The organism is Arthrobacter sp. B2a2-09, assembly GCF_027587375.1.
Lineage (GTDB): Bacteria > Actinomycetota > Actinomycetes > Actinomycetales > Micrococcaceae > Arthrobacter.
Window position 1 is genome coordinate 113,693 of sequence record NZ_JAMXIC010000007.1, and the last position, 54,949, is coordinate 168,641.

Genomic DNA, 54,949 nt, shown 5'->3' on the forward strand with positions numbered 1-54,949 from the left:
CCAACTTCCCGTCTCTGGAAACCGACGTCAAGATCTCGGACAAGGAGCTGGAGATGTCCTCGGCCCTGGTGGACTCCATGGCGCGCGACTTCGAGCCCGAGCAATACACCGACAACTACCAAGTTCAATTGCGCCAACTCATTGCTGCCAAACTCGAAAAGGGCGACTCCATCGACACCGAGGAAACGTTCGGTGTCGCAGCTAGCGAAGGGGAAGGCGGTGAGGTCATCGACCTCATGGAGGCCCTCAAACGGAGTCTTGAGAAGAAGCGCGGAAAGGCGTCCGCCGAATCGTTCACCGAAGAGTCCGACGACGCCGCCACCGGCAAAGCGGCCAGCAAGCCGAGGGTGAGGGTCAAGAAGGCCTGACGCGCCGGCCGATTTCCTTGCGGCCCTCCTTGGCGGCGGCATTCGAGATTCTGGCGGCCTTTTCCTTCGAGGCGCCATCCTCCCGGAGGGTTTCGTAGAGTTCCGGATCCTTGAGGCTGGGATTCTTCTTGCTTGGCATTCGTTCCTCCTGCGGTCAAGATCCTGGCTAGGACGGAAGCTCCATCCGGAACCCGCAGCGGCACTGCAACACCTTTGTCGCCAGGTACACGTCGAGAAGGTCGACAGCGGGGTCCTCAGTGGACAGTGGCGCATACACGCTGTGGAATCCGGTTCCCGAAATCTTCATCGGTTCGCCGCAATGGATGTATTCGCCGCCGAATTGCAGCACACCTGATACCGGGCCTCGCTGGTTCAGGATGCCCGCGACGTCCTGGAATGTCGCAGCATGGGCATAAAACGTATCGCAATCCAAGCAGGTGTAAGCGACGTCCACGAGCTCTGCCACCGGTGGTTTGAGGGGCTCGATGGAATCCAGGATCACGTGCTCGGCGGTGCCGCAATTGCCGCACCAGATTCGTTCCGCTCTGGGGTGAGGCGCACCGTCGGGAACAATCGGGTCAGAGATAGTCGGCATCGACTTAACTCCTTGAACCGGGAAGTGCGGCTCCCGCGCGAGGCGGAAGCCGCACTTCGAGGGGATTTAGTCCTTCTTGAAAGCGTCCTTGACCTTTTCGCCGGCCGATTTCAGGTCGCTCTTGCTTTGATCCATCTTGCCTTCGGCTTCGAGCTTCTCGTTACCCGTCAGCTTTCCAGCCGCTTCCTTGGATTTGCCTGCAAGCTTTTCTCCGGCATTTTGGATCTTGTCATCTGCACCCATGGGCGTACTCCTTTGCTGGTAATGGTTTTACTTCATTCCGCCGAGCGGTGGGGGGCCGGCCGATGGGGCCAAGCGTCCTTAGTGTCGTTGTCGGTCAAACGCCGTGTGACCTACGGCCGGAAACAAAGCTGAGGAGCCAGCCGATGGCCGCGACGATCAGGAGGACCACGCCGACCCAGAGGAGCCAGCTCACGGCCGACGAGAATCCGCCAACCAGGAGAAGGACGATTGCCACAACGCCTGCAATGATCAGAAGAGTGTTCACAGTGACACATTCCTTACTTCAGCGGGACCGCCGGCAAGCGCCCGGGTCCCTTGCGATGTATTCGGTTATCGGTTCACTTGCGAACCGTGGTTCCCCGCCAGGCCCCCAGGCCCCGTGCAAGGTCTTGCTGTAGCGATACCGCCCCATATTTTCGGGGTTTTCATCCGCTAGGGACCGGCACCGACTTCCTCCATGGTACTACTAAGCACCCTTATCAAATCAAGTACTAAGTACGCTTACAAAGATTTTTGGGTTTCGTCGTAGGCTAAATGGAAGGTCGGGGGTCGGGTTCCGGCGCTCGCATCGGATGGTCGTCCAGGAGGAGAAATCGTGAAAGCATCGCAAACTCTGGCAGATAATCTTCAGCTGGTCCTGACGGACCTCATTGAACTCCAGCTCCAGGGAAAACAGGCCCACTGGAACATCGTTGGCGCCAATTTCCGGGACCTGCACCTGCAGCTCGACGAACTCGTCGCAGCCGCCCGGGAGTTCGCTGACGAAACCGCCGAAAGGATGCGGGCGCTTCATGCCGTTCCGGATGGCCGGAGCAGCACCATCGCTGCCTCAACCAGGCTGGAGCAATTCCCCGCGGGATTGACCAAAACCAAGGACGCCGTGAAGCTGATCACCGACCGCCTGGAGCGGACGGTCCAGACCATGCGTGATGTCCACGACGAAGTAGACGAAGAAGACCCGACGACGGCGGACCTCCTCCACGCGTTCATCGCCCGTTTGGAGCAGCTCGCCTGGATGATCAGTGCCGAGATCATGTCAGCCGGTGCGTCCGTAGCAGACCCACAGGAGGCCTAGAAACCCGGGAACCCAGGGCAAACGGCGCTAGGGCATGCCACGGCTCCGCCGCAGTAGGCCCGGCACTCCGGGCATTTCCCGCCGAAGGTCCGGCCGCGGATTCAGTTACCACCACCCGGACGGATCGCTTATCGCGGGTGGGGAGCGGAAACGCCTTGACGTGCTGGCGATTCCTCCTGCGTGGGCGGACGTCTGGATATGTCCGTTCGAGACCGGGCACATCCAGGCAATGGGAGTGGACGACGCCGGCCGGAGCCAATACATCTACCACCCGGAGTGGCGGGCTCGCCAAGATACTGATAAATTCGCCCGGGCCGCGCGGCTCGGGGCCCTCCTGCCGCAGGCGCGCCGTCTGGTCTCCCGGCATCTGCGGGAGTCACCTTCGGAGAAGACCAGAACCTTGGCCGCCGCCGTGCGGCTTATGGATCTCGGGGCCCTGCGCGTTGGATCCGATGGATACACGCGCCGCAACGGCTCGTACGGCCTCACCACGCTGAGGTGTAAGCACGTGAAGGTCAACGGGGATACGGTTTCCCTGCATTTCCCGGGGAAAAGCGGTCAAACGTGGGATTCCACCATCGAGGACCCTGTGCTGGCCCGATTCCTCGGACCCTTGGCAGGAAGGCCCGGCAAGGAACCCCTGCTGGTTTTCGAGGAGGATGACGGCCGGGTATCGCTGAATGCCACGATGGTCAACGAGTACCTTCGCCACATCACAGGCGGCGACTACACGGCCAAGGACTTCCGCACCTGGAAAGGCACAGCAGCGGCTGGCATGGCGCTCGCAGGCAGATCCCTCGCAGGCAGAACCGAGGGATCGCCCCGCCAACGAGTCCTTGAGGCCATCAAGCAAACCGCCGAACTACTCGGCAACACGCCAACAGTGGCGAGGGCAGCCTACGTCGATCCGCGTGTCGTGGAGGGTTTCCTGGCCGGTGACCTCGAACAGCTCAAGGCAACCGAGTCGGATGTTGCGTCCTACTTGGCGTCCCTGCCCTGATCAAATTTGCCCTGAACAAATCTGCCCTGAAAAACAAGGAGCATGCTCCCCGTTGGCTACGAGGAGTGGACATAGTAGGAATATGTCCATCCTTGAGTACCAAGGGAGAGCATGCTCAGTGGGGCTACTCGGCGTCGTGGTCCGTTTCGAGGATCTTCACGAGGCGGTCCAGGGCTTCGTCGGCGCCGGCACCCTCGGCGCGCAGCACGACGACGTCGCCGAATGAAGCTCCGAGGCTCATAAGGGACAGGATGCTGGCTGCGTCCATGGCGTCGTCGGCAGGCTCGCCTTCGCGGGCGATGGTGACCTCAAGGTCGAGTTCGCCGGCGGCTTCGGCGAAGATGGCTGCCGGGCGGGCGTGCAGGCCGACGCGGCTGGCGATGGTGGCGGTACGTTCGGACATTGTTGCTCCTTCGATTGTGGGCTTGGGGAAAGTCTAGAGACCCAGCTCGTCCAGGATAGGGAGCTGGGTGCGAACGGCTTGGCGCGCGGCGGATGCGCTCGGGGCGGCCAGCGCCGCCGTCGCGAGCTGTTGGGCTTGTGCCACGGTGACGGTTGCCAGGACAGCGGAAACGGCAGCCAGGGCGCGTGCACTCATGGAAAGCGTCGCGACGCCCAGTCCAACGAGTACGACGGCGAGGGCGGGGTCCGCGGCTGCCTCGCCGCACACTCCCACTGGGCGGGCGGTGCCGCCCGCGCTGGCGGCAGCAGCGCCGTCGGCGGTCAACTTCACGAGCTGCAGCACGGCGGGCTGCCAGGGGTCATTGAGGGTGGCGAGCGGGCCTAGTTGGCGGTCCGCGGCCATGGCGTACTGGGTGAGGTCGTTGGTTCCGAGCGATGCGAAGTTGACTTCGCGCAGCACGGTTGCGGCGGTCAGGGCAGCCGACGGGACTTCAACCATGACGCCGGGGGTCTTCAAACCGGCGGCGGAGCAGAGGGCAGCGAAATGCGCGGCTTCCTCGGCCGTGGAGATCATGGGGGCCATGACCCACACTTCGGCCTGGTTGGCGGCCTCTGCCGCGGCGATCGCCGCCAGTTGGCGTTCGAGGACACCGGGGGAGGTGAGGTCGGTGCGGTACCCACGGACGCCCAGCGCAGGGTTGGGCTCGTCCGCGTTGGTGAGGAACGGCAGGGGCTTGTCCGCCCCGGCGTCGAGGGTTCGGACCACCACTTTCTTGCCGGGGAACGCAGCAAACACCGCGCTGTAGGCGGCGATCTGCTCCTCGACGGTGGGTTCGTCGTCGCGATCCAGGAAACAGAATTCGGTACGCAGCAAACCAACGCCCTCGGCACCGGCATCGGCGGCCTTGACCGCGTCGGCACCCGTGCCGACGTTGGCGAGCAGCGGAACCCGGAACCCGTCGGCCATGACGTTGCTACCGCTGAAGGCGGCAACGGTAGACGCCTGGGTGGCCCAAGCTTTGGCCGCAAGGCGTAGTTCCTCGCCGGGGTCAACGGTGATGGTGCCGGCAGCACCGTCGAGGTAGACCTCGATGCCGTCTCCGATCCCGTCGACCCCCGGGGCGGCGACGATCGCGGGCAGGCCGAGCGCGCGGGCCAGGATGGCGGTGTGGGACTGCGGGCCGCCACTCGAGGTGATCAGGGCGATCACCTTGGCGGGGTCCAGGGTGGCGGTGTCTGCCGGGGCGAGGTCCTCGGCGGCCAGGATGAACGGAACGTCCGACGCCGGTATGCCCGGCGCGGGCAGCCCGCGCAGTTCAGAGACGATGCGGGCGCGGACGTCCAGGACGTCGGCCACGCGCTCTGCCATGTAGCCGCCGAGGGCCTTCAACGAGTCGGCAACCGTGGCAGCTGCCTCCCAGATGGCCCGTTCAGCGGTACGCGCGCCGCCCGGGGCCTCGGGCGAGAGGAGCCTGATGGCCGATTTCACCAGCATGGGATCGGCGGCCATCAGGGCAGTTGCTTCCAGGACCTCTTTGCCTTCGCCGGACGCTGTGGCGGCTCGGGCACGGAGTTCCGCCTGCACGGCCTTGGCGGCATCTTTGATGCGCTGGCCCTGTGATTCGACGGTAACGTCCGCAGGAATATTGACGTTTGAGCGAGGTTCCTGAACCGGCTTCGGCATCTGCCGCACCGGCCCCAGAACACGCCCGGGGGCAACGCCTACACCTGAAAAGGTCTGCATGGATTAGTCCTCTACTTGCTTGCTAACGGCTGGTTCAGGCTGCGACCGGTACAGGAACAGGCTCTGCCTCGACCGGCTTCCGGACTGCCCAGCGCTTCAGTGCGAGCAGGACCAGGGCGGTGACCACGGCCCCGATGACGATCGAAATGACGAACATCGCCAGGTTTCCGATGGCAAAGAAGACGAAGATGCCGCCGTGTGGGGCCTGCGAGGTCACGCCGGCCGCCATGCAGAGTGCGCCGGTCACGGCACCGCCCACCATGCTGGCGGGAATGACGCGGAACGGGTCGGCAGCTGCGAACGGGATGGCGCCTTCGGAGATGAACGAGGCACCCAGCAGCCAAGCGGCCTTACCGTTTTCGCGCTCGGCCAGGCTGAAGCCCTTCTTGTTCAAGGTGGTTGCGAGTGCCATGGCAAGCGGCGGAACCATGCCGGCTGCCATGACGGCCGCCATGATCTGCAGCGGAGCCGGGTTGGCCAGGCTACCCGCGCCCAGGCCGGCTACAGCGAAGGAGTAGGCAACCTTGTTGACGGGACCGCCCAGGTCGAAGCACATCATGAGCCCGAGGATGATGCCGAGAACGACGGCGGAGACGCCGGTCATGCCGGTCAGCCACGTGTTGAGCCCGAGGGTGAGCAGCGCGATGGGGCGGCCGAGGAACAGGAACATGAGGCCGGAAGCGACTATCGAAGCCAAGAGCGGGATGATCACCACTGGCATGAGGCCGCGCAACCATCGGGGAACGCTGAAGGTGCCGATCCAGTGCGCCGTGAGACCGGCCAGCAGGCCGCCCACCAGACCGCCCAGGAAGCCTGCGCCCATGAAACCTGCAACGGCGCCGGCCACGAAACCGGGGGCAATACCGGGCCTGTCAGCGATGCCGAACGCGATGTAGCCAGCCAGGGCCGGGACGAGGAAGCCGAGGGACAGGCCGCCGATCTTGAAGGCAACGGCGCCCAAGTACAGGGCGAGGTTCCCGTTGGGAAGGTTGAACAGCGAGTTGTTGACCAGGATGTCATTCGCCTTTGTTCCCAGCGCGATGTCGTAGCCACCTAGCAGGAAGCCCAAAGCGATGAGCAGGCCGCCACCGGCGACGAACGGGATCATGTAGCTGACACCGGTCAGCAGGACCTTCTTGACCTTGGTTCCGAGGTGCTCGCTGGCCGCCTCAGATGCATGTTCGGCGTTTTCTTCGGCGCCGAAGTGCGGAACGCGGTGGGCGTGTGGGTCGGAGGCGGCCGCGATGGCTTCCTGCACCATCTTGGCCGGCTCGTCGATGCCGCGCTTCACAGGCGCGTTGATGACCGGCTTGCCGGCGAAGCGCTCCTTGCCGCGGACATCGACGTCGACGGCGAAGATCACGGCGTCTGCGGCGGCAATGACCGACGGGTCCAACGCGGTGAATCCGCCCGAACCCTGGGTTTCAACCTGAAGGTCGACGCCCATTTCCTTGGCCGCAGCCACGAGGGAGTCGGCTGCCATGTAGGTGTGGGCGATGCCGGTGGGGCAGGCGGTGACGGCGACGATGCGCTTCGGGGCCGTGGCTGAAGCGGCAGATGCCGAAGCCGGTGCCTCGGCGGCAACGGCGCCCGCGGCGTGTGCAGCCGGCTTGTCGGCCAGCGCGCCTTCAACCAAGTCAACGATGTCCTGCCCGGTGGCAGCCGCACGCAGGGCCGCCGTGAAGTCCTTCTTGATGAGGGAACGGGCCAGCTTGGAGAGTAACTTCAGGTGCTCCTGGTCCGCTCCTTCCGGGGCGGCAATGAAGAAGATGATGTCCGCGGGACCGTCCTTGGCACCGAAGTCCACCTTGTGCGAGAGCCGGGCCATCGCCAAGGTTGGCTCGGTCACCGCGGCGGAGCGGCAGTGCGGGATGGCGATGCCGCCGGGTACGCCCGTGGCAGTCTTCTGCTCGCGGGCGAAGGCGTCCGCGAAGAGCCCTTCAACCTCGGAGGCGCGCCCGGCTGCGGCAACTTTGCCCGCCAGGACGCGGATGACATCGGCGGGAGAATCGCCGAGGTTCTGGTCAAGGGAGACCAGTTGGGGGGTGATGAGCTGGGTCACTGTTAGTCCTTCTGAAGGGCCGTGATGGTTACGGCGTCGGGAGTTGTTTGGTGGACCGCCGGGACAGTGGAGCCCGGCAGCGAAGCAGCGGCGGCACCGTGTGCCACAGCCTGACGGAGGCAGTCCTGCGAGGTTCCGCCGTTGGTGGCGGCCAGCAGATAGCCAGCAAGGGATGAATCGCCGGCACCAACTGTGCTGACGGCTTGGATCGGCGGATGCGTGGCGAACCACGCGCCGTCGGCGGTTACCAGGACGGCGCCTTTGGAACCGAGTGTTGCGAGTACTGCACCCACACCGCTGCCGACGACGGCGGCGGCGGCCCTGGCGGCAAGGCCGGGGTCCGCTTCCAGCTCGTCAGCCGTGTGGACGTCTGTGAGGCCGGCTGCGGCGGCCAGTTCGGCCAGTTCTTCCGCGTTGGGCTTCAAGAGATCGGGCTTGCTACTGATGTTGCCGCTGGAATCGCCACTGATGGCGGCAACCAGCGGAGCGCCCGAGGAGTCGATCGCGATAAGGGGAGCGTCGCCGTCGTTGTTCATGGAACGCAAGCGGCGAGCGACCGTGGCATAGAAGTCCGCCGGAACTCCTGGTGGGAGCGATCCGGCGAGTACCACCCAGCTCGCGCCACGGGAGCGGTCCAGCAGCAGCCCGATCAGGGCTTCCTGCTCGTCCAGGCTCAACTCCGGGCCGGGTTCGTTGATCTTTGTGGTGACGCCGTCCGGTTCGGTGAGCGTCACGTTGCTGCGCAGCGGCGCACTGATGGGAAGCGCTGCGTAGGGGACGCCGTCGTCGAGCAGCCCAGCGAGGACGGGATCGGAATCCCCGCCCGGCAGGACAGCAACGGTGTCCAGGCCCGAGGCGACCAGCGCCCGGGAGACATTGACGCCTTTGCCGCCGGAGTGCTGGTGGACAGCGACGGCGCGTTGCACCTCGCCGCGGGCCAAGGGGGCCGGGAGCTCCACGGTGCGGTCCAGGCTCGGGTTGGCGGTCAGGGTGACGATCATGCGATCACCACGTCGACGCCGGCCTCGGCCAAAGCGGCGGAGAGCTCTTCAGAGGGTTCGTGGTCAGTAATCACGGTGTCCACATCTTTTAGGGCAGCGAACTGGACCAGGGTTTCCGCGTCCAGTTTGGAGGAATCCGCGAGGACGACGACTCGCCGTGCGGACGTGACGAAGGCGGCCTTGACGGCGGCTTCTTCGGGGTCAGGAGTGCTGAGCCCGAACGTGGCGTGGATACCGTTGGCGCCGACGAAGGCGATGTCCGGGCGGAGCCGGGAAGCGGCCTCTACCGTGGACTGCCCGACGGCGGCCTGGGTCAGCCCGCGGACGCGGCCGCCCAGGATCTGGAGGGCGATGTGCGGGTTGCCGGAGAGCCGTCCGGCGATGGGGATGGCGTGGGTGATAACCACTAGTTCTTCACGCGGGGCGTTCCCGTTGGCGGAAGCCGTGTGCTGGGCGGTGCGCTGGTCCAGCAAGCGGGCGAGAGCCTCGGTGGTGGAGCCGGCGTCGATCAGGATGCTGCCGGCCGCGTTCTCGGGGATGAGGGCAAGGGCGGCCTCGGCGATGCGGAGCTTTTCCGGTTGGCGCTGGATGGCCCGCTCAACCACGCTTTCCTCACGGGTGCTGAGACGGTCCGACGGGACTGCTCCACCGTGCACGCGGCGAAGGTTACCGGCGGATTCGAGGGCAGCGAGGTCACGGCGGACGGTCTCCGTAGTGATGCTGAATCGATCCGCAAGGTCCGTGACGCTGACCCGTCCACGCTCGGCGACGAGCTCGGAGATCAGCTGTTGGCGCTCCTCAGCAAACACATACCCTCCATTGCGTACAAGCTGTAGGTACATCAGTGACTGTGATCACATGATGTGGAATTGCTTGACTCTATCTTTGTTCATGTTGGTCTGTCAACAGAAAACAACATAAACAAAGATTCTGGGGGTGGGTGGGGTTTGCCGAGGTGTGGTTCGGGCGCGCCCTGGGGCGGGTGGGACGTGGTTGGGCGTGTTCTGAGGTGCTCTGAGGGCAGAATCCAACAGCCCGATGACGGGACCGACGTCGGCCAGGCGCGACGGCCGACGAGTAACCCGACGGATAACCGGCCCGACGCAGGGCAGGCCAGCCCCAGAGGGGGTAGTCAAGGAAGGGACTGGCTACCCTGGCGCCGGACCGGAAGGTGTCCTACGGCCACTCGATTTCCCGTAGAGCGGGGTATTCGATGGGGAGGTTGTCCGGGTCGGGAGGATCGGGCAAGCGGGACTGGGGAGAGGAATCCGTTTCTTGCCGGTGCTTGATCCTCTGTTGGTCCAGTTCATCGGACTCTTGCCGGGAGTCGTCTTCGGGCCGTCGCTGCTGTGTGCTTTCGAGCTTCATGGTGCTTCCTTCGGGTAATGCTGCAAGTCGTGGTTAAGCAGGAATTTCCAACTCGAACCCGCAACTGCATCTCAAGACCTTGGTATGGAGGTGGGCTTCCGGGCGAGAATTGCGTGATCGGGGCCGGCCGGTCTGCGGTGCTTCGAAGCTTCGCAGTGCGGTTTTCGCATCGCGGAGGGGTTCACCGCAGTGGAAATAGTGGCTTCCGAACTCCAGGAGGCCATCCTGAATCCCCCGACGATTCAGGATGGCCCCCGCCTGCTGGACGGTGGCTGCGTGGCTGTAGGAAAACCCGCAGGAAGTACACGTGTAGAACACGGCAAGCTGTTGGGAAAACCTTGGAGTCCGGGACTGGATGGATTCGATGACCAGGTGTTTGTCTGTTCCACAACCGGTACACCAAAGGGGAGAGGCGCCGGGCTGGTGTGGTTCGTGAGGAATCGCGGATTCGGAGATGGTCGACATCGACTAGTTCCGCGTTGGTAACAGGCATTTGCTCATCAGGCAGCACCTTCACGTTGAGTGACATGGCGCCCGGCTGCTTGAGCGAAAACAGGCCGAAGGCTCGGCCCTTGTCCGGTGTTCTGCACGGACTGTAGAAGAATTGTGCACTGTGCGTGGCCGGTGCGCAAGACCGCGACGAGACTTTGTCCAAGTGGTGGACGTTGTATTGGCACACCTTTTTCCTCCATTGCCGCCCTGCTGCTCATAGACTGAGCCATGGACGAAATGGGCCTGGATGCCTCGGTAGTGGACCAACTCCAGGATTTGGTCATCGACAGTGATGACGTCAGCGGCTTCCTCGGCGACCTTGCGGTATTCACGGCGTCGTCGGTGTCCGCTGCGCGCGGCCAGGAGGTCCTGTGCGGGATTACGTTGAGCCGACGACGCCGATCGATGACTGTCGCCGGAAGCAGCCACGAAGCCCGCCTCATTGACGAAGTGCAGCAAGCTTACGGAGATGGTCCGTGCCTGGAAGCAATGAGAACCGGGAAGTCCGTACTCGTTTCGGACACGTCCACGGACCCGCAGTGGCCTGAATACTGCACCACCATCGCGGAACGCGGGCACCTGGCCGTCCTCTGCGTCCCCTTGGGCCTGGAAGAGGGCGCGACGGCGGCGATCAACCTTTTCGCGCCGCAGCGCGATGCCTTCGACGAGGCCTCCATTCGCAGCTGCGAGCAATTCTCAAGCCAAGCAGAAAAGGCTTTGCGGCTGGCGGTTCGGATCGGTGCCAGGCAACAACGCGCAGAGGACCTTGAGCAGGCCATGCGTTCCCGGACCGCCATCGATCTGGCAACCGGCGTCATCATGGGCCAGAACAGGTGCAGCCAGGAGGAGGCCTTCAGGATTCTGACCAAGGCCTCAAACGGCAGGAACCAGAAACTGAGGGATGTTGCGGAATCCCTTCTGCAGTCCTTGACGAACGAAACGCCAGTCTCGCACTTCGAGCCTTAAGCCACGCTAGCCGCGCTCCGCGATATTTTTGACGCTCTCCACGAGGCTGTCCCACATGCCCTTCGAATGTGCCGCTTCGTCCGGGCTGGCGTTGTTGTCTTGGGTCAGCGTCAGCTTGGTCATTCTGCCGTCAGCCTCGAGCGTCCACGTCAGCGTGTGGTAGTTCCCAGGAGTGTCTTCTTGGCCGGACAACGGGCTGAAATGGGTGTTTACCAGCCGCTTCCCGGGCTCGAATTCGAGGATGACACCTTTGTCCTCATACTCTTTGCCCTTCCAGACCCCGCGCCAAGCGATAGGTCCGCCAACCGTCCAGTCGGTGACAACCTCGGTCCCGAACATGAACTCCTTGATGGCCTGGGGGTCGGTGAGCACTGACCACACCCGATCGGCGCTTGCATGGATCGTGATGGTTGAACTCGCGCTGAAGTTGCCCGTCATGTCAGTCTCCCTTTGCAGCCTGCCTGCGTCCTGAAGCTCGCGAAACCGAGTCTACGCCCGGGGTGGAGAGGCCAATGCGGGGGCTTCCGCCAGCGCGACGGTGGTCTTGCCGCTGCTGTTGAGGCAGTTGCTTCCTGAAAAACACTTGTGCGATGTGTATGCCTACTAATGTCAAGTACTGCACATTGTCCAATGACCTTCGAGTGCCCCACGGATACTGTGAAGTGAATCACTCGAAAGGAATGCATGTCATGTCCACATCCGAAACAGGGCACGATGACTACCCCATCACCAGGGTTCCCGCAACGAAGCGGAAGCACTGGTTCGGCATCGCCGTCCAGCGCTTTGGTCAGACTTCTGACCTGAGCCAGTTTCTTCTCGGGGCAACTTTTGGCTTCGGAATGACGTTCTGGGACGCCTTCTGGGCGTTCACCGCAGGGGCGTTGATCGTCGAAGCACTCATGATTTTCGTCGGCATCGCCGGCATGCGCCAAGGTCTCACGACGTCCATGCTCGCCCGCTGGACGGGCTTCGGCCGCGGCGGCGCGTCGGTCCTCGGCTTGACCATTTGTATCAGCCTCATCGGGTGGTTCGGAATCCAATCAGGGATTTCCGGAGCAGGATTGAACCAGATCGTCCCTGAAATTCCAACGTGGGCCTGGTCGCTGGCCTTTGGCCTGGTGGTCACTCTGATCGTGGTCCGCGGCTTTGAATCAATGCAGTGGTTGGCCAACATCACCGTGCCGCTGTTCATGGTCCTGATCGCTTGGGCGGCGTGGGCCGAACTGAGCAACCACTCCATCAGCCAGCTCATCACCGATGCCCCTCCGGGCGCCCACCTGGATTTCGTCACCGCTACCACCATCGTCGCTGGAAGCGCCGTTCTCGGGGCAGTCATCACGCCCGACATGACCCGCTACAACAGGACCGCTGGCGACGTAGTTAAGCAGACCGTCGTCGGCATTACGCTCGGCAACTACAGCATCGGCATGATCGGGGTCCTGCTCGCCCACGCCGTGAAGTCGGCGGACGTCACCCAGATCATCTTCTCCTCGGTGGGCTGGGTAGGCATCCTGATCATCGTCCTTGGCACGTCCAAGATCAACGACTGGAACCTCTACAGTGCCGGACTCGGCGTCGTCTCCTTCTTCAACAGCGCCATGAACAAGCGCCTGAATCGTGCGCACGTCACCCTGCTGATTGGTGTCGTTGGAACTGTATTGGCAGCGATCGGCATCCTGGACAAGTTCATCGACATCCTCATGGTGCTGGGCGTCGTCTTCCCGCCGGTCGCCGGGATCATCATGGCCGAGTACTTCGTCGTCAAGAAGTGGCGGTCCCTCCTGGAAGCCAGCCGGGACTCGGGACTTCCGCCAGCCGAATCGCCCAACTGGATCCCGGCCACCTTCGTCATTTGGGCGATCTCTGCGGCCTTGGGCTACTTCGTCACCTTTGGACTGCCAGCCTTCAATTCCCTGGCCGCAGCATTTGTGCTCTACATCGTCGCCGGAAAGCTGAACCTCCTGCGGTCCTACGGCGACAACCAACCAACAAACGAAACCATCACCCAGGAAGTATCGGTAACCGCACTATGAGTAGCCTGAGAATCGGCATTGACGTCGGCGGCACCAACACGGATGCTGTGCTCCTGGACGGCGGACAGGTGCTCGCCTCCACCAAAGTCCCCACCACCAAGGACGTGACCAGCGGCATCACCCAAGTGCTCACCGCCCTGAAGGAGCTGAACGGCTTCAGCCCGGATGACATCCGAGGCGTGATGATCGGAACCACGCATTTCATCAACGCCCTCATCGAGGCACGGGACCTCTGCCCTACAGCGGCGATCCGGCTGGGACTTCCCGCCACTGCGTCCCTGCCTCCCTTCACGGATTGGCCGGATGCCCTCACCAACGCGGTCGGGGGCCGCGCTTACATGGCTCACGGTGGACATGAGTTCGACGGACGTGCCATCAGCCCCTTCGACGCCAACGAAATCCGGCGCCACGCAGCCGACATTGCCGCACACGGCATCCGCTCTGTGGCCGTTTCCAGCGTCTTCTCGCCCGTCAACGATGAATTCGAGCAACGCGCCCTGTCCATCCTTCGCGAAGAGCTTGGCCCGGAGTTTCCTGTCTCCCTGTCGCACGAGATCGGCCGGGTTGGACTCCTGGAGCGCGAGAACGCGACCATCGTCAACGCTTCCCTTGCCGAAATGGCGAACCGGATTGTTGATGGCCTCGCCAAGGCTGTCCTCGAGCAGGGCATCACGGCACCGTTGTACGTCAGCCAGAACGACGGCACGCTCATGGACATCGAATACACCCGCCGTTACCCGGTGGCCACGTTCGCTTCAGGTCCCACAAACTCCATGCGCGGTGCAGCGGCCCTCTCCGGATTCTCCGACTGCCTGATTGTGGACATCGGCGGCACAACAACGGACGTAGGCGTCCTTGTCAACGGCTTCCCCCGCGAGTCCAGCACCCATGTCCGGCTCGCAGGACTCCGCACCAACTTCCGGATGCCGGATGTCCTTTCGGCCGGCCTGGGAGGCGGTTCACGCGTCCGGTCCGAGAAAGGAACTGTAGGCCCGGATTCCGTGGGGTACCGCTTGACGGATGAGTCCCTGGTCTTTGGCGGATCCGTCCTGACAGCGACTGACATCGCGGTCCGCAGTGGAAGGGCCGACGTCGGAGACGCGTCGTTAGTGAGCCACATCAGTGGCGCAGTGGTCCGGTCAGCCCTGGAACAGATCGACCGGACGATTGCTGACGTTGCCGACCGGATCCGGACCTCGTCCGCGCCCCTGCCAGTCGTCGCCGTCGGCGGTGGATCCATCCTGTTGGCAGACAAACTCGACGGCCTGGGAGCCATCCACCGGCCCGAGAACTTCGACGTCGCCAACGCATACGGCGCCGCCATTGCCCAGATCAGCGGTGAGGTAGATCGACTGTCCTATCTGGCGGACGGCGACCAAAAGGGCGCCATGGAATCTGCGCGTCAGGAAGCCGTCGACCGTGCCGTTGCTGCCGGCGCCAGCCCCGATACCGTGACGATCGTGGAGCAGGAAGCCGTTCCGATCCCGTACCTCCCCGGGAATGCCATGCGCATCCGTATCAAGGCCGCCGGCAACCTCAAGCTAGGAATGTGAGCACATGACACAGGAACTAACGCAAATCCGCAAGCTGACGCGCATCACCGCCGACGACATCGACTCTCTAGCCCGCGGTGCTGCCATCCTGGGAACGGGCGGCGGCGGCGACCCCTACATTGGCGCCCTCCTGGCGCGTCAGGCACTCGAGGAGTTCGGCCCCGTTGAGCTCGTCTCCGTTGAAGACCTGGACGACGACGCCTTCATCGTTCCGGTCGCAGCCATCGGGGCACCGACTGTTGCCGTGGAGAAAGTGGACTCGGTAGAGAACCTGACCCTCACCATCAAGCAACTGTCGGCCAGATTGAACCGCGTTGCCACGCACACCGCTTGCGCAGAGATCGGCGGCTCCAACTCCATGCTGCCAATCGTCGCCGCGGCCCAATTGGGCATCCCGCTCGTTGATGGAGACCTGATCGGGCGCGCCTTCCCTGAGATACAGATGGGAATGCCCACCATGTACGGGATTCCGGCGTCCCCCATGGTCTTGGCCGACGAGAAGGGCAACACGCTTGTGATCAACGGCATCGACTCGTTCTGGGGTGAGCGCTTTGCCCGGCAGGCTTCCATCGAGATGGGGTGCAATGCCTTCAACGCCACGTACGCCATGACCGGCGCCCAGGCCAGGGGCTGCTTCGTGGCGGGTTCAATGTCCCTCGCCATCACCATTGGAGACGCAGTGGCCAACGCGCAGCACAACAACCTCAACCCCTGCGATGTCCTCGCTGAAACACTCAGGGGTCGCATCATCCACGTCGGCAAGGTCACGGACTTGCAGCGCCAAACGACCGGCGGGTTCGCCAAGGGACAGGCAATGATCGAAGGCATGGGGAACGATTCTGGCGCGGTACTTTCCCTGCATTTCCAGAACGAGCACCTGCTGGCGATCAAGGACGGCACCGTGGTCACCACGACGCCGGACCTCATCGTTGTGGTCGACGCGGAATCCGCCGAACCGGTGACCACGGAGAACCTGCGTTATGGGCAGCGCTTGTGCATCCTGACCGCGCCCAGTGACCCCCGCTGGCACACCACCGAGGGCCTCAAACTGGCAGGGCCCGAGTACTTTGGCTACGGCCTTCCGTCACACCGCTGGGATGGGACACCTGAAGAGCACACCGAGTCCATCGAGAGTTACCGCGCCTGACCGCCGTCGACCATCTGCGGGACCGCCGCGCCTCCGACGACAGTTGGCGGCGCGGCGGTGGCATCATGGGGACAGTAGCCAGACCTTCCTCGCGAAGAGGCGGTCATCAAGGAGAACCGGAGTAGAAGAATGATTCCCCCGATCCCGCTGTGGTCCGTCACGAATCACGTCCCGGCGGGTGTGATTGAGTGCGTCGGGGAGCCGGGCGCCAAGACGGTATCGTCCCTGGTTGCCTTGACTGGTTCTCTCGCCGAGGTCAATCGCCAGGTCCGCGAGCAGCGAAACCTCGACGGCGATCCGCTCACCCTTCAGCACTGCATTCTGCTCCCGCTGGAACCCCTCCCGTCCGGGGTGTCGTGGGACGTCGAGGCGCTGTTGGCGCTGGCGTCTGCTGCCGGCGCCTTTGCCCTTGCCGTTAAGCTGCCTCACGACGTCGGTGCGCTGCCACCTAACATCAAACGCCTCGCCGAACGCTTGGAGCTCGTGGTCCTGGCCGTCCACAACACCTGGCAATTCGGCATGGCCGCGCAGGAGTTGCTGTCCCGAGCCGCCCATCTGCAGGGCCTGCTCGTCTCCCGTGTGGCTTCAGAATGCCGAACCCCGTTTGGCACACTCACCCACCTCCTGTCGCGGCTGACCCACGCCCTAGGGCATCAGGTGACGCTGGTAGACCCAGCCGGAAAGCTCATCTCCGCTGAGGAATCGCTGCAGGAAAAAGGACAGAAGCCGGAGGCCAGCATGCTGGCCAACTCCACCGAAATCCTGGCTCCCGTCCACAAGGAGCAGGACAACAGCCCGCGGCTCCGGGTGGTCCTCGGTCCCACCTTGGAGCAGGAACAAACTGCTATCGGCGCAGCACTCGAGGTGGCCGCCATCGCGGTTTCGGATCTGCTGTCCCGCCAGCGGCTGGAAAGGGAACGCGATGCCCGGCACCGTATTGCCCTTTTGGGACAGCTGATCGACAGTGCCGGTGACGTCAGTCCTTCGTTCAGGGCCAGGGCGCTGGAACTCGGCTGGACGTTGGATGGCTATCACATGGCCTTCCGCGTGATCACCCGGGAACCAGTGGACATTGTGGCCCGAAAGGCAGATCTGGACCGGGCCCTGTTGCGCGAAAAGATTGAAGCAGCAACGGTTGAACAGTCCGACGGTTGGTCAGGGTGGCTTACGTTCCCCTCCAAGCCAGGGCCAGCAGAAGTGGGCAAGATCAGCAGTGCTTTGAGGCGAGCCCAACGAGAACTCGCGGCAACCATCTCCACCCAATTCGGCGTGGGCCGCATGCAGGCTCAGCCCGAGGGCATCGTCCGCTCCCTCGAAGAGGCCAACGATGCCGCACGCATCGCTGCGGCCAGGGAAAGCTCTGGCTACTTTGTCCACGTGGACCGCCTGGACATGGCACAGTTGCTGTTGATCTGGACCCGAACGGACACGTTCCGGCCCGCGGCCCGGGAACTCCTCGCCCCACTTCTCAACGCGGGCCCCGAACTCCTGCTGACCCTCACCACATTTCTTGACTGCGAGTCGTCACTGACGGAAACAGCAGCCATCCTGAACGTCCACCGGAACACTGTCAGCGATCGCATTAGACGCATTCAGTCGCTCATCGCCACCAATCTTGGCGATCCGGAAGCGCGTCTGGCATTGCAGCTGGCCTGCCGGAGCCTGCTGATGGACAAACCGGGGTAGCTCTTATCCTCGCCCGCGGACTGGCTGCTCCGGCTCGGACCCGCCGGCGAGAGTTGCTACTTTTAGGCCGGAATGGGCGCATAGGCTCTTCCCATGGAAACAGTCGTCTGGTCCAAGCCGGAAAATGAGCGCACCGGGACGCCACTGCTTGTGATGATGCACGGATACGGCACGGACGAGCAGCGAATGGTGAATCTCTTTCCGCAGCTTCCCCGGGAATTCACCTGCGCCGCGCTTCGTGGCCCTATGGCGATCGGGGACCACTATGGCTGGTTCCTGCTGGACTACTTCCTCGCCAACGACTTTGCGGACGTCATCACCGCCACCAACAAGGTGTTCGCCTGGATTGACTCAGTCAAGCGCAACCACAGCAGCGTGACCCTCCTGGGCTATTCCCAAGGCATGGCCATGGCCAGTACGCTTCTGCGGCTCCGTCCGGAAGGCTTCAAAGCGACCGTGGGCCTCTCCGGATTCGTGCTGGAAAACGATCTCTTGGCGCTCAGTGAATCCTTCGACTCCCCGCCGCCCTTCTTTTGGGGGAGGGATAAGGCCGATCCCGTGATCTTCAGGGATGCCATTGAGCACACCGAGGAATGGCTCAACAAGAATATGGCTCTCACCGCGAGAACCTACCCGGGCATGGGCCACCGGATCGAGGCCCGCGAGATGGCGGACGTCAGCGCGTTTCTGCGGTTTTACGTCCTCCGTTGAGGTGAGGCTCGCGTCACATTCGGGGGTGCTGGAAAACAACTCTTGATTGCCAAAATTGTAAGCGCTTACACTCTTCTTCGGCGGTGCAAGGAAATGCCGCTAAATCCAGAAGATGAAAGGGTTGAGGCCGTGTTGAATGGTTAAGGCTTACCGCGTGACAATCCAGGACGTTGCCGTCCTCTCGGGCCTGTCAATATGCACCGTTTCACGCGCTCTGCGGAACCTGCCGAACGTGTCCGAAAAGGCACAAGCCAAAGTGGCCGACGCCGCCGCCAAACTCGGCTACAAGGCATCCTCCGCGGCGGCCCGCCTGGCCGGCGGAAGTACCGGTTCCATCGCCATCATCGCTCCCACCGCCACTGCCTGGTTCTTCGCCCAGGCCGTTGAAGCGGCCGAGGAAGTGTTTGGAGACAGCGGTTTCGACACTGTCCTGATCAGCCTGCGCGGCAAGTCGAGCGTCAAGCGGAAGATCTTCGGCGACCTCCTTGGGCTATCCCAACGGGTGGACGGCGTACTGCTCCTCAACGTCGATCTGAGCGAATCCGAGGTTGCCCTCCTGGCCGCATCCGGCCTTGCAGTTGCGAGCGTGGGGATGACTTCCGTACCGTGGGACAACGTAGGGATCGACGACGAACTCGCGGCTTGGCAGGCCACCTCACACCTTTTGGGGCTGGGCCATTGGGATCTGGCGGTGCTTTCCGGCCGCGAAACCCAAGAGAACTCGGTGCTGACGGCGAGCGACCGTCTCAAGGGATTCAGCCGCGCGTTGAAAGACCATCACCTGACTGTGCATCCGGACTTGGTCATCAACTCGGATTCCACGATTGACGGCGGCCGCAAAGCAATGAACGAACTCATTGCCCACCGAAGCCTTCCCACCGCGGTTTTCGCGGACTGTGATGAGGCAGCATTTGGCGCCCTGATGGCCATGCGCGAACATGGATTGTCTGCGCCGAAGAATGTTTCCGTGATTGGAATCGACGACCACCCCATGAGCTGGTTCCTTGGCCTGAGCACAGTGGCGCAGCCGGTCGCGGACCAGGGCGCCTTCGCCGCCAACCTGCTGGTGGACCGGCTCCAGAACGCCGACGCCCCCAACGAACCCTCCAACCATTTCCTCGACACCAAGCTCATTGAACGCAAAACCACGCGCCGCCAACGCTGAACGGACCACTCCACACCATGACTGATACCCGAGCCACCCAGAAGACCGCCTGGACGGGCGCCACCGCGCTCCTTTTCGACCTCGACGGCGTGCTGACGCCAACCGCCGTCGTGCATGAGCAGGCCTGGCAGGAACTCTTCGACGGCTACCTCGCTGAAGCAGGCCATCCGGACGGTTACCAGGAGAGCGACTACTTCGACCACATAGACGGCAAGCCGCGCTTCGATGGCGTGCGGGATTTCCTCACCTCCCGTGGAATCACTTTGCCGGAAGGACCGACTGACGACGATCCCGCCAACACGAGCGTGCAGGGCCTGGGCAATCGCAAGAACCGGATCTTCAACGAGATCGTGGATTCGCGCGGCGTCGAGCCCTACGCGGGCTCTGTCCGCTTCATCCACGCCGCACTGGAGCTGGGACTCAAGCTCGCCGTCGTATCCTCATCGCGCAACGCGCCCGCCGTCCTGAAGGCGGCCGGACTGGATGGCTACTTCCCGGTGGTGGTGGACGGCCAGGTGGCGGCCGCCGTCGGGCTTCCGGGCAAGCCGGATCCCGCCACTTTCCGTTACGCCGCCGAGCTGCTGGACGTCCCCGCCGCGGGCTGCGTCGTCGTCGAGGACGCGGTGTCCGGCGTGCAGGCCGGCAGCGCCGGGAACTTCCGAGCCGTGATCGGGGTGGACCGGGGCGCCGGTCACCAGACCCTGCTCGACGCCGGTGCAACATTCGTGGTCGACGACCTCGACGAACTCCTCTAACCAAACCGTTTCAGCAGAAACAGAAGGAACCCAACAGTCCATGGCACTCATCAGCTCCGACCGGCTGCGCTTCCCCTGCGAACCGTGGAAGCTCGTGGAGAGCATCCACGTTCCCGGTGACGCCGGTACGCTCGAAACCCTTTTCAGCCTCGGCAACGGCCACCTGGGCATCCGCGGCGCCCATTGGGCCGGGGCGGACAGCGAACTTCCCGGCACGTTCATCAACGGTTTCCACGAAACGTGGGACATCAAGCACGCCGAGAACGCGTATGGCTTCGCCCGCACGGGACAAAGGATCGTCTATGTTCCGGACGCCAACAACTTCAACGTTGTCATCGACGGCGAGCAGCTGAGCCTCGCGGAGTCCGCGGTGCAGAATTACCGCCGCAGCATCGACTTCGCCACGGGCGTGTACGAATGCGCTGTCACTTGGGAGTGCCGTTCAGGCGCCATCGTCACCACGGTGGAGCGCCGCGCCGTCGGGATCGAATCCAGGGGTTCCCTTGGCATCGAGCTGAGCCTCACCGCAGACCGCCAGGTGTCTGCTGACGTCACGTCTTTCGTAATTAACCGGCAGGACCAGCCTGTCGAGGACCAATCTGCCCACGACCCTCGCCGCTCCGGACGCCACGCCGGCCGGGTGTTGCTCCCGCTCCACCTCCAGGGCTCCGACGGATCCCTGCGCATGGCCTGGGAAACCGCCGAATCCCGGCAGCGCATCGGCATGGCCGTGGACCACTGGATTTCCGCAGAAGAACAGCCCTTCGAAACTGTGGTGGGGGAGGACGAGTCCACGGTTCGCTACGTCATGGCCGTGAATGCGGGCGAGACGTTCCGCTTGGAGAAGAGCGTCAGCTACGTCGTGAACAGCGCAGACGCAAGCGCAGAGGAACCGGGCGAGATCCTGGCGTCCGACGCCGAATTGGGACTCGTGCCGTTCGACGCGCTCCTGGCCGAAGGTGCAGCCCACTATCGCGATTACTGGTCCACCGCGGATATCACCATTGGTGGCCAGCCCGAACAGCAGCAGGCCGTGCGCTGGAGCCTGTTCCAGCTTGCCCAGGCCACCGCGCGTGCCGGCGTCGCGGGCATCCCGGCCAAAGGCGTCAGCGGCTCGGGCTATGAGGGTCACTACTTCTGGGACCAGGAGGTGTACCTGCTGCCGTACCTGACGTACACCAACCCGGCCGCCGCCCGCCAGGTGCTGGAATCCCGCCACGCCATGCTTCCCGACGCCCGGATCCGGGCCAAGGAACTGAGCGTGGACGGTGCGCTGTTCCCGTGGCGCACCATCAACGGGCTCGAGGCCAGCGCGTACTACGCCGCCGGAACCGCGCAGTTCCACATCGCCGCCGCGATCTCCTTCGCTGCCAACCGCTACCAGTGGGCCAGCGGCGACGCGAGCTTCCGCGCTGAAGTGGGTGCCGATCTGTTGATCGAGACGGCGCGCATGTGGGCTTCGCTGGGCTTCTTCGGCAAGGACGGCTTGTTCCACATCCACGGCGTCACCGGCCCGGATGAATACACGGCAGTGGTCAACGACAACCTCTACACCAACGTCATGGCCCGCTTTAACCTGCGGGCGGCTGCGGCACTGGAACACCCTGATGTCCCGGAGACCGAGCGGATGGTGTGGCAACAGGCCGCCGCGCGCATGTCCCTTCCCTACGATCCGGACATGGAAATCTACAGCCAGGACAACGACTTCATGACCCTGGAGCCGTGGGACTGGTCCACGCCGCGGTCCAAGTACCCGCTGCTGCTCAACTTCCACCCGCTGGTGATCTACCGGCACCAAGTCCTCAAGCAGGCGGACACGGTGCTGGCGATGTTCCTGCAGTGGCAGGACTTCACGGCCGAGGAAAAGCAGCGCGCGTTCGATTTCTACGATCCCATCACCACCGGCGACTCCACCTTGTCCGCCTGCGTGCAGGGCATCATGGCGGCCGAGGTGGGCTACTCCGACGTCGCGCTCAAGCACTTCACCGAGGCCTTGTTCATCGACCTGGATAACACGCACAACAACACTGTTGACGGGGTGCACATCGCGTCCACCGGCGGTATCTGGAGTTCCTTGGTGTGCGGGTTCGCAGGCATGCGGGACCAGGGCCAGGTCCTGCACTTCGATCCGCGGTTGCCGGCCGAGTGGGCCAGCCTGTCCTTCCGGCTCAAAGTCCGTGGGCGGCTGTTGTCCGTCGAGCTGCGCCCGGGGTCCATCAGCATTGCGCTGGTTGCAGATGCAGGTGTTCCAGGTTCAGCGCCCGACGCCGGTGCCGCGCCTTTGGAGCTCAGCGTGCGCGGGCAGCGGGTCGTCGTCGGCGTCGAGACGGTCACTGTGCCCCTCGACGAAGTGCCGGTCCCCGCACCGTCGGTCTTCCCGAGCCTCTTCCCGACAGCGGGCCTCCCCGTGATCGGAAGCACGCGGGTCTAGGCGGGCACCATCGATTGCTCCGTAACTGTCGTTCTGGGCGCTCAGAACGGCAGTGGGCCCACGCCGGCGAGGGCCCCGGCCTGAGCTTGCGAAGGCTGGGAGCCGGTGGGGAGCAGTGGATTCACAAAAAGGCGCACGCCTGAGCTGCTCCCTACTTCGGTGCGATAGCCCGCATGCTGTTGTTCCGCTTCTCATGGGTGAGTTCGGCGAGCCCAAGGGCTTCCAGGAGCGGCGGCATGTACATGCCGAAGCGGCCGCGGTATCCCTTGCGCAGGCCGTACCAACCGCCCACCGGATTGCTATCGTCGCGGCCCCAGGCCTCAACTGTGCCTTCGGCGGCAGGCTTGTTCTCGTCGGCCGCCCCGAGCGGCACCCAGTCGCCTTGCTGGAGTAGCCAGGCATGGAGGTCCTCGATGGCGCTCAGATGGTATTTGAGGGTGGTGGAACCCACTTGGCAAACGATCGCGGGCGGGTCACCTGATTCGTCCCGATACATCGTGTAGTCGGAGGAGCCGGGCGGGGTGGTGAGTGTCCAGGGGTCTTCCTTGGATCCAGCGGCCATCTACGGTGTCCTTTCCTGGCGGGCGTCGCTGCAGGCGTCGCGCGGGTGTTGGCTACACGCTACACAGGGCCCGGCGGCGCTGGAAGGCGGGGAGTGAAGTAGTCTCCGTCTGCCATGGGCTGCCAAGTACGGTTCAGCCGGCGAGCTTGTGGCGCTCCAGCAGTAGGTGCACTGCCTCGCGGACGAGTTCGCTTTGGGACCGCCCGGTCTTGGCCCGCAGGCCCTCAAGGAGCTCGAACTCGCTACGGGGAATTGCGCCCCGGACAACGGGGGACTTCCCGCCCTTCTCGGCGCCGACGTGAGGCCTGCCCATACGGATCGCGTCTTCGCTGCCGTACTCTGCCAGCAGGAAAGCGCGGCCATCTGCCGCAGCGGCAGCCCCGGTCTTGACTTTCCCTGCGGAGGTGACGGGGACCGATTCGTCGGTCAAGCTTGCGGCGAGATCTTCGTAGTATTGATCGCTCATTTCGGGTTCTCCTCTCGGTATTTTCGGTACTTGGGCCCGAGTTCAATCATGTGGAAGACAATCGCCTCTGCGCGGGGGACGCCGTGTTTGCCGGACGATGCCTTCCAAATCGGCGCCATGCGTCGATTTTACAAAGTTTGACCCTAAAGTATAGCCGTCTAGTTTAGCCCCTCTGGTTGGCCCGGACAGCGGGCGACGTGCTCCTCGGCACGGTGACGGCCGATCTTGGTCAAACGGCAGCTACCCAGGAATGGATGAACCGAGGAACCCCTCAATCGCGTCCGCCGCGGCCGGTGCCCCGCCCGCTGAACGCACCCGTGCACTCATCGCCTCGAGCTTGCCCCGGATCGCCTGGTCGTCGCTGACTTGAATGACAGTTTCCCGGATTAGCTCGGGGGAGAGCCCCTCGAGGGGGAGCCGCCGCCCGAGTCCCAGGTCCTCCACCCGGTGTGCATTGGCGCCTTGTTCGGGCTGCAGCGGGAATGCCACCAGCGGTACTCCGAAATAGAGCGCCTCCATGGTCGAATTCATCCCGGTGTGGGAGAGGAAAGCGTCGGCGTGCGGTAGGACTTCCAGCTGCGGAAAGAAGGGCCGTACCTCAACATTTTCCGGGATGTCCCCCAGCTCGGACTCCTCGACGCGCTCCCCGATTGCCATGGCAATTTGCCAGTCTGCGCCGGCAAATCCTTCCAGGCACATCCTGAAGAAATCCGGCCTGTCATTCAACGGCGTGGTGCCCAGCGAGACGAACAACAGCGGCTTGTCCTTGGCCCGGGGCTGCCAGGCCTCCTCGTTGCCCCGCAGGCCGAGGCACGGGCCAACGAAGTGGAACCTGGCATCGAATGTCTCTCCCGAGGGCTGGAACTCCCTCGGGATGAAGGAGATGTTCAACGATGCAGGAGGCCCTCCCATGAATTGCAGATGGCCTACGCCATGCTCCGCGGCGAAATCATTGATCCTCTGACTGGCCTGTTTCCAGGCCTCGACCATGCCCGGCGGCGGCGGGCCCGGCATGAGATCACGCATCGAGAAATGTTCATTGGTGGCATAGCTCGGAAGCAACGCAATATCAGGCAAGGCCAGCTTCGCGGCAGCCATCTTGCCGGAGAGCGTCATGGCGTCGTAGGCCACCCCGTCCGGCGTGTCCTCGGCTAGCCGGGCGAGCAGCGCCGGGAATTCCTCCCTTGCGCCCTTGAGAATCCGCTCAAGCAGTCCCGACATCATTCCGGACGGCATTCCGGCGAACATCCCCGTCATCGGTGCCGGCGCGGGACCCCCCTCCGCCGGTGCCGGGCGGCCATCAGCGGAACGCGCGCGCGGGGGGAGGAATGCCGCCAGATCCTCTCCGCTGGGAAAGAATGCGGCGCCGGCAGATTCGACCGCCTTCGCGTACTTCGCCGACGTGGCATAGGTGACCCGGTGGCCTCTTCGAACCAGTTCGGCAACCACTGGCAAAGTCGGGTTCACATGGCCTGCTGCCGGCAAACAGATGAAGGCTATATGCATGGCGCCACTCCCAGGAACAGCGGATGCTTCATTTGGAAAGATCGGTACTATGAACGCTGCGCCGGCGTGACTTCAGCCCGGTCTCCAGTTTGGTCCGCACCTCGCGCCTCACACGGGCGGCAAGCTCGGTCTCATGCATTTCAAGGAAGGTCCGGACTCCGCGCGGATCCCACGGAACCAAGGACCGCAATGCCCAGCTGACTGCCTTGACTACAGTGTCATCGCGATCTTGGATCAAGATGCCGACGACGCCGAGCGTCCGTTGCGTATCACCGGTTCCCCACCGTGATCTCGTGTTGAGCACGGTGGTGGAGACAAGCGCTATGCGTCGCCACCAGTGGTCCGGGCTCCGCGCCCAGCGGTCGACGTCGGCGTCGGAGATGAGCCCTTCGCGCCACGCTGGTCCCACCAAGACGGTGGCGAAGGCATCAGCCTGGCCCCAAGTAGTGATGCCTTCTCCCAGATGTTCAAGCCGGGCCGGCGTGAGGTCAGCGAAAGCCGCCCGATGGGAATTGATGAATTCCCAGCCCTCCCAGTCAAAGCCGGCTGCTACAAGTCCTTCGGCGAGACTGAAGACAACGGGAGCCTCCATCGTGGCGATTTCCGCGGAAACCCTGCGGCGGACGGTGCGGAAGCTCGCGGCGTCGTGCTTCTCCAGAGCGCGCAGTTCGTCGAGGACGCGCGCCAATAATTGCCCCGGTTGGGTGTCCCCCGGAGAGACGAGCACTCCGTGCGAAGCCACTTTTTGGCCTCGGATTTCGCAGGTTGAACGCTACTATGCGGGGGCGTCGTCGGTATCCGGCCCTTCGGCAGGTTCCTGGCTATGAAGGCCGGTATCGTGGGACACCCAGCCCTCGGTTTCCCCTTCAGCAGGGGCGTCACTGTGGTGCCGGACGTCGTTGGACTCTGCTGCTTTTTCCATTCCGGATACTTCCTGTCCTTCGTTGGACTGTTCCCGTGAACGCACTCAAGTCTACGCCGCGAAGGGGGCGTGTGGCCTAGGCTAGGCCAAGGAACTACCGCACGAATCCAACGGCTGAATGCAGAGGTGAAGAATGGCCAAGCGACCCAACCCGGCAGTAAGAATTGCACAGGAAACCGCCCATAACGCCATGTTCGACGCCAGCGGCAAAGCCAAGCCCGGTGTCCACAACGTGCTGCTTCGGGCCGTCGAAGTGCAACGACCCCTTGTCTTGGCGAACCTGCGCCGCCTACAGCGCAAATACCCGCAGGCCACGGCGGCGCAACTGGCCGCCAAACTGGAGCGCGACTACCTCGCCGCGGTCACCGGCGGGGGTGCCGCCGTCGGGGCAACCGCCGTCGTGCCCGGTATCGGCACGGCAGCCTCGCTGGGCCTGTCCGCGGTTGCCACCATCGGCTTCCTGGAAGGAACCGCGCTTTACGCCGCTTCCCTGGCCGAACTCCACGGCATCCGCCTGACCGATCCGGACCGTGCACGAACCATGGTCATGGCCATCATGCTCGGCGAGGAAGGCACCGCCCTGCTGGGTTCGCTGAGTGGACAATCGCTCGGCAAAGGCAAAGGCGTCACGCAGGCCTGGGGCAAGACCCTCACCAAGAAGCTGCCTGGCGGAGGATTCGGGATCATTCGCGATGCCATCCAACGCGCCTTCCTCAAGCGGCTCGTCAAACACCAAGGCGCCGCGTTCCTCGGCCGCGCCCTGCCTTTCGGCGTGGGGGCCGTGGTGGGCGGAGTGGGGAACCGCATCATGGGGCGTGCCGTAGCGGCCTCGGCGAGAGAAGCATTCGGTCCTATGCCGGACATCATCCCGGGCGAGCTGCTCCCAGCCGCCCACCAGAACGCGCTGGAAGGCGGAAATAGTGGATCTCAACGCTGATTCGGGGGAGTCGTTCGGCTCCTGGACCATGGGGAACGACGCTTCAATGTTCCGGATTGTCAGCAGCGCCAACGTCGCGTGCGGCTTCCACGCCGGGGATCCGGTGACCATGCTGGACAGCTGCCGTGCAGCCTTCGAGCTCGACGTCCGGGTCGGCGCCCACGTGGGCTACCGGGACTTGCATGGCTTCGGGCGCCGATCTATGGACATGTCCTTCGATGAGCTCTTCGGCGACGTCCTCTACCAACTCGGTGCGCTGGACGGCATGGCCCATGCGGTGGGCGCATCCGTGGACTACGTCAAACCCCACGGTGCCCTCTACAACAGGATCGTCCACGACGTGGAGCAGGCCGAAGCCGTGGTGGCCGCGATTCACGCCTACGATCCCGGGCTGCCTGTCCTTGGCCTGCCTGATTCCGCGTTGCTGCGGATCGCCGAAGAGTCCGGGCACCCCGTGTTCAGGGAGGCTTTCGTGGACCGCGGCTATTTGCCGGACGGAACCCTGGTGCCGCGCTCGCAGGAAGGTGCGGTGGTGCACGACGCCGCCGCGGTAGTTGAGCGGGCCGTGCGCTTTGCCGTACGGGGCGAGGTGCTGGCCGTGGACGGCACGGTGGTGCGGGTGAAGCCCGATTCATTGTGCATCCACGGCGACACGCCGGGTGCTGTTGAGCTGGCTGCGGCGGTGCGCGCTGGCCTTGAGGAAGCTGGTGTGGAGATTGAATCCTTCGCCTGAGGTTCTTGGTTCGCGCGGCGGGGGTTCGCGCGGTAGCGGCGGCCGGATCCTTTTGCCCTGCGGCGATAGCGCATTCTTGGTGGAACTGCCCGAACTGACCGCCGTCGTCGCGTACTACCGCGGGCTGACCGGGGCCGGCGCGTCGGCTGGCGTTTCAGCGCCGCGGGGGATCATCGACGTCGTACCGGCCGCCCGTACCGTCCTTGTCACCTTCGATCCCGAGGCGATCCGTCCCTCCGAAGTCCGCGACTGGCTGGAATCCGCGGAGCCGGCATACGACGTTGCCAGTTCGGGCCGCGAAGTGACCATCGAGGTCTCCTACGGCGGCCCCGACCTTGCCGAAACGGCACAGTTCCTCGGCATGGGCGAGGCCGAAATGGTCAAGCTTCACACGAGCTCGGCGTGGACTGCCGCATTTTCCGGCTTTGCGCCCGGCTTTGTGTACCTGGTCACCACGCATGAGCGGCTGCGCGTTCCGCGTCGGAACACTCCACGCACGGCCGTGCCGGCTGGCTCTGTTGGCCTTGCAGGCGAGTTCAGCGGCGTCTACCCGCGATCCTCTCCAGGCGGTTGGCAGTTGATCGGAACCACGACGGCGGCACTGTGGGATGCGTCCAAAGCCGAGCCCGCGCTGATCCGGCCGGGTGACCTGGTCCGATTCGTGGAGGCCTGATGGCGATTGTGGTGGTGAACCCCGGCCCCCTCACCTTGGTGGAAGACCTTGGCAGGCAGGGCTGGGCTTCGTTGGGGCTGAGCCCTTCCGGCGCCCTGGACCGGCAATCACTCCGCCTTGCCAATCTGCTGGTCGGGAACCCTGCGGAAGCCGCAGGGCTGGAGATACTGCTGGGCGGGCTTCGCCTGCGGTTCGTGACGGCGTCGACAGTTGCGGTGGCAGGCGCGGAGGGCATCGTGACTCTCAACGGTGCCGAGATTCCGCTGAACCAAGCCGTCCGCGTGGCTCCGGGCGCGGTGCTGGATTTCGGTGCTCCGCTGTTCGGGCTGCGATATTACCTGGCGGTGCAGGGCGGCATCGATGCTCCCAAGCTCCTTGGTTCCAGCAGCACGGACATGCTCTCCGGTGAAGGCCCCGCGCCGTTGAAATCGGGAGCGCAGTTGGGCACCGGCCGAGTTTCCGCAGGCAACGGCTTGGTTTCCGGAACAGCTTCCGTTCCCGGACCCGGGGCCGGTGCGGGCATGGGGGCCCTCAACAATGCGCATGTCCTCCCAGCTATCCGCCGCGCTCCTGATCCGGGGCGCGCCATCACGGCCCGCGTGGACCGCGGCCCCCGTGCAGACTGGTTCGACGACGACTCCTGGCGCCGCCTTGTCAGTCAGGATTGGACCTTGTCTCCGGATTCCAACAGGATCGGCGCACGACTGGTGGGCCGACCGCTCACTCAGACCCGGCTTGAGGAACTGCCCAGCGAAGGCATGGTGCTCGGCGCACTCCAAGTGCCGCCGTCGGGCCTTCCCACGGTATTCCTGGCAGATCATCCCGTGACGGGTGGCTACCCCGTGATTGCCGTGGTGCGTCGCACGGATCTGGACTTGTTGGGCCAAGCCCGCCCCGGCCAGCGGATCCGTTTCCTAGGCTGAGCGTTCCTCTCCGCTGGACAAGCCCCTCCCTCGTGCGCACGCCGCGTTGAACCCGGGCCTGAACCCGAGTTGGACATGTCCCTTCGCGTCAGCCGAACAACAAGTGCGCCACGGTGAAGATCGCGAGCCCGGCCAACGATCCCACCACGGTGCCGTTGATGCGGATGTACTGCAGGTCCTTACCGACCTGGAGCTCGATCTTTTGCGAGGTTTCCTCGGCATCCCAGCGCGCCACGGTGTCCGTGATGACCCCCGCGATCTCGGAGCGGTACGTTTTGACGAGGTACCCGGCAGCATCACCGATCCAGGCATTGACCTTGCCAGCCAGTTCGTCGTCGCTGACAAGCCGCGAACCGAAGTCCCGGACGGCGCTCTTGAAACGCTGCGTCAGTTCACTGTCGGGATCGTCGACGGCGCTGAGCAGCGCGTCCTTGATGGTTCCCCACGTGCGGGAAGCGAGTTCGCGGACCTCGGGATCACCGAGTATCTGGGTCTTGATGCCTTCGGCCCGGGCGATCATCGCAGGATCGTGCTGAAGATCCTGGGCAAGATCGCCGAGGTATGTATCGATCGACTGGCGCACTTGATGATGGGGATCCTGCTGCACCGCCCGTACGAACTTGGCTATTTCGTTGTAGACCCTGTCGCCTACGATGTCGTCCACGAAGGACGGAACCCAGAGGGGTGAACGGTCGGACACGAGTCGGTTCACCGTGGAGTGGTTCGCTTCCACCCAATCCGCCGCGCGGTCAACCAGCAGATCGACGAGCTTGTGGTGGTGGCCATCGGCAAAGATCCGTTCGGCCATCCTTCCCACCGGCGGTCCCCATGGCGGAGTGAGCAGGTGCTTGCGGACCATGCCCTCGATCACTGCCTGGACGTCGTCGTCGTTTAGCACAGTGAACGCTCCGCGGATCAGTGCTGAACCTTCCTTTGCGATCCGCTCCGGGCCGCCCGGGGAAGCGAGCCACTTGCCGGCTTTCCGGGCGATGTCGACGCTCGCGAGTTTCTCCTGGACCACCTGCTCGGACAGGAAGTTGGTCTCCACGAATTCCCCGAGCGATGCGCCGATCTGGTCCTTGCGCCGCGGAATGATGGCCGTGTGCGGGATTTTCAGGCCCATGGGGTATTTGAACAGCGCAGTGACGGCGAACCAGTCGGCCAGCGCTCCCACCATGCCACCCTCGGCAGCGGCCCGCACATATTCCAGCCATGGATATTGCCTCTGCAGGGCGAACGCGGCGGTGAAAACCACAGCCATCGCAATCAGGAGCGCCAGGGCCACCGACTTCATCCGACGCAGGGCAGCGGCCTTTTCGGCGTCACCGTTCCGTTGCCCGACGCCGGCCGCAACCGTGGAGCTGTTCCTGGCACCTGCGTGCCGGGTAGCCTCCCCGGTCGGGTCACTGTCGCTGTCCGTCACCGGGATTTGTTCAGAGTTCACCTGCATGTGCCCAGCGTAGCCCCGTCGCCGTCATGGGCGTGGGCTACCGTGTCCCCATGACGAATGACAAGCCCGGTCGCCCAGACCAAAGCTCGGAGCAAAACACGCGGCCCATGGTCTACGCCCACCGGGGAGCCAGTGCCGCATTTGCGGAGCACACGCGTGCAGCGTACCTGAAGGCAATCACAGACGGCGCCGACGGCGTCGAATGCGACGTTCACCTGACGCGGGACCAACACGTTGTCCTGCTTCACGACGCAAACTTGGACCGCACCTCAGACGGCACCGGTCCCGTGGCTGAGAAGACCCTCGAAGAGCTGCGGCAGCTGGATTTCTCCTCCTGGAAGGGCGCCCGGATTCCGGACCAGTACGGCGCAAAGTCGAACCAGCTCCTGACGCTCCCGGAGTTGCTGGACATCCTGCGCGATGCCGGCAGGGCCATCGGCTTGGCCATTGAACTCAAGCACCCGAGCCCGTACCAGCTCAAGCTTGAAGACCGCGTGCTGGAGCTTCTGGGCAGCCAAGGCTGGAATGCAGAGACGTCCATGCTGGACAACATCCAGGTTTCCTTCATGAGTTTCAGCCCGGATTCCGTCAAGCACCTGCTCCAGTCCGTTCCCGCGGAGCACATTTGCCAGCTGGTGGAGGACGTCACCGTGGAAGATGTCCGCGATGAACTTGGCCTGGGCGCCATCACCGGGGGAGCGGTGGCCAACGTGATGAAGGCAGCCCAGCAGGAGGGCGAACGGATCCTGGACGACTGCGAGGTTGGACTGGCCGGCCCGGGCATCGATTACGTTCGCAAGCACGCCCGCACCGTCCAGCGCTGGCTTGAATCAGGCCGCCGCTTCCGGGTGTGGACCGTTGATTCAGAGAACGATGTTGCCCTGTGCCAAGGCCTTGGCATCCACGAGATCACCACCAACAAGCCGGCGCAGGTCCTGGCCCAGCTTTAGGGTCCCAACTGACTGGCAGTTGTTGTCGTTCTGAGGCCTCAAAACGACAACAACTGCGAGTCAGATGACCGTGTTGCTGAGGGTTCCAATGCCGCCCAGCGTGATGTCCACCCGGTCGCCGGGCTGGACAGCCACGAAGGTGTTCGGAGCTCCCGTCATGATGATGTCGCCAGGCTCCAGGGTCAGCCATTCGGTGACGTAGACGAGGCAATCCGTGATGGAGGACGGCAGGTTGAAGGAACCGGACTTGGCCTTGACCTCGCCGTTGACTACTACCTCGGTGCTGACGTTGTCCGGGTCTTCGACCTCGGTTTCGATCCACGGCCCCAGCGGCGTGTAGTTGGTCCCGGACTTGCCCTGGAAGAGCTTTTCGTCGATCTGGTTTTGGTCCACGTTGGTGACATCGTTGACCACGGTGTAGCCGAGGACGTGGCTCAAGGCGTTCTCGGCTGTGAGCTTCTCCGCCCGTTTTCCGATGACGGCGGCAAGCTCGCCTTCCACGTTGACTGTGCCGGCGTTGCGCACGGCCACGATGTCAGCCCCGGGCCCGGCGATGCTGTGGACTGACTTGTGCCAGGCCTGGATGGGCAGCACGTGGTTGTTGTTGCCCAGGTTGTGCCCAATTCCGAGTACCACGGAAGGCCGGACCGGGGCGAGGAACAGGGCGTCGTCCGGGGAACTGGATTCTCCGGTGAAGGAAAGGACCTCGGCAAAGGGATCCTCGATGTGGTCCCAGCTTCCGTTGCGCAGGACTGCGTGCTTCGGGCCGGAAGGGGTCTGTAGTCGGGCGATGCGCATGGAACTCCTCGTTGAATTTCGTGTGGCGGTGGACGGTGCCGGGTACGGCCTAAAGAAAAACATACATCATGCTGAACTTGGTACAGCACTCTGAACAACTATGAATTGCGTGCGCCCCGCTAGGCACTCCTCCGGTTACCGCCCCGAGCAGGGCTGTGGTTGCATGAATACATGCCTTTTTCATGGTCCGCCCGGACAACCCAGACAATCTCCGCGGCGGCCATGAGTGCACTGTTACTCGTGAGCGCCAGGAAGCACTTCCAGCAGCCGAAGTTCTTCGCTCCGGTCGTCCCGGACTATCTCTGCCGCGAGGACTATGCGGGCGAAGATGCTGAACTCGAAGACGGCCAAAGCAAGGCCAACGCAACCGCACCGCGGAATGGCGCCTTGGCGGTCATGTCCCGGGAGGAATGGATCGCGGTGAGCGGACTGCTTGAGGCGGCTGCCGCCGTCGGGCTCCTCATTCCTGTCACGCGCAAGGCCGCAGCCCGCGGCACCACGCTGATGTTCACGGCGTTCCTGGCCGGTCACGTGGACGCGCTCCGCCGCGCATACTCTCCCACCGGAACCGCGTCCGCGCGGCGGATTCACACACTGCGCCTGCCCTTGCAGGTCCCCTTGATCCTGTGGGCATGGAGCTTGGCTGGAGCGAAACGGGGCGTATGAAACTCCTCGAATCCCCGGCGGTGAAGGTGGGCCTCTCCATCAGCATCGCTACGGGCCTCTACGGCATCTCGTTCGGGGCACTGGCCTCGGCCTCCGGGTTCAGTTTCTGGCAGACCATGACGTTCAGCCTGCTCATGTTCAGCGGAGGCTCGCAGTTCGCCTTCATCGGCGTCGTGGCTGGTGGCGGTTCCGGCATTGCTGCCATGACAGCGGCCGCGCTGCTGGGCCTGCGCAACGGCATCTACGGGATGCAGATGAACGCGCTGTTGCGCCCAAGTGGTTGGCTCAAGTACCCGCAAGCCCACATCACCATCGACGAGTCCACGGCCACTGCCTCGGGCCAAAGGGACCCCGACGAACAGCGCCGTGGATTCTGGACCGCCGGACTCGGCATTTTCGTGCTGTGGAACATTTTCACGGCCGTCGGAGCTTTGGCGGGCGATGCCTTGGGCGACCCCAAGCGGTGGGGGCTCGACGGCGCCGCCGTGGCAGCTTTCCTGGGCCTGCTGTGGCCCCGGCTCAAGGGCCGTGAGCCTTGGGCGATTGCCGCGGCGGCTGCTCTGGCAACCATCATCGCGGTCCCGTTCGTTCCAGCGGGCGTGCCCATCCTCGTGGCCGCCGTCGTGGCTGGAACCATCGGATGGTTCAGCCACGGACGCAGTGACGAAGGCATGGAGCCCGACGTCGATCCCTACCCGCACGGTCAGTCAAGCGCTGACCCTGCCAGTGGCGAAAGGAACGCCAAATGAACCTTTGGCTCTGGATCCTCATCGCTTGCGGACTGGCGTACCTCACCAAGCTTTCGGGCTATTTCGTGCCGGCGAAGCTACTGCGGAGTCCCCGGATGATGCGCGTGGCCGGCACCATGACCATCGGCCTGCTGGCATCCCTGACCGTAGTCAACGCGGTGGCGTCGGGGCAGTCCCTCGCCTTCGACGCCCGGCTCGGTGCGCTGGCAGCGGGGGCCATCGCACTGTGGCTCCGGGCCCCGTTCCTTGTTGTGGTCATCGTCGGATCAGCGGCGGCCGCCTGCCTGCGACTGCTCGGCTGGCGCTGACCCGCCACACTCGGTTCCAATCGTCGCTGCGGTCCGCAACGCCGTCGTGCGCTGATTACTGAAAAGTCATCCCGGGGATGGGAGTTTGCTGCGGCAACGGGCGCGACGGGCGCTCGGTGCGGATGGCGTCCTCAAGCAAGGCAACCGGCCGTTCCCAGGCGCGGGATCCCGGCTCCATGGTGTCCACGGCGCCAATCAGCATGGCAACAAGGCGCACCATGTCCTCAATGGAAATATCCCGACGCAGCGAGCCCTGGCCCTGGCCGCGGGTAAGCAGTTCAGCCATGGAATCGATCAAGCCGCCCGTGATGCCCACCAGGAGACCGCGGCGGCCGGCGACGGCGCCCAGCAGGTTGGCGTCTTCGCTGGCAACCTGCACCACGGCGTCGATCACGTTGATGAGCCCGACGGCGGCATCCATGCCCGCGAGGGCATCTTCCACGACCGGGTCCACATGAAGCCTGAGTTCCCGCGACAGGGCGGCCAAGACGAGTTGTTCTTTGTCAGCGAAGTTGCGGAACAAGGTAGCCGGGCCAACACCTGCGGTGGCGGCGATCGTTTGCAGCGGAACCTCCGGGCCCAGCTCACGGAAGCACTGGCGCGCTGCCGTAATGATCTTGTCTACATTGCGCGCAGCGTCAGCTCTAAGTGGCTTGCGTTCCAAGGGCCGGTCCATGCTGCTCACAGTAGCAACGGAGGGGCTTCAATCACTTTTGTGACATTCTTGCCCGTGAAAGACTGGATTCATGTTGCTTGCCTTCTCAGTCGCCCCGTCCGGCCAGCCCGCTGCTGGCGCCGTATCCGTTGATGGCTCGGTGCACGACGCCGTTGCCGAGGCCGTGAAGATCGTCCGCGAATCCGGGCTCCCCAACCAGACGGACTCGATGTTCACCACCATCGAGGGCGAGTGGGATGAGGTGTTCGACGTCGTCAAGCGCGCCACGGAGGCCGTGGGCAAGTATGGAAACCGCGTTTCCCTGGTGATCAAGGCGGATATCCGGCCGGGATACACGGGGGAACTCACCGGCAAGGTCGAGCGGCTGGAAAAGGCGATCGTTCAAGGGGAATAGCCGGTCCTTCCCTCTGTGGGTGCCCGGTGCCAGACTGGGGCCATGTTTGAACACTCCAGATTTGAACACAAGGCCCAGCCTGACTGGGTGGCCGTCGAGGAATACTTGTCCACCGCCGTCGTCCGCCCGAACGCCGCACTCAAACACGCGGTGCAGTCCGCCCTCGACGCCGGGATGCCGCCCATCGAGGTTGCGCCCAATGCCGGCAAGCTGCTCAAGATGTTGGTTCAGGTGTCCGGGGCGCGGCGCGTGCTGGAAATCGGTACGTTGGCCGGCTTCAGCGCGATCTGGATGGCCCAGGGCCTGCCCGACGACGGCCGCCTCCTCACGTGCGAATACCTTCCGAAACACGCTGAGATCGCCAGGGCGAACGTGGACATGGCTGGAATCGGCCACAAGGTAGACATCCGGATCGGCCCGGCGTTGGAGACTCTTGCAGCGCTGGCCGAAGATCCTACGCGGGACGGGCCGTTCGACTTTGTCTTCATCGATGCCGACAAGGAGAACGATTCCAACTACCTGGAATGGGCGATCCGGCTCGGGAAGCCGGGCACGGTGATCGTGATGGACAACGTCATCTGGGAAGGTGCCATCCTGGATCCGTCCATGGACGAAGTGAACGCCCCCGGCATCGTGGGGGCGCTGGAGATGATGGGCAAGGACCCGCGCCTCGACGCAACGGCCATCCAAACAGTCGGATCCAAGGGATGGGACGGCTTCGCGATAGCCCGGGTGGTGTGACGTTAGGCTGTGCGCATGGAATTACCCTCCGCCCGGCAACGGTGGACGACGTTGAGTCCCTGACACGCATGCACTTGGCTGCCTGGCGGGAAAGCTACGGGCACCTCTTGCCCGAAGAGTTCTTCGCCTTCCGTGAGGCCACCATCAACACGCGGATCGAGAGGCAGCGGGAAGCCTTGGCGGGCTCGTACAGGCCGATGCTCGCCCATGACGCCGAGGGCGCCTTAGTGGGCATCGCTTCTGCCGGTCAGGCCAGGGATGAGGACCGGCCCTGCGAGTTGGAATTGCAGATGATCTACACTTTGCGTCGCGTGCACGGCTCGGGCGTGGGGCAAGCATTGGTCGACGCCGTTATCGGCGACGCCGCCGCCTACCTCTGGGTGCTTGAAGACAATCCGCGTGCCCAGGCTTTCTATCGCAAGAATGGTTTCCAGGCCGACGGTACGCGCCAGCTATTGCCGCCGGACTGGCACGAACTGCCGGAGATCCGGATGGTGCGTGCCGCCGTCGGGGGCTGACCGCAAGATGGTGCGTGCCGCCTTCGGGGGCTGACCGCAAGGCACCGGCGTCAACTAGGGTTGAAGCATGACCGGAAGAGGGCGACTGTAGTGGCGAAGCGTGGCAAGGGCAGGGGCGCCGGGCAAGCTGCCGGGGTCATTGAAGTGCCCGCGGGCACGAAGCCGAACGGTCCCGTGGAGGGCGTCTACTACATCGACACCGGCGACTGTGAACTCGTTGCCGACCCGGACAACTCCAACGGCTGGCTCCTGAGGATCAACGGGGTCATGAGCTCGCACATCGATGTGGCAGAGCCGTTGTTCCTGGACTTCGAGTACATGCGCTGGATTGCGGCGCTGGTGGAATCCAAATGGCTACCCGAGTCCAAGCCGAAGCTGCGCGCCCTGCATCTCGGCGGCGGAGCATGTTCCCTGGCACGGTACTTCCACGCCGCCTACCCGGACGCGCGCCAAGTGGTGGTGGAGCTCGACGGCAAGCTGGCCGAGTATGTGCGCGGCTGGTTCGACCTCCCCAAAGCCCCGCTGCTTCGCATCCGCGTGGGCGAAGCGAGGGAAGTCACGGAGAGCCTCACTCCGGACACCCGCGACCTCATCATCCGGGACGTCTTTGCCGGCGCTTTCACTCCGAGGGCGCTCACAACCCGCGAATTCAACGATCACGCGCAGAGGGTGCTGGCGCCGGGCGGGCTCTATGTGGTGAATTCCGGAGATGCCCCGGATCTCAAGAACGCACGCGAAGATGCAGCCACCATCGCAGACACCTTCGCGCACACCATGATCATTGCCGATCCGGCGATGCTCAAGGGCCGACGGTACGGAAACATGATCATGGCCGGCAGCCACGAGCCCTTCGGCGACGATCCCCAACTGGCCCGGAAGCTTCTCGGTGGGGCGGTTCCCGCGCATATCTGGAACGATGCCAAGGTCCGGGCATTCGCCGTCGGCGCCCAGATCCGGCACGACCCCAGGCCAGCCGCCTGACCCTCACTCACTTCTGAGCGAGGGTCGCTTGGAAACCCGCGATATGTGAGCGAGGATCGCCTGGAAACGCGCGATATGTGAGCGAGGGTCGCTTGGAAACGCGCGATATGTGAGCGAGGGTCGCTTGGAAACGCGCGATATGTGAGCGAGGGTCGCTTGGAAACCCGCGATATGTGAGCGAGGGTCGCTTGGAAACGCGCGATATGTGAGCGAGGATCGCTTGGAAACCCGCGATATGTGAGCGGGCGTCAGCGGCGCGCCAGCAGCAGCTCGCGGTGGGCGGCAGTCTCCTCTTGCAGGGCGTGCACGACGGCGGCAACGGCGGGGCGGCGCATCGAGTCGGGCCGCAGGACCATCCAGTAGGGGAGCAGCTCCGCGAAATCCGAGGGCAGCAGCCGCACCAGGTCCGGGTGCCGGTCCGCCATGAAGCACGGCAGGAAGCCGATACCCGCCCCGGCACGCGTCGCCTCCACGTGGACGAAGACGTTGGTGGAGCTCAAACCGTCGCGCATGGACGGAACCAGCCGGCGAGGGGCATCGAGATCGTCCACCTGCAGCATGGAGTCCACGAAATAGACCAATTGATGCTGCGTCAGCTCCTCCACGGTGCCGGGTACGCCATGAAAAGCCAAGTACTCGCGAGAGGCATACATTCCCAGCATGTACTCGCCGAGCAGCACGGCCTCGGCCCGGTGCACCTGGGGTTCGCCCACCACAACTTCGACGTCCAGGCCGGAACGCTGCTGGAGCGCCCGGCGGGTCACGGTGATGATCTCCACCGTGAGCCCGGGATGCAATCGCCGCAAGCGTGCCACGGCGGGTGCCGCGATGTACGCGCTGAAACCGTCGGTTGCTGTCATGCGTACGACGCCGGCAATGGGGTCCGGCGCGCGGTCTTCCGGTCCCAGCGTGCCTACCGCCGCTTCGATCCGCTCTGCCACGCCCACGGCCTCGGCGCCGAGCTCCGTGACTTCCCAACCGCCTGCCGTCCGCGCGAGGACCCGGCCGCCGAGCGCCTTCTCGAGCGCGGCGATCCTGCGGGAAACGGTGGTGTGGTTCAGTCCCAAGGCTTGGGCCGCCGTCGTGAACTTACCTGAGCGCGATACCGCGAGGAGGACCAGGAGGTCGTCGGGATTCGGATTCATATCTGCAATTCTGCACACACTTGGTGCCATTTTGGCCATTGAAGCCCCAGTAATGTGCGGCAATACTCATTGGAGCATTTCGTGTTGTGAATCACAGCACGTGTCAGTGTGGACACTAAGGAGATGGACATGAGCGTAGGACAACGCTCCGCAGCAGGCGCCGGCCAGCCCGTCGGGCACCCCGGCAGCAAAGGCGCAGGCCTCAAGAAGATCGTCGCCGCCTCGATGGTGGGCACCGTGGTGGAATGGTACGAATTCTTCCTCTACGCCACCGCCGCAACGCTGATTTTCGGCAAGTACTTCTTCCCGCCCACGGGCAATGACCTTGACGGCATCATCCAGGCGTTCCTGACGTACGCGGTGGGCTTCGTGGCCAGGCCCCTGGGCGGCATCGTCTTCGGCCAGATCGGCGACAGGCTCGGCCGCAAACCCACCCTGCAGCTCACCATCGTGATTGTCGGCGTCTCCACCTTCCTTATGGGCTGCCTCCCCGGCTTCGCCGACCTCGGTTACTGGGCGCCGGCCATGCTCGTGGCGCTCCGCTTCATCCAGGGCTTCGCACTGGGCGGCGAATGGGGCGGCGCGGTGCTGCTGGTGGCAGAACACAGCCCCAAGGAGTCCCGTGGATTCTGGTCAAGCTGGCCGCAGGCCGCGGTTCCCGTCGGCAACCTCCTGGCCACGCTGGTCCTCTTCATCATGTCCACCACCCTCAGCAGCGCAGCCTTCCTCGGCTGGGGATGGCGCGTGGCCTTCTGGCTCTCCGCGGTGATCGTCTTCGTTGGCTACTACATCCGCACCCACGTGACCGAGGCCCCGATCTTCCTTGAGGCAAAGGCCCAGGTGGAGAAGGAACAAGCCGTGAGCTACGGCGTCGGCGAGGTCATCCGCAAGTACCCCAAGGGCATCCTCCAGGCCATGGGACTGAGGCTCGCCGAGAACATCATGTACTACCTCGTGGTGAGCTTCTCCATCGTGTACCTCAAGAGCGTGGACAAGTACGATACCTCCTCCTTGCTGCTCGCCCTGCTGATCGCACACGTTGTCCACTTCATCGTCATCCCGCAGCTGGGCCGGCTGGCAGATACCTGGGGGCGCAAGCCGGTTTACCTGATCGGCGCCATAAGCGGTGCCACCTGGCCGTTCTTCGCCTTCCCCATGTTCGACACCAAGAACCCCGTGGTAATCGTTGCCGCCGTGACCGTCGGCCTCTGCCTGCACGCCTTCATGTACGCCGGGCAGCCGGCCATCATGACCGAGCTCTTCCCCACCCGCATGCGCTACTCGGGCGTCTCCCTTGGCTCGCAGGTCACCTCGATCTTCGCCGGTTCGCTCGCCCCGCTGCTGGCCACCCAGTGGCTCAAGGACACCGGATCCTGGATGCCCACCGCCATCTACCTGGTCATCGCTTGCGCCATCACCGCCGTCGTTGTCTTGACGCTCAAGGAGACCCGCGGGGTGGCGCTGGAAGACGTTGACGACGCCGACGCCGTTCGCCACGGCCTCCCCATGGGTGCCCGCGCATGACCCTGGAGGGCCGCAAGGCCCTGGTCACCGGCGGGGCGAGCGGCATCGGGGCAGCATGTGCCACGGCCCTCGCCGCGCGGGGCGCGAAAGTTGTGGTAGCCGACGTCGACGCCGCCGGAGCCGCGGCGCTCGCCGACAAGCTCGGCGGCACCGCCTGGGCCGTCGACTTGCTCGACACAGAGGCGCTCGCCGGACTCAGCCTGGATTGCGACATCCTCGTCAACAATGCCGGCGTCCAGAAGGTTGCTCCCATCGAGGAGTTCGAACCGGCGGATTTCCGCCGCATCCTGGCCCTCATGCTCGAAGCCCCTTTCCTGCTCATCCGGGCCGCACTCCCGCACATGTACGCCAACGGATTCGGCCGGATCATCAACATCTCCTCGGTCCACGGGCTGCGGGCGTCGGCGTTCAAGAGCGCGTATGTCTCGGCCAAGCATGGGCTCGAGGGGCTCAGCAAAGTGACGGCCCTCGAGGGTGGCCAGCACGGGGTCACCTCAAATTGCATCAATCCGGGGTACGTGCGTACGCCCCTCGTCGAGAAGCAGATCGCGGACCAGGCGCTGCTGCACGGCATCCCTGAATCCGAGGTCCTGGCGAAGGTCATGCTGACGGAGTCCGCGGTGAAGCGCCTTGTGGAGCCGGAGGAAGTAGCTTCCCTGGCCGCGTGGATAGCGTCCGACGACGCCGGCATGGTCACCGGGGCCAGCTACACGATGGATGGGGGCTGGTCCGCCCGCTGAACCACCCCTCGATGTCGTAGGCTGGTGCGCACGAGGGGAGCGAATATGGGTCTCGATCCGGTCAGCTTGAAGATAGCTCTGGGCGTTGTCGCGTCTACCCTTTGCCTGCTGTTCTTCGGATCGTTTCGCCGGACCCGTTCCGCGTACAGCGGCTGGTGGTGCCTCGCCCTCGTTTTCCTGCTCGCGGGAAATATGGCGTACCTGCTCGCCGGGACTTCCCAGCAAATCTGGGCGGGTCCCCTCGGCAACGCTTTGCTGGTGGCAGGGGCGTTCAGCGTGTGGGCGGGCTCGCGTTCTTTGCGGTTGCTTCCGACGCCGCGATGGCAGCTCCTCGCCGGACCCATCGGAACCGCTGTGGCCGCCACGCTGGAGGATCCGGCCACGAACGTGTGGTCCGGAGGCTTGGTCTATTTGGCCATGATGTCTTTGGGCATGGCTTTGGCAACAGTTGAACTTTGGCGGTTGAAGCCCAGCGTTTCACAAGCCCACCGCTCCTTGGCGCTCGCCGCCGGAGTACTGGCGTCATTCTTTTTCGGCCGGGGGATCGCCTACCTCGTGGAAGGACCCGACGGGCCGGACTTCGGTACCTATCTCAGCTCGGCGACCACCAGCGTGGTCACCATCGTGCTTCTCGTCACCGTGTCCTTCAGCATGACGGCGCTGAGCAATGAGCAGCTCATCAACGGGCTCAACGAACGCGCCACCCGGGACGGCCTGACGGGGCTCCTCAACCGCACTGCCTTCATGGAGTTGGCCACCCAGGAAATCGGCAGGCTGCACTCTGCGGGATCGATCTCCACGTTGATCCTCGCGGACCTCGACCATTTCAAGGCCCTCAACGACAACCATGGCCACGCCGCGGGCGACACCGCCATCCAGGCCTTCGCCGCCGCGTGCCAGGCCTCGGTCCGCCACACAGACCTCGTCGGGAGGTATGGCGGGGAGGAATTCACCATCCTGCTGCCAGGGGCCGACGTGGAGGGTGCCGAAATCATTGCCAACGAAATCAGCCGCCGTTTGGCCTCGGCAAAAACGCCGGACGGCATCACCTTCCCTACGGTGAGCTATGGCATCGCCCCCAGCACCCTCGCCCACGCCGAAGTAGCCCACATGATCGTGGCCGCGGACAAAGCCCTCTACGAGGCCAAGTCCCTCGGACGGAACCGCGCGGTCTGCGCAACTTCCTGACCGCCGTCGTGCGCGTTAACTGTCCGCAAAAACAATCTGCTTAAACGCTTGATCAAAAGTGTGACCTCGGTTACGCTTGCAGTGATCAAACGCTTTAGCAGAAATGGACATCAACGCCGATGACTTACTCAGTCTTCTTCCAACCCACCGATGGATGGGTCGGAGACGTGATCCCGTTCCAGAAAGACGGGGAGTTTTGGCTTTTCTACCTGCACGAGGTGCGGAACGACCCGAAGCCGGGAACGTCCTGGAATCTCGTGACCACCAAGGACCTCACGCGGTTCGAGGACCATGGAGTCTCGCTGCGTCATGGCGCGGAGGGCGACGCGGACTTCAACGCATACACAGGAAGTGTTGTGTGCGACGAGTCCGGAATACACCACCTCTTCTATACGGGACAGAATCCCCGGCACCTCGGCTCCGACGGAGCCCCGCTACAACTCGTCATGCACGCCACGAGCACGGACGGAATGCTGACGTGGGTGAAGCATCCGGAGCTGACCTTCGGCGCCCCGGCCGGCTACGAATCCGGCGACTGGCGCGATCCGTTCGTCTTCAAGGACGAGGCAAGCGGTCTGTGGCGGATGCTGCTGGCCGCACGGCACTCGGACGGTCCGGAGCGCCGCCGCGGCGTGATCGCCCAATGCGTTTCCGCCGACCTGATGGACTGGGAGCATACCGAGCCGTTCTGGGATCCCCGCCGGTACATCACGCACGAATGCCCGGACGTTTTCGCCTGGAGCGACTGGTGGTACCTGGTCTACTCGGAATTCTCCGAGTCCTTCACCACCCGCTACCGCATGGCGAAGAGTCCCAACGGGCCGTGGATCGTGCCGGCGCGGGACAGCGTTGACGGCCGCGCCTTTTATGCCTCGAAGACGGCCGAGCGGGATGGCCGCCGGTTCTTCTTCGGCTGGATCGCCAGCAAAGAGGACAACCGCGACGACGGCGCCTGGCAGTGGGCGGGCACGATGTCCGTCCTCGAGGCCCGCCAGAACGACGACGGCACCCTCGCGTTTTCCTTCGCCGACGAACTTGTCGAGAGCTTCTGGGATGAAATCCCGGTGACCTTCGGCAGCGCCCTTCCGGTGGGGCTGCATGCTCCCGACGGGTATGCGGCCATTGTGTCCGATGAGGTTCTCCCTCGGCAGTTCTACGCCCGGGCGGTGCTGCGGATAGAACCCGATACAACCGAGTGCGGACTGCTGCTCCGCTCAAGCGCGGACGGGGACGAGTCCTACGTCATCCGCCTGGAACCGAAGCGCGGACGCATGGTGTTTGACCGATGGCCCCGCGAAATCAACGGCGACGCGCAATGGCACGTCTCGGGGGATGTCCCCTTCGAGATCGAGCTGGAACGCCCCTGCGAGCTCATCCCGGGAGAGCACATCCTCGAACTTGTCGTGGACGGGGACCTCTGCGTCGCCGTCGTCGACCGGCAGGTCGCCTTGAGCGCCCGGATCTACGGGCTACCGGACGGCCGGATCGGCGTTTTCGCCGGTGAAGGCAGCGTCACTCTCACCGAACTTGAGATACGTAAGCGCACAGACAACTAAATACCCAGCGCCAGACCTCCGTTCAAATCAAAGGAGATTGTCCCCCATGAAGAAACTCATACGAACGGCCGCTGTAGCAGCGGCCGCAGCCCTCGCCCTCTCTGCCTGCGGCGGTGGAGGTGCGGGCAGTGCCTCCAACGTCAACCCGACTGGAGACATCAAACCGCGGCAAATCTCGTGGCTTCTGTCCCGGCCAGCTGACGGGGCGGTCATCAACATCATGAAAAAGATCGCTGATGAATACGCCCAGACCCACCCCGGCTTTTCCCTGAACCTGATCACCACCCCTGACCGGCCGTCCTACATCCAGAAGTATGAAACCCTCGCCGCCGCGAACAAGCTTCCCGAGCTCTTCGACACTGACGCCACACCCTTCGCCCAGCAACTCGCCAAGCAAGGCAAGATGGTAGACGCCGAGAAGCTGCTGAAAGACCTCGGCGTCTACGACACCTACCGGACGAACGCACTGAATTACCAGCGCTTCGACGACGGATCCCTCTACATGATCCCGTTCCAGTTCGAGCTCGAGTACTTTTGGTACAACAAGGCCCTCTTCCAGCAGGCTGGAGTTTCAGTGCCGAAATCACTCGACGACATCCCCGCGATGTGCACCGCCCTGCGCAAGGCCGGGATCACACCGCTCGCCCTTGACGGCCAGGACCAGTGGCCGCTTGAGCGCTACGTCTCCTACCAGCCCTTCCGCGACGCCGGACCCGACTTTGTGCAGAAGCTCAAGAAGGGTGATGCGAAGTTCAGCGACGCCACCGGCCAGAAGACCGTCAACTGGATAAGCCAGCTCGGAGGGGCCGGTTGCTTCCAGGACGGATTCTCCTCGCAGGGTTACTCTGACGCCCAGAACCTGTTCACCTCGGGCAAGGCCGCCATGTACAACATCGGCACCTGGGAACTGCCCAGCCTCGCGACCGACAAGCTGAATCCGGCGGTGCGTAACGACGTCGACTACTTCACCCTTCCGGCCACGCCAAGTTCCGCGACGGCAGCCAACGAGTACGTGGCAACCTCCGGGATCGGCATGGCGGTCAACTCAAAGACCTTTGACCCGCTCGTGAGCGACTTCCTGAAGTTCGCACTCGCCAAGTACCCCTCGGAGTACGCGGCAACGGGCGCCCTCTCGCCGACGACGAACGTCCAGACGACGATTCCGGCGAATGCCACGCCACTGTACAAGAAGGCAATCGACCAGGCGCAGGATCTCGGGACCAAGCTCGCGATGCCTTGGGACACGCAACTTGATCCGACCACGAACAGCAGGCTGCAACAAGAGCTCGTGCTCTTGGCGCAAGGCAATATCAAGCCTGCCGAGTTCACCAGCACGATGGATAGCACCATCGCACAGAACGCTCCTAAGTTCTTCAAATAACACGCAGCGGTGGGGGGCTCAGGCCCCCCACCCGAAAGGCACTCCCATGCTTCCCAATCGATCACGACTCTCGGTCTTGGTCTTCCTGCTCCCGCCGCTGCTTCTCTACGGCGTCGCGGTGCTGTTCCCGATATTGCAGTCGTTGTTCCTCAGTTTCTTCTCTTGGAACGGCATCAGTGACATGGAGTTCGTGGGCTTCGCAAACTACGTGCACATGCTCACTGGTGACGGCGTCTTCTGGCGTTCCTTCTTCAACGCCCTCGGCTACCTCGCCATTTGCCTCGTCCTGCAATTGGGCGGCGCGTTGTTCGTCGCCAGCCTGCTGACCTCGCTGCGAAGAGGCCGCGAGCTTGTCAAAACCCTGTATCTCCTCCCTGCGGTGATCTCGACGGTGGCCATCGCCTTCCTCTTCGTACGGATCTACTCGATCGATCCGGTGGGGCTCCTCAACCAAGTCCTCGGCTGGATCGGACTCGGCAGCCTCGAACGCCCCTGGCTTTCGGACGTCAATACTGTCCTCGCGGCAGTTTCAGCACCCGAAGGCTGGCGGTTCACGGGACTCTACATGCTCATCATCTACGCCGCGCTGCTCGCGGTCCCGCAGGAACTTGAAGAGGCGGCACGCCTGGACGGCGCCAACCGATGGCAGCTGTTCACCAAGATCAGGTTCCCCCACATCCGGCCCGTGTGGATCACCACCACCATCATGGCCACAACCTACGGCCTGCGCGGATTCGATATCCCCTACCTCATGACGAACGGCGGCCCCGGCCAGTCCTCGGAGCTCCTGACGACGTACATGTACAAAACCGCGTTCACCAGCACCGACTTCGGCTACGCCAGCACCATCTCGGTGTTCATCGTGGTCGAGTGCCTCGTCGCCGTCGGATTCATCCTGCTCATGCTCAAACGAAAGGCTGACGCATGACCGCGCAAACAGCCCCGGTTACCCGGCCGGTCCCTGCCCCGCCAAGCAGCCCGGCTCCCCGACGTCGGCGGCGCAAGCCAAACGTCTTCCGAAGCTTGTCGCGGGTGCTGATCGTCCTCATCGTCGTGGTGCAGGTCTATCCCCTCGCCTGGCTCTTCCTCACGAGCCTGCGCAACGAGCACGACTTCGCAACGGGTGATCCCTTCGCGCTGCCGAGCTCCATCAGCTTCGACAACTACGTCCGCGCGTTCCAGACCGGCAACCTCGGGCAGAACATCCTGAACAGTTTCATCGTCACGATGGGTGCCAACCTCCTCATCGTCCTGCTGGGGATGATGGCAGCGTATGCGTTGCAGGTCCTCGGATTCCGGTTCAGCAAATTCGTCCGGGGCCTCTTCCTGATCGGCATCATCGTGCCGGTGCAGATCGCGCTTGTGCCGCTGTTCATCGACTACTCGTCCGTGAACCTGCTGGACACCTACCAATCGATGATCATCCCCTTGGCGGGGTTTGCCCTTCCGATGTCGATCTACCTCTTCTCGTCATTCTTTGAATACATTCCCCGCGAGACCTATGAGGCAGCCTCCCTGGACGGCGCCGGCCCGTACCGGATCTTCGGACTGATCACCCTTCCGCTCTCGACCAACACGGTAGTGACAGTGGTCCTGGTGAACAGCATCTTCATCTGGAACGACTTCATCTTCGCGAACACGTTCGTGCTCTCCGAAGGGCTCAAGACCATCCCGCTGGGGCTCCAGAACTACATCGGAGCGATGGGCAAGGTCGACTGGACTGCAACGTTCGCCGCTGTCTGCATCACCATCACTCCTTTGCTGCTCGTGTTCCTCGTCCTCAACAAGGCGATGATCCAGGGCCTCGAGAGCGGGGCCACGAAGGGGTGAGGACGCGGGCACTGGATAGACTGTGAGGGGAGGGCCAATGACGTCTGAGAAAAGCTTGACAGAACCCGAGGTTAACCCCTCGCATCCACCGACGAACCCGAGGGCGGGTCATCCGGTCACGATGCGGGAGGTAGCGGAAGGAGCTGGGGTCTCCGTTGCTACGGTTTCCCTCGTCGTCAACAACAAGAAAGACGCCAGGATCGGCGCCGGGACCCGCAAACGCGTCTTGGACACCATCCGCGAACTGGGTTACCGCCCGAATGCGCTCGCGAAGAACCTCGTGAGTGGCAGCTCACGGTTCATTGGCCTCGTCGCCGACGCGATCGCCACGACTCCCTTCGCGGGGCAAATCATCCACGGCGCCCAGGACGAAGCCTGGAAACACGGATTCGTGCTCTTGGTCGCCAACACCGAGGGCAACGAGCCCGTGGAAAGAGACGCCATCTCGATGATGCTCGAGCACAAGGTTCGCGGCATCCTGTACTCCACCTGGTTCCACCGCCCTACCGAGATCCCCGCCGCGTTGCAAGAGACCGACTTCGTCTTGGTGAACTGCTTCTCGCCGGACTCTGACGCCCTGGCCGTGGTCCCGGATGAAGTCCACGGTGGACGGGAAGCCACTGAAATCCTTGTGCGCAAGGGGCACCGAAGGATCGCCTTCATCAACGCCACGATTCCTGCTCCGGCGAAGGACGGACGCCTCCAGGGCTACAGGGAAGCGCTCGAATCTGCTGGGATTGCGTTTGACCCGCACCTCGTCTTCGACGCGTATCCTGACCAGGAAGGCGGATACGGAGCCGTCGAGGAACTCCTCAAACGGGACGTCACGGCAGTCTTTTGCTACAACGACCGTATGGCCATGGGTCTCTACGACGGGCTGAAGCAAAAGGGGTTGTCCATTCCCGAGGACATGGCCGTGGTCGGGTTCGACAACCAGGAAGTCATCGCCGCCCATATGCGGCCGCCGCTGTCCACGGTCGCGCTGCCGCACTACGAGCTCGGCGCGGCGGGCGTGCGCCTGCTCCTCGGCGTCGACGAACCGGCGGGCGGCCCGGTGGTAAAGCTTGAATGCCCGCCGGTGGAACGCGACTCCGTTGGACCGAACACCCTCACGGGTTCCCGGCTGCCTTAGAGGGATTCTGCTCAGCCTCGTCCACGGCGGAATGCTCTATGTAGGACTCCACGGCCGACTCCGGAACGCGGTAGGACCGCCCGAACCGCACGGCATGGATGGCGTGCGAGTTCACCAGGCGGTAGACAGTCATCCTGGAAACCCGCAGCGCCTGGGCAACCTCCGCGATTGTCATGAACCGGTTGGCTGGAACGCCGGCGGCAGCCATGTTCACCACGGCCTCCTGAGCTGGCGGTAGTCGTAATAGACCACGGTCCTGCCCGCTGGAGCGGCTGTCCGCAAACCAATCGAAGAGCCGTTGATGACGGCCACCACGCCTTCCGTGCAGCCGTTGAAAGGATCGTCACCGGCCACGTAGTCGCCAACCTTGAACGGGGACGATACCGCTTTGGCTTGTCCCGCTGCCCGGGAAAAGACCTGGCGTAGTCTTCTGGCCAGCGCGAAGCCGCGCCGCACCCGCATCTGAACGATGTACCTCGATGTGGGATCAAACATCCGAACCACTCCTTTGCAGTCGCGTGTGGCAACGGTACGCGCGAACCACAAGCGACACATGAGTGACTTTCACCCGTTATGACGCATGGGCCACTCACGTCACTTGGCCCACTACTCGGACAAGGACCCCAGGGAAAGCAAGTGTTGACCTGAGTGGTCCGGGCAAAAGACGGGTAGGGGCTACGCATCCCAGACCGGGCGAACAGTCCCTACGCTCGAAGCAAATGTTCCGTCAGTTCCGGGGGCTGCTCGGTGTCCCTGTCCTGCGTGCCGGTACGGCTCCTTGAGCCGCAGCCAGATGGGGTCTTTCTATGAGCGTTTCCAATCCGTCCACTCAGGAGAAGCCCAAGCCGCGGATCATTCCGACGGCGGGTGCCCGCCGTCGTCGTTCCCGCGCGATCGCGGCCATTGCGGCGATCGCCATGGCCGGCGTCGCCCTGGTGGTGGCGGCTCCCGCAGCGCAAGCGGCCAATCCCACCGTAGTTTCGCTGACATTCGACGACGGGAACGCGGACCAGCTGAACGCGGCCCAAATCATGAAGGCCCAAGGCATGGTGGGCACGTTTTTCATCACTTCCGGATTCACGGACAACCCCGGCTACATGTCGCAAGCGGACTTGCACGGACTCGTTGCGGATGGCAACGAGATCGGTGGCCACACCGTAACCCACCCCGACTTGATCACCCTGCCCGCAGACGAAGCCAAGCGCCAGATCTGCAACGACCGGGTAAACCTGAGCAACTGGGGCTTCTCGGTCACCGATTTCGCCTACCCCTTTGCCTCGGAAAACGCAGCAGCCGAGACCATCGCACAGAGCTGCGGCTACAACAGTGCCCGAGGCCTTGGTGATATCAAGACCCGTTTCAGCTGCCCAACGTGCAGCCTCGCTGAGACGATGCCGCCGGCCGACCCCTACAACACCGCGGCACCCGACGAAGTGGATTCCACGTGGACGCTGGCTGACCTGCAGACTTCGGTCACCCAAGCGGAAGCAGCCGGGGGCTGGGTACAGCTGACCTTCCATCACATTGATGCGAACAGCACGGACCCGTTGAACATCCAGCCGGCCCTTTTTGAGCAGTTCCTGACTTGGCTCAAGGCGCGCCCGGCGACGACCACAGTGAAAACCGTCAACCAAGTGATCGGCGGAACCGTCCAGCCATTGGTCTCGGGCCCGGCAGTACCGCCCCAGGCTCCCAGCGGCAACCTGGTGCAGAATCCCGGGCTGGAGACCCTGACGAGCGGAATGCCGCAGTGCTGGTTCGCCGGCGGCTACGGAACCAATACCCCCAGCTTCTCCCTGGTCAGCCCTGGCCGGACGGGGGCGGTCGCCGAGAAGCTCGTGATGACCGGCTACGTGGACGGAGACGCGAAACTCCTTCCGGCCCTGGACCTGGGCGGATGCTCGCCAACGGCAACAGAGGGCCACCAATACAACATCGGAGCCTGGTATACGTCCACGGTGCCCACACAGTTCACGCTGTACTACCGGACTGGACTGGGTTCCTGGAAGTACTGGACATCGAGTCCATGGTTTGCGCCCGCCACAAGCTACCAAAAGGCGGCGTGGACGACGCCTGCCCTTCCAGCGGGAGCCAACGGAATCAGCTTCGGATTGAACCTCTTCAGCAACGGCACACTCATTACCGATGACTACGAAATGTTTGACACCGCTACCGCGCCCGCCCCGGCCCCACCGGCTCCCGGCACCAACCTGGTGCAAAACGCGGGCCTTGAGACGGCGGGAATCGGCTCGACTCCACAGTGCTGGCAGGCCGGAGGCTACGGGACCAACACCCCGGCCTTCAGCACCGTGCCCTCCGCCCATAGCGGCACAGCGGCGGAGCAACTTGTTGTCAGCGGCTACATCGACGGCGACGCGAAGCTGCTCCAAACAATGGACAGCGGCAGTTGCGCTCCGGCCGCCATCGCCGGGCACAGCTATTCGCTCCGGGCGTGGTACACGTCGACGGCGGTGACCCAGTTCACGGTGTACTACCGGGACGCTTCGGGCGCCTGGGTCTATTGGACATCGAGTCCCTGGCTCGCGGCGTCGGACGCTTACACGCAGGCCAGCTTCACCACTCCCGTGCTGCCGGACGGTGCCACCGCCGTGAGTTTCGGCTTGAACCTCTTCAGCAACGGGACGCTGACTACTGACGACTACGCCATGTACGACACCGTGGGGGCGCCGCCACTGTGAGTTATCGGGAGCTTCACGAAGGGGAGGGCACGGCCGCGGGCCGCGCAAAGGTCAGGGAAGTGAGCAGGGAACAATGAGACGAGCGGCAAAAGCAGGAATCGTCGTTGCGGGCGTGGTGGCGGTCGGACTGGCAGGGGCGATCACCCTCAACGCCACGCAGACATCATCAAACTCAATTGCCGGCGCCGCGCCGTCGGCCACCGTCAGCGCAGCGGCCGTCAGTGCGTCGGCCTCTGCGCCTGGTGCCTCTGCGCCCGGTGCCACCAAGACGCCGAGTGCCACCGCTCCAGCGCCGGCCGCCAACGCCACCGCCAGCGCTGCGCCTTCAAGTCAAGCCGCGCTCCCTGCCCCGGCAACAAGTGCCAAGCCCGATGCCCCAGTCCCACCGGCGCCGGCGCCCGCTGCGCCAGCTCCGGCTCCCGCGGTGCCTGCTCCCGTGGCGCAGGGCCTTGATGCGGCGGGGATCCAACGCATCAAGGACAGCTGCACAGCCCGGCTGCAAAGCGATGCCGCCCACTCCGCAATAGTGACCGGAACGGTGGTGCCCCGGCCATTCACCGTTGTCTCCATCGCATTCACCGGCAACCCGGTACAGTCAACGGCGGCCTCCGGCCTGGCCTCGTACGACATCCTCATGAAGATCACCACCAAGCTTGTTGATGGTCCTGCCCAGGACGGGGTGCGTGTTTGCCGGGTCTATGACTCAGACTCGCACGTGGATTGGCTTCCGGCCGGCTGACTCAGCGGTTGCTGCTGCGTTCCAGGACGCTAAGACTTGGTGCCTGTAAGCGCCAGGGTTCCGCCGAGCCCGATCATCATGACCCCGCCCGTGGCGCCCAGGGTGGAGATCCTGCGCGGGGAGCGGGCAAACCACTGGCGTGCGGTGCCCGCGGCAACGGCCCAGATACTGTCGGATATCAGCGCGATCGTCAGGAAAACAGCTCCGAGCTCGGCGAGCTGAAGCGGAATGCTGCCGCTCGAATATTCCACGAACTGAGGCAGCACAGCCACGAAGAACACGATCGACTTCGGGTTGCTCGCACCCACGATGAAGCCCTCGCGGATCAGCCGCCACATAGACCGCGACGGCGCCGGACCGGCCGCCGTCGAACGCCCGCCGCGGTGACGGATCGCCTGCACCCCGAGGTAGACCAGATAGGCTGCCCCGGCGAACTTGATGATGGTGAACAGCACGATCGACTGCGCCAGGACCGCGCCGAGCCCCAGCGCCACCGCGGTGATCTGCGGAACCATGCCCAGGGCGTTTCCCAGGACGCTGAGGAGCCCGCCTTTGCGGCCGAGGGCGAGGGAACGCCCGATTACGAAAAGAACGCTCGGACCCGGGACTGCGATGAGGACCAGCGCGGCCAAGGCAAACGCCAGGAGGTTGGTGAATGGAACCATGCCTGATGATAGCCCTGGGCTCGGCGGCGGGCTAGGAGGGCTCGGCGACCACGGGCATCGAAGCAGTCTCGTCAACGAGGTCGGCACGCACCCGGCCGCCACCTCGGACCCACAGCTTGTAGGCCAGCACCAGCAGCCCGAGCCACACGGCGCCTACGTACAAGGCCACGCGGGTGTCCTCGAAGACGCCTAGGATGACGATCACCAGGGCCATGAAGGCGATGGTCAGCACGGACGCTGCGGGCCACCATGGCGACGCGAATTCCGACGCCGGGAGTCCCTTGCGCTTGATCTCGCGCTTCATGGCGACGTGCGAGGCCAGGATCATGACCCAAACCCACACCGTCGCGAACGTGGCGATGGAAGCGATCACCAGGAACACGTTCTCGGGGATTACGGCGTTGAGCACAACGCCCACCAGCAGGATGCCGCCCATCAGGACCACGGTCATCCAGGGAACACCGTGCCTTGAGATCTTGCCGAAACTCTTCGGGGCATGCCCCTGTTGGGAGAGCCCGAAGAGGATGCGTCCGGCGCCGAAAATGTCGCTATTGATAGCTGACAGCGCAGAGGTGATGACCACGGCATTGAGGATGTCGGGCGCCGCGGGGATGCCGAGGCCGCTGAAGATCTGCACAAACGGGCTGCCGTTGTTCCCGATTTCGTTCCAGGGGAACAGGCTCATGAGCACGCCGAGCGTCAGGACGTAGAACAGCAGTACGCGCACCGGGACTGTGTTGACGGCCTGCGGAATGACCTTCTTGGGGTCTGCGGCTTCGCCTGCCGTGATGCCGATCGTTTCGATCCCGCCAAAGGCGAACATGACGACGGCGAACGAGGCCAGGAGCCCGCCGAAACCGTTCGGGAACAGGCCACCGTGGTCAACGAGGTTCCCCAGCCCCGGTGCCACACCCCCGTTGCCGGAGTGGAAGCCGAACACGATGATCGCAGCGCCGCCCGCAATCATGGCGATGATCGCCACCACCTTGATGAGCGAGAACCAAAACTCGAGTTCCCCGAAGACCTTGACGCTCAGGAGGTTCATGGCACCAAGGACGAGGATGATCGCCAGGACCCAGATCCATCGGTCCACCTGTGGGAACCAAAAGCCCATGTAGATACTGAACGCCGTCACGTCCGCGATCGCCACGATGGCCATTTCGAAGACGTAGGTCCACCCAGTGATGAACCCTGCCAGCGGTCCGAGGTAGCGGCTGGCATACTGCCCGAACGACCCGGAGACGGGGTGGCGGACGGCCAGTTCGCCGAGGGCCCGCATCACCATGAAGACGGCGGCGCCACCGATCATGTATGCGAAGAGAACCGACGGGCCCGCCTTTTGGATCGCAGACGCGGAACCGTAGAAGAGGCCTGTTCCGATAGCTGAACCGAGGGCCATGAAGCGGATGTGGCGGACATTGAGGCCACGGCTGAGAACGGTGGTTACCGCGCCTTCGACGACTTTGGCGGCCGGTGTCCTGACGGCTGTTGGGGCTTGCTGCATACGAATACCTTCTCGTCATTGGGAGGGGGACTGTTAACCAGCAGACCATTCCGGAGCTGGCTGTGATGGGCCTCACGACGTATCGTTGTCTCGGTTCTCAGACGCTGAGCCAATAAGCGGCTAATGACTGGCCGTCTTGTGCGCAAATGTCTGGTATTCCAGACAGCTTAATGTTCTGATTGGCTTTCCGATCCGCTCCGTGGGGCGCACGCTTAAGTACGGGATCCCGGACACCTGCCTTGCCGCCATGTGGCAGAAGGGGCAAGCCGGGCATTACCGTGCACTCGAAGAGGAGCCATGACCATACAGCCGTCCACCCAAGGCCGGGCCGCTTCAAAGGTCCCAGCCGCCGAGAACACCCTGCGCATCCTGAAGCTGCTTGCTTCCCGGCGTGGCCCGATGGCAGCGTCCAACATTGCCACTGCGCTCGGCCTGCCCCGCTCAAGTGTCTATCACCTGCTCGGCGTCATGGAGGCCAACGGCTTCGTCCTGCACCTTCATGAGGAGCAGCGCTACGGGCTGGGCATCAGTGCCTTTGAACTCAGTTCGGCGTACTCGCGGCAAGAGCCTTTGTCGCGGCTCGGCCGCCCCATGCTGGCCGCCCTTGTGGATGCGATCGGCGAGAGCGCGCACCTGGCCGTCCTGCACGGCCGCGATGTGCTCTACATCGTGGAGGAGAGGGCCAAGAACCGCCCGTCCCTCGTGACCGACGTCGGGGTCCGGCTTCCCAGCCACCTCACCGCCAGCGGGCGAGCGATCCTGGCCGCACTGCCGAAATCCCAGGTCAGGGCCCTGTACCCGAATGCCGCCGCGTTTACGGCCCGGCACGAGATGGAATCGCCCATCATGAAGTACTCGGCCTTGTCCTCGCATTTGGACCAGGTCCGGCAGCGCGGCTACGCCACCGAACACGGCGAAGTCACGCCAGGCTTCGGCTCGGTGGCCGCCGCCGTCACCGACCATCTGGGATGGCCGACGGCGGCAGTCGCGGTGACATTCCTCGAGGACCGGGTGCCGGTTGAGGAGTGGCCCGCACTGGCCGCCCGAATCCAGAAAACAGCCGACGAGCTGTCGATCCGCATCCACGGCCGCCCCT

59 protein-coding genes and 1 pseudogene (2 of these 60 cut by a window edge) are annotated in these 54,949 nt (G+C 63.9%); 35 read left to right on the forward strand and 25 right to left on the reverse strand.

Translation table 11 applies throughout. From position 1 onward, the window contains the following. A protein-coding gene (gene ku / locus NFJ07_RS10205; protein ID WP_269994095.1) for a non-homologous end joining protein Ku crosses the window boundary here: on the forward strand, positions 1-368 show its 3' end. 511 nt of this gene lie to the left of the window's left edge; the window shows 368 of its 879 coding nt (coding positions 512-879); its start codon lies off the left edge, out of view; it ends in the stop codon at positions 366-368. 1 nt (position 369) lies between these two features. On the opposite strand, the pseudogene NFJ07_RS10210 reads toward ku, so the two are convergent. From NFJ07_RS10210 to NFJ07_RS10225, 4 genes and pseudogenes are all read right to left on the reverse strand, one after another. Beyond that, positions 370-507: pseudogene (locus tag NFJ07_RS10210) on the reverse strand (DUF7218 family protein); the annotation flags it as partial. Between the two features lie 27 nt (positions 508-534). After that, the gene (locus tag NFJ07_RS10215) at positions 535-963 is read right to left on the reverse strand and encodes a hypothetical protein (RefSeq protein ID WP_269994096.1); all 429 of its coding nucleotides are present in this window, start codon (positions 961-963) and stop codon (positions 535-537) included. 66 nt (positions 964-1,029) lie between these two features. Next, positions 1,030-1,206, reverse strand: coding sequence for a CsbD family protein (locus NFJ07_RS10220; RefSeq protein ID WP_234754057.1), 177 nt, complete (start codon positions 1,204-1,206; stop codon positions 1,030-1,032). A 94-nt stretch (positions 1,207-1,300) separates the two neighbouring features. Then, entirely contained in the window at positions 1,301-1,471 is a 171-nt protein-coding gene (locus tag NFJ07_RS10225) for a hypothetical protein (RefSeq protein WP_269994099.1), read from the reverse strand. 330 nt (positions 1,472-1,801) lie between these two features. Between NFJ07_RS10225 and NFJ07_RS10230 the strand changes: the two genes are divergently transcribed. Both NFJ07_RS10230 and NFJ07_RS10235 read left to right on the forward strand, forming a co-directional pair. Continuing rightward, positions 1,802-2,281, forward strand: coding sequence for a Dps family protein (locus NFJ07_RS10230; protein WP_269994101.1), 480 nt, complete (start codon positions 1,802-1,804; stop codon positions 2,279-2,281). Between the two features lie 34 nt (positions 2,282-2,315). Further along, on the forward strand, positions 2,316-3,281 hold the full coding sequence (locus NFJ07_RS10235; RefSeq protein WP_269994102.1) for a DNA topoisomerase IB: 966 nt from the start codon (positions 2,316-2,318) through the stop codon (positions 3,279-3,281). Between the two features lie 124 nt (positions 3,282-3,405). Here the strand turns inward: NFJ07_RS10235 and NFJ07_RS10240 are convergent, their stop codons facing one another. From NFJ07_RS10240 to NFJ07_RS10265, 6 genes are all read right to left on the reverse strand, one after another. Next, complete coding sequence (locus tag NFJ07_RS10240) at positions 3,406-3,684, reverse strand: HPr family phosphocarrier protein (protein WP_269994103.1); 279 nt, start codon at positions 3,682-3,684, stop codon at positions 3,406-3,408. 33 nt (positions 3,685-3,717) lie between these two features. Next, positions 3,718-5,427 carry a phosphoenolpyruvate--protein phosphotransferase gene (gene ptsP / locus NFJ07_RS10245; RefSeq protein ID WP_269994104.1) on the reverse strand — a complete coding sequence of 570 codons (1,710 nt, stop codon included), beginning with the start codon at positions 5,425-5,427 and terminating at the stop codon, positions 3,718-3,720. Positions 5,428-5,461: 34 nt separating this feature from the next. Continuing rightward, positions 5,462-7,489, reverse strand: coding sequence for a PTS fructose transporter subunit IIABC (locus NFJ07_RS10250; protein ID WP_269994105.1), 2,028 nt, complete (start codon positions 7,487-7,489; stop codon positions 5,462-5,464). Positions 7,490-7,491: 2 nt separating this feature from the next. Further along, on the reverse strand, positions 7,492-8,490 hold the full coding sequence (locus NFJ07_RS10255) for a 1-phosphofructokinase family hexose kinase (protein ID WP_269994106.1): 999 nt from the start codon (positions 8,488-8,490) through the stop codon (positions 7,492-7,494). Beyond that, positions 8,487-9,299, reverse strand: coding sequence for a DeoR/GlpR family DNA-binding transcription regulator (locus tag NFJ07_RS10260; protein ID WP_269994107.1), 813 nt, complete (start codon positions 9,297-9,299; stop codon positions 8,487-8,489). The genes NFJ07_RS10255 and NFJ07_RS10260 overlap by 4 nt, the downstream gene beginning before the upstream one ends. A 367-nt stretch (positions 9,300-9,666) precedes the next feature. Then, positions 9,667-9,858 (reverse strand): hypothetical protein, encoded by a 192-nt coding sequence (locus NFJ07_RS10265; protein WP_269994108.1) that lies wholly within the window; start codon positions 9,856-9,858, stop codon positions 9,667-9,669. Between the two features lie 720 nt (positions 9,859-10,578). Here NFJ07_RS10265 and NFJ07_RS10270 point away from each other — a divergent pair. Beyond that, positions 10,579-11,316, forward strand: a complete 738-nt coding sequence (locus tag NFJ07_RS10270; protein WP_269994109.1) for a GAF and ANTAR domain-containing protein — start codon at positions 10,579-10,581, stop codon at positions 11,314-11,316. 6 nt (positions 11,317-11,322) lie between these two features. Here the strand turns inward: NFJ07_RS10270 and NFJ07_RS10275 are convergent, their stop codons facing one another. Next, a complete protein-coding gene (locus tag NFJ07_RS10275) occupies positions 11,323-11,754 on the reverse strand; it encodes an SRPBCC domain-containing protein (RefSeq protein ID WP_269994110.1) in 432 nt (143 codons plus the stop codon). Between the two features lie 251 nt (positions 11,755-12,005). Between NFJ07_RS10275 and NFJ07_RS10280 the strand changes: the two genes are divergently transcribed. From NFJ07_RS10280 to NFJ07_RS10315, 8 genes are all read left to right on the forward strand, one after another. Beyond that, the gene (locus NFJ07_RS10280; protein WP_269994111.1) at positions 12,006-13,349 is read left to right on the forward strand and encodes a purine-cytosine permease family protein; all 1,344 of its coding nucleotides are present in this window, start codon (positions 12,006-12,008) and stop codon (positions 13,347-13,349) included. Further along, positions 13,346-14,902 carry a hydantoinase/oxoprolinase family protein gene (locus NFJ07_RS10285; protein ID WP_269994112.1) on the forward strand — a complete coding sequence of 519 codons (1,557 nt, stop codon included), beginning with the start codon at positions 13,346-13,348 and terminating at the stop codon, positions 14,900-14,902. The genes NFJ07_RS10280 and NFJ07_RS10285 overlap by 4 nt, the downstream gene beginning before the upstream one ends. 4 nt (positions 14,903-14,906) lie before the next feature. Next, positions 14,907-16,049 (forward strand): DUF917 domain-containing protein, encoded by a 1,143-nt coding sequence (locus NFJ07_RS10290; protein ID WP_269994113.1) that lies wholly within the window; start codon positions 14,907-14,909, stop codon positions 16,047-16,049. 129 nt (positions 16,050-16,178) lie between these two features. Further along, a complete protein-coding gene (locus NFJ07_RS10295) occupies positions 16,179-17,735 on the forward strand; it encodes a PucR family transcriptional regulator (protein WP_269994114.1) in 1,557 nt (518 codons plus the stop codon). A 93-nt stretch (positions 17,736-17,828) separates the two neighbouring features. Continuing rightward, the gene (locus NFJ07_RS10300) at positions 17,829-18,446 is read left to right on the forward strand and encodes an alpha/beta hydrolase (RefSeq protein ID WP_269994115.1); all 618 of its coding nucleotides are present in this window, start codon (positions 17,829-17,831) and stop codon (positions 18,444-18,446) included. A gap of 154 nt (positions 18,447-18,600) precedes the next feature. Continuing rightward, positions 18,601-19,611: a LacI family DNA-binding transcriptional regulator gene (locus NFJ07_RS10305; protein ID WP_269994116.1), complete on the forward strand. Its 1,011-nt coding sequence runs from the start codon at positions 18,601-18,603 to the stop codon at positions 19,609-19,611. A gap of 17 nt (positions 19,612-19,628) precedes the next feature. Continuing rightward, complete coding sequence (locus NFJ07_RS10310; RefSeq protein ID WP_269994117.1) at positions 19,629-20,366, forward strand: HAD family hydrolase; 738 nt, start codon at positions 19,629-19,631, stop codon at positions 20,364-20,366. Between the two features lie 40 nt (positions 20,367-20,406). Continuing rightward, complete coding sequence (locus NFJ07_RS10315; RefSeq protein WP_269994118.1) at positions 20,407-22,797, forward strand: glycoside hydrolase family 65 protein; 2,391 nt, start codon at positions 20,407-20,409, stop codon at positions 22,795-22,797. 151 nt (positions 22,798-22,948) lie between these two features. Here the strand turns inward: NFJ07_RS10315 and NFJ07_RS10320 are convergent, their stop codons facing one another. From NFJ07_RS10320 to NFJ07_RS10345, 6 genes are all read right to left on the reverse strand, one after another. Then, a complete protein-coding gene (locus NFJ07_RS10320) occupies positions 22,949-23,359 on the reverse strand; it encodes a DUF6855 family protein (RefSeq protein ID WP_269994119.1) in 411 nt (136 codons plus the stop codon). Between the two features lie 133 nt (positions 23,360-23,492). After that, complete coding sequence (locus NFJ07_RS10325) at positions 23,493-23,825, reverse strand: ribbon-helix-helix protein, CopG family (RefSeq protein ID WP_269994120.1); 333 nt, start codon at positions 23,823-23,825, stop codon at positions 23,493-23,495. Continuing rightward, positions 23,822-23,944: a hypothetical protein gene (locus tag NFJ07_RS10330; RefSeq protein WP_269994121.1), complete on the reverse strand. Its 123-nt coding sequence runs from the start codon at positions 23,942-23,944 to the stop codon at positions 23,822-23,824. The genes NFJ07_RS10325 and NFJ07_RS10330 overlap by 4 nt, the downstream gene beginning before the upstream one ends. Positions 23,945-24,065: 121 nt before the next feature. Continuing rightward, a complete protein-coding gene (locus NFJ07_RS10335; protein WP_269994123.1) occupies positions 24,066-25,331 on the reverse strand; it encodes a macrolide family glycosyltransferase in 1,266 nt (421 codons plus the stop codon). A 28-nt stretch (positions 25,332-25,359) separates the two neighbouring features. After that, positions 25,360-26,073 carry a DNA alkylation repair protein gene (locus NFJ07_RS10340; RefSeq protein ID WP_269994125.1) on the reverse strand — a complete coding sequence of 238 codons (714 nt, stop codon included), beginning with the start codon at positions 26,071-26,073 and terminating at the stop codon, positions 25,360-25,362. A gap of 33 nt (positions 26,074-26,106) precedes the next feature. Beyond that, positions 26,107-26,253, reverse strand: coding sequence for a hypothetical protein (locus NFJ07_RS10345; RefSeq protein ID WP_234754026.1), 147 nt, complete (start codon positions 26,251-26,253; stop codon positions 26,107-26,109). 133 nt (positions 26,254-26,386) lie between these two features. Between NFJ07_RS10345 and NFJ07_RS10350 the strand changes: the two genes are divergently transcribed. The 4 genes from NFJ07_RS10350 to NFJ07_RS10365 all read left to right on the forward strand — a co-directional run bounded on the left by NFJ07_RS10350 (position 26,387) and on the right by NFJ07_RS10365 (position 29,519). Further along, positions 26,387-27,190, forward strand: a complete 804-nt coding sequence (locus tag NFJ07_RS10350) for a hypothetical protein (protein ID WP_269994127.1) — start codon at positions 26,387-26,389, stop codon at positions 27,188-27,190. Beyond that, a complete protein-coding gene (locus tag NFJ07_RS10355) occupies positions 27,174-27,923 on the forward strand; it encodes a LamB/YcsF family protein (RefSeq protein ID WP_269994129.1) in 750 nt (249 codons plus the stop codon). The genes NFJ07_RS10350 and NFJ07_RS10355 overlap by 17 nt, the downstream gene beginning before the upstream one ends. A 79-nt stretch (positions 27,924-28,002) precedes the next feature. Beyond that, positions 28,003-28,596 (forward strand): 5-oxoprolinase subunit PxpB, encoded by a 594-nt coding sequence (pxpB, locus tag NFJ07_RS10360; RefSeq protein WP_269994130.1) that lies wholly within the window; start codon positions 28,003-28,005, stop codon positions 28,594-28,596. Next, positions 28,596-29,519, forward strand: coding sequence for a biotin-dependent carboxyltransferase family protein (locus NFJ07_RS10365; protein ID WP_269994131.1), 924 nt, complete (start codon positions 28,596-28,598; stop codon positions 29,517-29,519). The genes pxpB and NFJ07_RS10365 overlap by 1 nt, the downstream gene beginning before the upstream one ends. An 88-nt stretch (positions 29,520-29,607) precedes the next feature. Here the strand turns inward: NFJ07_RS10365 and NFJ07_RS10370 are convergent, their stop codons facing one another. Continuing rightward, the gene (locus tag NFJ07_RS10370) at positions 29,608-30,969 is read right to left on the reverse strand and encodes a DUF445 domain-containing protein (RefSeq protein WP_269994132.1); all 1,362 of its coding nucleotides are present in this window, start codon (positions 30,967-30,969) and stop codon (positions 29,608-29,610) included. Between the two features lie 50 nt (positions 30,970-31,019). Between NFJ07_RS10370 and NFJ07_RS10375 the strand changes: the two genes are divergently transcribed. Continuing rightward, positions 31,020-31,919: a glycerophosphodiester phosphodiesterase family protein gene (locus NFJ07_RS10375; RefSeq protein ID WP_269994133.1), complete on the forward strand. Its 900-nt coding sequence runs from the start codon at positions 31,020-31,022 to the stop codon at positions 31,917-31,919. Positions 31,920-31,979: 60 nt separating this feature from the next. On the opposite strand, the gene NFJ07_RS10380 is transcribed toward NFJ07_RS10375, so the two are convergent. After that, positions 31,980-32,717 (reverse strand): fumarylacetoacetate hydrolase family protein, encoded by a 738-nt coding sequence (locus NFJ07_RS10380; RefSeq protein WP_269994135.1) that lies wholly within the window; start codon positions 32,715-32,717, stop codon positions 31,980-31,982. Positions 32,718-32,888: 171 nt separating this feature from the next. Here NFJ07_RS10380 and NFJ07_RS10385 point away from each other — a divergent pair, with 171 nt between their 5' ends. Genes NFJ07_RS10385 through NFJ07_RS10395 form a run of 3 tightly spaced genes read left to right on the forward strand, consistent with a single transcriptional unit; the run spans position 32,889 to position 34,440 of the window. Then, positions 32,889-33,383 carry a DoxX family protein gene (locus NFJ07_RS10385; protein ID WP_269994137.1) on the forward strand — a complete coding sequence of 165 codons (495 nt, stop codon included), beginning with the start codon at positions 32,889-32,891 and terminating at the stop codon, positions 33,381-33,383. Then, a complete protein-coding gene (locus tag NFJ07_RS10390) occupies positions 33,380-34,132 on the forward strand; it encodes an AzlC family ABC transporter permease (protein ID WP_269994139.1) in 753 nt (250 codons plus the stop codon). Before NFJ07_RS10385 ends, NFJ07_RS10390 begins: the two co-directional genes overlap by 4 nt. Then, positions 34,129-34,440: an AzlD domain-containing protein gene (locus NFJ07_RS10395; protein ID WP_269994140.1), complete on the forward strand. Its 312-nt coding sequence runs from the start codon at positions 34,129-34,131 to the stop codon at positions 34,438-34,440. Before NFJ07_RS10390 ends, NFJ07_RS10395 begins: the two co-directional genes overlap by 4 nt. A 55-nt stretch (positions 34,441-34,495) precedes the next feature. On the opposite strand, the gene NFJ07_RS10400 is transcribed toward NFJ07_RS10395, so the two are convergent. After that, the gene (locus tag NFJ07_RS10400; RefSeq protein WP_269994141.1) at positions 34,496-35,116 is read right to left on the reverse strand and encodes a TetR/AcrR family transcriptional regulator; all 621 of its coding nucleotides are present in this window, start codon (positions 35,114-35,116) and stop codon (positions 34,496-34,498) included. 70 nt (positions 35,117-35,186) lie between these two features. Between NFJ07_RS10400 and NFJ07_RS10405 the strand changes: the two genes are divergently transcribed. The 4 genes from NFJ07_RS10405 to NFJ07_RS10420 all read left to right on the forward strand — a co-directional run bounded on the left by NFJ07_RS10405 (position 35,187) and on the right by NFJ07_RS10420 (position 37,750). After that, positions 35,187-35,510, forward strand: a complete 324-nt coding sequence (locus NFJ07_RS10405; protein ID WP_269994142.1) for a thiamine-binding protein — start codon at positions 35,187-35,189, stop codon at positions 35,508-35,510. A 42-nt stretch (positions 35,511-35,552) separates the two neighbouring features. Then, entirely contained in the window at positions 35,553-36,251 is a 699-nt protein-coding gene (locus NFJ07_RS10410; protein WP_269994143.1) for an O-methyltransferase, read from the forward strand. Further along, positions 36,248-36,769 (forward strand): GNAT family N-acetyltransferase, encoded by a 522-nt coding sequence (locus NFJ07_RS10415; RefSeq protein WP_333482049.1) that lies wholly within the window; start codon positions 36,248-36,250, stop codon positions 36,767-36,769. Before NFJ07_RS10410 ends, NFJ07_RS10415 begins: the two co-directional genes overlap by 4 nt. Before the next feature lie 90 nt (positions 36,770-36,859). Continuing rightward, positions 36,860-37,750: a spermidine synthase gene (locus NFJ07_RS10420; RefSeq protein ID WP_269994145.1), complete on the forward strand. Its 891-nt coding sequence runs from the start codon at positions 36,860-36,862 to the stop codon at positions 37,748-37,750. Between the two features lie 248 nt (positions 37,751-37,998). On the opposite strand, the gene NFJ07_RS10425 is transcribed toward NFJ07_RS10420, so the two are convergent. Continuing rightward, the gene (locus NFJ07_RS10425) at positions 37,999-38,895 is read right to left on the reverse strand and encodes a LysR family transcriptional regulator (protein WP_269994147.1); all 897 of its coding nucleotides are present in this window, start codon (positions 38,893-38,895) and stop codon (positions 37,999-38,001) included. Between the two features lie 129 nt (positions 38,896-39,024). Here NFJ07_RS10425 and NFJ07_RS10430 point away from each other — a divergent pair, with 129 nt between their 5' ends. The 8 genes from NFJ07_RS10430 (at position 39,025) to NFJ07_RS10465 (ending at position 48,246) form a co-directional block, all read left to right on the forward strand. Then, complete coding sequence (locus NFJ07_RS10430) at positions 39,025-40,419, forward strand: MFS transporter (RefSeq protein WP_269994149.1); 1,395 nt, start codon at positions 39,025-39,027, stop codon at positions 40,417-40,419. Next, on the forward strand, positions 40,416-41,159 hold the full coding sequence (locus NFJ07_RS10435; RefSeq protein WP_269994150.1) for a 3-hydroxybutyrate dehydrogenase: 744 nt from the start codon (positions 40,416-40,418) through the stop codon (positions 41,157-41,159). The genes NFJ07_RS10430 and NFJ07_RS10435 overlap by 4 nt, the downstream gene beginning before the upstream one ends. A gap of 45 nt (positions 41,160-41,204) precedes the next feature. Further along, the gene (locus NFJ07_RS10440) at positions 41,205-42,347 is read left to right on the forward strand and encodes a GGDEF domain-containing protein (protein ID WP_269994152.1); all 1,143 of its coding nucleotides are present in this window, start codon (positions 41,205-41,207) and stop codon (positions 42,345-42,347) included. 119 nt (positions 42,348-42,466) lie between these two features. Next, on the forward strand, positions 42,467-43,903 hold the full coding sequence (locus NFJ07_RS10445; protein WP_269994153.1) for a GH32 C-terminal domain-containing protein: 1,437 nt from the start codon (positions 42,467-42,469) through the stop codon (positions 43,901-43,903). Positions 43,904-43,949: 46 nt separating this feature from the next. Further along, positions 43,950-45,284: an ABC transporter substrate-binding protein gene (locus NFJ07_RS10450; protein ID WP_269994154.1), complete on the forward strand. Its 1,335-nt coding sequence runs from the start codon at positions 43,950-43,952 to the stop codon at positions 45,282-45,284. 46 nt (positions 45,285-45,330) lie between these two features. Beyond that, positions 45,331-46,212: a carbohydrate ABC transporter permease gene (locus tag NFJ07_RS10455; protein WP_059388447.1), complete on the forward strand. Its 882-nt coding sequence runs from the start codon at positions 45,331-45,333 to the stop codon at positions 46,210-46,212. Then, the gene (locus NFJ07_RS10460) at positions 46,209-47,114 is read left to right on the forward strand and encodes a carbohydrate ABC transporter permease (RefSeq protein ID WP_269994157.1); all 906 of its coding nucleotides are present in this window, start codon (positions 46,209-46,211) and stop codon (positions 47,112-47,114) included. The genes NFJ07_RS10455 and NFJ07_RS10460 overlap by 4 nt, the downstream gene beginning before the upstream one ends. Before the next feature lie 37 nt (positions 47,115-47,151). Beyond that, positions 47,152-48,246, forward strand: a complete 1,095-nt coding sequence (locus NFJ07_RS10465) for a LacI family DNA-binding transcriptional regulator (protein ID WP_442865331.1) — start codon at positions 47,152-47,154, stop codon at positions 48,244-48,246. Here the strand turns inward: NFJ07_RS10465 and NFJ07_RS10470 are convergent. Beyond that, positions 48,224-48,454, reverse strand: coding sequence for a helix-turn-helix domain-containing protein (locus NFJ07_RS10470; protein ID WP_269994250.1), 231 nt, complete (start codon positions 48,452-48,454; stop codon positions 48,224-48,226). The two genes, NFJ07_RS10465 and NFJ07_RS10470, sit on opposite strands and share 23 nt — an antisense overlap. A gap of 2 nt (positions 48,455-48,456) precedes the next feature. Further along, positions 48,457-48,741 carry a hypothetical protein gene (locus NFJ07_RS10475; RefSeq protein WP_269994158.1) on the reverse strand — a complete coding sequence of 95 codons (285 nt, stop codon included), beginning with the start codon at positions 48,739-48,741 and terminating at the stop codon, positions 48,457-48,459. Positions 48,742-49,052: 311 nt separating this feature from the next. On the opposite strand from NFJ07_RS10475, the gene NFJ07_RS10480 reads away from it, so the two are divergent. Both NFJ07_RS10480 and NFJ07_RS10485 read left to right on the forward strand, forming a co-directional pair. Next, on the forward strand, positions 49,053-50,945 hold the full coding sequence (locus NFJ07_RS10480; protein ID WP_269994160.1) for a polysaccharide deacetylase family protein: 1,893 nt from the start codon (positions 49,053-49,055) through the stop codon (positions 50,943-50,945). A gap of 73 nt (positions 50,946-51,018) precedes the next feature. Then, positions 51,019-51,684: a hypothetical protein gene (locus tag NFJ07_RS10485; RefSeq protein WP_269994162.1), complete on the forward strand. Its 666-nt coding sequence runs from the start codon at positions 51,019-51,021 to the stop codon at positions 51,682-51,684. Between the two features lie 29 nt (positions 51,685-51,713). Here the strand turns inward: NFJ07_RS10485 and NFJ07_RS10490 are convergent, their stop codons facing one another. Together NFJ07_RS10490 and NFJ07_RS10495 are read right to left on the reverse strand one after the other, a co-directional pair. Further along, on the reverse strand, positions 51,714-52,349 hold the full coding sequence (locus NFJ07_RS10490) for a LysE family translocator (protein ID WP_269994164.1): 636 nt from the start codon (positions 52,347-52,349) through the stop codon (positions 51,714-51,716). Between the two features lie 31 nt (positions 52,350-52,380). Beyond that, the gene (locus NFJ07_RS10495; protein ID WP_269994166.1) at positions 52,381-53,853 is read right to left on the reverse strand and encodes an amino acid permease; all 1,473 of its coding nucleotides are present in this window, start codon (positions 53,851-53,853) and stop codon (positions 52,381-52,383) included. 297 nt (positions 53,854-54,150) lie between these two features. Between NFJ07_RS10495 and NFJ07_RS10500 the strand changes: the two genes are divergently transcribed. Continuing rightward, positions 54,151-54,949, forward strand: the 5' portion of a protein-coding gene (locus NFJ07_RS10500) for an IclR family transcriptional regulator (protein ID WP_269994168.1). It continues 5 nt past the right edge of the window; 799 of the gene's 804 nt are visible here — the first part of the coding sequence; it begins with the start codon at positions 54,151-54,153; its stop codon lies beyond the right edge, outside the window.

Excerpts from the sequence above, each read along its gene's own strand:
- NFJ07_RS10215 (WP_269994096.1), bottom strand. The coding sequence starts at position 963 with ATGCCGACTATCTCTGACCCGATTGTTCCCGACGGTGCGCCTCACCCC.
- NFJ07_RS10220 (WP_234754057.1), bottom strand. The coding sequence starts at position 1,206 with ATGGGTGCAGATGACAAGATCCAAAATGCCGGAGAAAAGCTTGCAGGC.
- NFJ07_RS10235 (WP_269994102.1), top strand. The coding sequence starts at position 2,316 with ATGCCACGGCTCCGCCGCAGTAGGCCCGGCACTCCGGGCATTTCCCGC.
- NFJ07_RS10240 (WP_269994103.1), bottom strand. The coding sequence starts at position 3,684 with ATGTCCGAACGTACCGCCACCATCGCCAGCCGCGTCGGCCTGCACGCC.
- ptsP (WP_269994104.1), bottom strand. The coding sequence starts at position 5,427 with ATGCAGACCTTTTCAGGTGTAGGCGTTGCCCCCGGGCGTGTTCTGGGG.
- NFJ07_RS10255 (WP_269994106.1), bottom strand. The coding sequence starts at position 8,490 with ATGATCGTCACCCTGACCGCCAACCCGAGCCTGGACCGCACCGTGGAG.
- NFJ07_RS10265 (WP_269994108.1), bottom strand. The coding sequence starts at position 9,858 with ATGAAGCTCGAAAGCACACAGCAGCGACGGCCCGAAGACGACTCCCGG.
- NFJ07_RS10270 (WP_269994109.1), top strand. The coding sequence starts at position 10,579 with ATGGACGAAATGGGCCTGGATGCCTCGGTAGTGGACCAACTCCAGGAT.
- NFJ07_RS10275 (WP_269994110.1), bottom strand. The coding sequence starts at position 11,754 with ATGACGGGCAACTTCAGCGCGAGTTCAACCATCACGATCCATGCAAGC.
- NFJ07_RS10280 (WP_269994111.1), top strand. The coding sequence starts at position 12,006 with ATGTCCACATCCGAAACAGGGCACGATGACTACCCCATCACCAGGGTT.
- NFJ07_RS10285 (WP_269994112.1), top strand. The coding sequence starts at position 13,346 with ATGAGTAGCCTGAGAATCGGCATTGACGTCGGCGGCACCAACACGGAT.
- NFJ07_RS10290 (WP_269994113.1), top strand. The coding sequence starts at position 14,907 with ATGACACAGGAACTAACGCAAATCCGCAAGCTGACGCGCATCACCGCC.
- NFJ07_RS10295 (WP_269994114.1), top strand. The coding sequence starts at position 16,179 with ATGATTCCCCCGATCCCGCTGTGGTCCGTCACGAATCACGTCCCGGCG.
- NFJ07_RS10300 (WP_269994115.1), top strand. The coding sequence starts at position 17,829 with ATGGAAACAGTCGTCTGGTCCAAGCCGGAAAATGAGCGCACCGGGACG.
- NFJ07_RS10310 (WP_269994117.1), top strand. The coding sequence starts at position 19,629 with ATGACTGATACCCGAGCCACCCAGAAGACCGCCTGGACGGGCGCCACC.
- NFJ07_RS10315 (WP_269994118.1), top strand. The coding sequence starts at position 20,407 with ATGGCACTCATCAGCTCCGACCGGCTGCGCTTCCCCTGCGAACCGTGG.
- NFJ07_RS10320 (WP_269994119.1), bottom strand. The coding sequence starts at position 23,359 with ATGGCCGCTGGATCCAAGGAAGACCCCTGGACACTCACCACCCCGCCC.
- NFJ07_RS10325 (WP_269994120.1), bottom strand. The coding sequence starts at position 23,825 with ATGAGCGATCAATACTACGAAGATCTCGCCGCAAGCTTGACCGACGAA.
- NFJ07_RS10330 (WP_269994121.1), bottom strand. The coding sequence starts at position 23,944 with ATGGCGCCGATTTGGAAGGCATCGTCCGGCAAACACGGCGTCCCCCGC.
- NFJ07_RS10335 (WP_269994123.1), bottom strand. The coding sequence starts at position 25,331 with ATGCATATAGCCTTCATCTGTTTGCCGGCAGCAGGCCATGTGAACCCG.
- NFJ07_RS10345 (WP_234754026.1), bottom strand. The coding sequence starts at position 26,253 with ATGGAAAAAGCAGCAGAGTCCAACGACGTCCGGCACCACAGTGACGCC.
- NFJ07_RS10350 (WP_269994127.1), top strand. The coding sequence starts at position 26,387 with ATGGCCAAGCGACCCAACCCGGCAGTAAGAATTGCACAGGAAACCGCC.
- NFJ07_RS10365 (WP_269994131.1), top strand. The coding sequence starts at position 28,596 with ATGGCGATTGTGGTGGTGAACCCCGGCCCCCTCACCTTGGTGGAAGAC.
- NFJ07_RS10370 (WP_269994132.1), bottom strand. The coding sequence starts at position 30,969 with ATGCAGGTGAACTCTGAACAAATCCCGGTGACGGACAGCGACAGTGAC.
- NFJ07_RS10375 (WP_269994133.1), top strand. The coding sequence starts at position 31,020 with ATGACGAATGACAAGCCCGGTCGCCCAGACCAAAGCTCGGAGCAAAAC.
- NFJ07_RS10380 (WP_269994135.1), bottom strand. The coding sequence starts at position 32,717 with ATGCGCATCGCCCGACTACAGACCCCTTCCGGCCCGAAGCACGCAGTC.
- NFJ07_RS10385 (WP_269994137.1), top strand. The coding sequence starts at position 32,889 with ATGCCTTTTTCATGGTCCGCCCGGACAACCCAGACAATCTCCGCGGCG.
- NFJ07_RS10390 (WP_269994139.1), top strand. The coding sequence starts at position 33,380 with ATGAAACTCCTCGAATCCCCGGCGGTGAAGGTGGGCCTCTCCATCAGC.
- NFJ07_RS10395 (WP_269994140.1), top strand. The coding sequence starts at position 34,129 with ATGAACCTTTGGCTCTGGATCCTCATCGCTTGCGGACTGGCGTACCTC.
- NFJ07_RS10400 (WP_269994141.1), bottom strand. The coding sequence starts at position 35,116 with ATGGACCGGCCCTTGGAACGCAAGCCACTTAGAGCTGACGCTGCGCGC.
- NFJ07_RS10405 (WP_269994142.1), top strand. The coding sequence starts at position 35,187 with ATGTTGCTTGCCTTCTCAGTCGCCCCGTCCGGCCAGCCCGCTGCTGGC.
- NFJ07_RS10410 (WP_269994143.1), top strand. The coding sequence starts at position 35,553 with ATGTTTGAACACTCCAGATTTGAACACAAGGCCCAGCCTGACTGGGTG.
- NFJ07_RS10425 (WP_269994147.1), bottom strand. The coding sequence starts at position 38,895 with ATGAATCCGAATCCCGACGACCTCCTGGTCCTCCTCGCGGTATCGCGC.
- NFJ07_RS10430 (WP_269994149.1), top strand. The coding sequence starts at position 39,025 with ATGAGCGTAGGACAACGCTCCGCAGCAGGCGCCGGCCAGCCCGTCGGG.
- NFJ07_RS10435 (WP_269994150.1), top strand. The coding sequence starts at position 40,416 with ATGACCCTGGAGGGCCGCAAGGCCCTGGTCACCGGCGGGGCGAGCGGC.
- NFJ07_RS10440 (WP_269994152.1), top strand. The coding sequence starts at position 41,205 with ATGGGTCTCGATCCGGTCAGCTTGAAGATAGCTCTGGGCGTTGTCGCG.
- NFJ07_RS10445 (WP_269994153.1), top strand. The coding sequence starts at position 42,467 with ATGACTTACTCAGTCTTCTTCCAACCCACCGATGGATGGGTCGGAGAC.
- NFJ07_RS10450 (WP_269994154.1), top strand. The coding sequence starts at position 43,950 with ATGAAGAAACTCATACGAACGGCCGCTGTAGCAGCGGCCGCAGCCCTC.
- NFJ07_RS10455 (WP_059388447.1), top strand. The coding sequence starts at position 45,331 with ATGCTTCCCAATCGATCACGACTCTCGGTCTTGGTCTTCCTGCTCCCG.
- NFJ07_RS10460 (WP_269994157.1), top strand. The coding sequence starts at position 46,209 with ATGACCGCGCAAACAGCCCCGGTTACCCGGCCGGTCCCTGCCCCGCCA.
- NFJ07_RS10465 (WP_442865331.1), top strand. The coding sequence starts at position 47,152 with ATGACGTCTGAGAAAAGCTTGACAGAACCCGAGGTTAACCCCTCGCAT.
- NFJ07_RS10470 (WP_269994250.1), bottom strand. The coding sequence starts at position 48,454 with ATGGCTGCCGCCGGCGTTCCAGCCAACCGGTTCATGACAATCGCGGAG.
- NFJ07_RS10475 (WP_269994158.1), bottom strand. The coding sequence starts at position 48,741 with ATGTTTGATCCCACATCGAGGTACATCGTTCAGATGCGGGTGCGGCGC.
- NFJ07_RS10480 (WP_269994160.1), top strand. The coding sequence starts at position 49,053 with ATGAGCGTTTCCAATCCGTCCACTCAGGAGAAGCCCAAGCCGCGGATC.
- NFJ07_RS10485 (WP_269994162.1), top strand. The coding sequence starts at position 51,019 with ATGAGACGAGCGGCAAAAGCAGGAATCGTCGTTGCGGGCGTGGTGGCG.
- NFJ07_RS10490 (WP_269994164.1), bottom strand. The coding sequence starts at position 52,349 with ATGGTTCCATTCACCAACCTCCTGGCGTTTGCCTTGGCCGCGCTGGTC.
- NFJ07_RS10495 (WP_269994166.1), bottom strand. The coding sequence starts at position 53,853 with ATGCAGCAAGCCCCAACAGCCGTCAGGACACCGGCCGCCAAAGTCGTC.